The organism is Yinghuangia soli, from assembly GCF_021502675.1.
GTDB lineage: Bacteria > Actinomycetota > Actinomycetes > Streptomycetales > Streptomycetaceae > Yinghuangia > Yinghuangia soli.
This window is the reverse complement of sequence record NZ_JAKFHA010000041.1, coordinates 1-57,391: the sequence shown is the minus strand read 5'-3', so window position 1 is coordinate 57,391 and position 57,391 is coordinate 1. Positions and strand designations below refer to the sequence as shown.

The window sequence follows — 57,391 nt, the reverse complement described above, 5'->3', positions numbered from 1 at the left end:
AGGTGCACGAGCCGTTCGAGCGCCTGACCATCGACTCGCCCGAGGAGTACCTCGGCGCGATCACCCAGCTCCTCGCCACCCGCAAGGGCCGCATGGAGACCATGACGAACCACGGAACCGGCTGGATCCGCATGGAGTTCGTCGTCCCGGCCCGCGGACTCATCGGTTTCCGTACGGAGTTCCTCACCGAGACGCGCGGCACCGGCATCGCGCACAGCATCCACGAGGGCTACGAGCCGTGGGTCGGCGAGCTGCGCACCCGCAACAACGGCTCGCTGGTGGCGGACCGTTCGGGTGTCGTGACGGCGTTCGCGATGACCAACCTCCAGGAGCGCGGCACGCTGTTCGTCGAGCCGACCATCGAGGTGTACGAGGGCATGATCGTCGGCGAGAACTCGCGCTCCGACGACATGGACGTCAACATCACCAAGGAGAAGAAGCTCACCAACATGCGGTCGTCCACCGCGGACGAGACCGAGAAGCTGATCCCGCCGCGCAAGCTGTCGCTGGAGCAGGCCCTCGAGTTCTGCCGCGAGGACGAGTGCGTCGAGGTCACCCCGGAGACCGTGCGCATCCGCAAGGTGGTGCTGAACCAGCAGGAGCGCGCCCGCGCCACGTCCCGCGCCAAGCGTTCCTGACGCTCCCGCGGCACCGCCGCACCCCGCGCATCGCGCACACACCGCGCACCGCGCGCTGAGCTCACGCCGCCGCCCCGCGACCGATTTCCGGTCGCGGGGCGGCGGCGTTTTCGCTGCCCCGCTCCGGCGCAGCAATTCGATCAATAGCGGCACAGCCCGACACGCTTGATCGAATACTTCCGTCGATCGTTTTCAAAGGACCGAATCACCCCCAAGCGATGGCTCATAGTGCGGACCGTGGGACATCGCCTTCTTTTCGGACATAGGACGCGAACGCCGCGCCGGACCCGCCTGAATGATCTTCATGGGCGGCGCTGATCGGGCGCACTGTTCGTTCAGCGGTACAGAAGTCTGTTTGGTTGGCGGAGGTTTTGTCGCATTTCAAGCCTGGATGGTCGTTATGGAACGGCCGCCTTAACCGAAAAGAAACAGCACGGGTCTAGATGTAGATCACCAGCCGTCGGATAGTTGCGCTTGCACCCGGGGGCCGATTCTCCGCGCGTCACTTCGGACCCCGGCGGCATTGTCATGATCATTTCTGGTCGGTCCCGGCTTGCATCGGGGGTTCCGTGCGATGTCGCAATTCCAGGTGGTACCCGACGGGGGAGGACTCCCCACGGCGGGGGGCGAAGTCGAGCCCGAGGCGTTTGAGAAAGCGCCGGCCGAGAAGGCCATCGTCGGGCGTTCGCCGCGCCAGCTGGCGTGGATCCGTTTCCGTCGCGACAAGGCCGGCGTCGTGTCCGGCTGCGTGGTCCTGTTCTTCGTGCTCATCGCGGTCTTCGCACCGCTGATCGCGAAGCTGTACGGCAAGGACCCGTACACGCACTACGGCAACAAGGACCCGAACCTCCTCAACGACTACGGCTTCCCCATGAAGCCGAACGGCGGCATGGACGGGGAGTACTGGTTCGGCGTCGACCCGACCCTGGGCCGCGACGTGTTCACCCAGCTCCTGTACGGCATCCGCACGTCCCTGCTCATCGCGGTGATCGTGGTGCTGCTGGTGACCGCGATCGGGACCGTGCTGGGCATCCTGGCCGGATACCTGGGCGGCAAGACCGACTTCATCGTCAGCCGCGCCATCGACGTGCTGCTGGCCATCCCGTCGCAGCTGTTCTTCATCGCGTTCACGCCGGTCGCGATCGCGCTCATGGTGGACGACTCGGCGCGCACCGAGACGCCGGTGGTGGTCCAGTTCATGGGCGTCATCGTGGTGCTGACCATCTTCGGCTGGTGCCGCATCGCCCGCGTCCTGCGCGGCCAGGTCCTGTCGCTGCGCGAGCGCGAGTTCGTCGAGGCCGCCAAGGTCAGCGGGGCCAGCTCGCGCCGCATCGTCTTCCGCGAGCTGCTGCCGAACCTGTGGGCGCCGATCCTCATCGTGGCCACCGTCGACGTGCCGACCTACGTCGTGACCGAATCCGCGCTGTCCTTCCTCGGCGTCGGCGTGCAGGAACCCACCCCCGACTGGGGGCGGATGATCCGCAAGGGCTTCGACCAACTGTCGACGAACCCCAGCTACATCATGTTCCCCGCCATCGCGATGCTCCTGTTCGTCCTGGCCTTCAATCTGCTCGGCGATGCCGTGCGCGATGCCCTGGACCCCAAGTCCGACCGCTGACCGGTCGCGCACCACCGCTCCCCACCGAGCGTCCGCACCACCGCTCCACCTGCTCCATCGCACGTCTGGACAAGCAATCGGCCAGAACGCACCACCCAAATGAGGAATCAGGCAAACCCTGACTAGGGGGTCAGATGAATCCGTCCACCAGGAGACGACGCAGCGCGGCCGCGCTGCTCGTGGTCGCCGCACTCGGCATCACGACGGCGTGTAGCGAGGGGGGCGACAAGGGCCCCAGCAACCCCACGAACACGGCGAACAAGCCGCCGGTGAAGACCGAGAACGTCATCATCGGCACCGCGGCCGACTCGAAGGGCCCGGCCGCCGCCGTCCCCGGCGCCAAGCCCGGCGGCACCGTCAACGTCCTGCACCGCCGCGACTTCGCGCACCTGGACCCGGCACGTGCGTACGTGTCCGACCAGAGCACGATGGGCGAGCTGTTCGGCCGGCGCCTGACCTTCTTCAAGAAGGTCGGCGACAAGACCTACCTGGTCGGCGACCTGGCCACCGACACCGGTACCAGCACCGACGGCGGCAAGACCTGGAAGTACACGCTCAAGGACAACGTCAAGTACCAGGACGGCACGCCGATCAAGGCGGCCGACATCAAGTACGCGGTCGAGCGGTCGTTCTACCAGAAGTACAACCAGGGTCCGAAGTGGATCCAGGAGTGGATCTCCGGCGACGCGAACTACTTCAACGTCTACGAGGGTCCGTACGGCGGCAAGGAGCTCGGCCCGGACAAGATCGAGGTCGTCGACGACAAGACGATCATCTTCAAGCTGGCCAAGCCGCACCCGGACTTCCCGTTCGCGGCCTCCATGGGCACCACCGTCCCGGTCCCGAAGGACAAGGACACCAAGGAGGACTACGACAAGAACCCGTGGTCGTCCGGTCCGTACAAGATCACCGAGCACACCCAGGACCAGACCCTCACGCTGGCCAAGAACGAGCACTGGGACCCGGCGACGGACCCGATCCGCCACCAGTACGTGGACCAGTTCAAGTTCCAGCTGAACGTGACCGCGCCGCAGCAGTTCCAGCGCCTCACCGCGGCCGCGGGCGACGACCAGGTGTCGTTCTCGATGACGCAGCGCGTCGACGCGCCGACCGCGAACGCCCTGGCGCAGAACCAGGAGCTCAACGCGCGTGCGACCGACGGCGTCGGCCCGTACGCGAACTACTTCACCATCAACAACACGCGTATCACGGACAAGCAGGTGCGCCTCGCGCTGCTGACCGCGTTCCCGCGTGAGCAGGCCCGCAAGGCCGAAGGCGGCCCGGCCGCCGGTGAGTTCTCGTCGTCGCTGGCATCCCCGTCGGTGCTCGGGTGGAAGGCCAACCCGAACATCTTCGCCGGCATCCCGAACACCGGTGACCCCGCGAAGGCCAAGCAGATTCTCGAGGCCGCGGGCAAGTCCGGCCAGACGATCGTGTACTGCTTCGCCACCACGGACATCGACCAGGTCCGCGCCCTCGCCATCAAGGAAGGCCTCGAGGCAGGCGGGTTCAAGGTCGAGAACAAGGGTGTCTCCGACAAGGAGTACTACGACGTCATCGGCAAGATCAACGGCCCGTGCGACCTGTACTGGAACGGCTGGGGCACCGACTGGCCGACTGCCGCGACGCTGTACACCCCGGTCTTCGACGGTCGCAAGATCATCGACGACGGTGAGAACTACTCGCACTACAACAACCCCGCGGTGAGCGCGGAGATCGACCGCATCCTGGCGATCACCGACTCGACGCAGCAGGGCGAGGAGTTCGCGAAGCTGGACGCGAAGATCATGGAGGACGTCCCCGTGATCCCGTACATCTACCAGCGTCACCGCATCATGTTCGGTCCGAAGATCGGCGGCGTCACCCTGAACGTCCACGGTGGCATCGACCTGCACGACATCTACGTCAAGTAATTCCGGACGCAGGATGCAGCAGGTGAAGTAGCAGCACCGTAGGGACAGTTCGACAGCGGGGCGGCCCGGCGCACATCCGGCCGGGCCGTCCCGCCCGCCCCGTCAGTTTCCACGAGGAGGACGTCAGGCCTCATGCTCCGCTTCTTCGTACGCCGATTCGCAGGCATGATCGGCATCCTCCTCGTGATCAGCCTGATCACGTTCTACCTGTTCTTCGCCGCATCCGGCCCGGACGACGTCGTCCAGATGTCATGCGGCCGGTTCTGCACCGAGGAAGCCAAGGCCGGCGTCCGCCACGATCTCGGCCTGGACAAGCCCTTCTTCGAGCAGTACTGGGTCTACATGACCGGCATCGTGATGGGCCGCGACATCGGCGACCGCTCCTGCAGCGCGCCGTGCCTGGGCTACTCGTTCAGCAGCCGCGAGCCGGTCACCGAGCGCATCCAGAACGGCTTCCCGACCACGCTGTCGCTGGCCATCGGCGCCATCGTCCTGATGATCCTGATCGGCGTCGGCCTCGGCGTCATCGCCGCCATGAAGCGCGGTACGCGGACCGACAAGGTGCTCACCACCGTCGCGGTGGTGGCCGGCGCGTTCCAGATCTTCATCCTCGGGCCCTTGCTGCTCTTGATCTTCGTGTACGAGACCGAGCTCATGGATCTGCCCAAGTACTACGCCTTCACCGACAATCCGGGGAAATGGGCGACGGGCCTGATCCTGCCGTGGATCTGCCTGATGGTGATCCACATGGCGATGTACACACGTCTCACCAGATCCGCGATGGTCGACGCCCTCAACGACGACTACGTCCGGACGCTGCGCGCCAAGGGCCTGTCCAAGCGCGACATCTACATCAAGCACGCGTTCCGCGGCGCGCTGAGCCCGGTCGCCACGATCCTCGGTATCGACATCGGCATCCTCATGGCCGGCACCGTCATCACCGAATTCACCTTCAGCCTCAACGGGATCGGAAGACTCGCGGTGCTGGCCGTCGAGGACTCCGACCTGCCGATGATGATGGGCGTGGTCCTGGTGGCCGCCGCCATCACCATCATCGCGAACCTCCTGGTCGACGTCGCCTATGCCGTGATCGACCCGCGGGTACGGCTGTACTGAGGTCCCCCGCACCGACAACGCAACGCTGACACGTCATTCCGGCGAGGAGCACACGATGAAGTCCAGCGACCCGCTCGCCAAGGCGGACTCGACCGCCGCCGACGCCGCTCCGGCGGGCGACAAGCCCCGGTCCAGTTTCCTTTCGGTGCGCGATCTGCACGTCCGCTTCACGACGTTGGACGGCATCGTCAAGGCGGTCGACGGCCTGTCCTTCGACCTGGAACGCGGCAGCACCCTGGGCATCGTGGGCGAGTCCGGATCGGGAAAGTCCGTGTCCTCGCTGGCGATCCTGGGTCTGCACAACCCGAAGAAGACCGTGATCGGCGGGGAAATCCACTTCGACGGCGTCGAGTTGACCAAGGCGTCCGAGAACGAGATGAACAAGCTGCGCGGCCGCCGCATCGCGATGATCTTCCAGGACGCACTCGCCGCGCTCTCGCCGTTCTACTCGGTCGGCGAGCAGATCGCCGAGACGTACCGCCGGCACATGGGCGCCTCCCGCAAGGAGGCCCGGCAGCGCGCGATCGACATGCTCGGCCGGGTCGGCATCCCGAACCCGGAGCGCCGCGTCGACGATTACCCGCACCACTTCTCCGGCGGCATGCGGCAGCGCGCGATGATCGCGATCGCGCTGGCCTGCAACCCGGACCTGCTGATCGCCGACGAGCCGACCACCGCGCTCGACGTCACCGTGCAGTCCCAGATCCTCGACCTGCTCGGCGACCTGCAGAGCGAGTTCGGCACCGCGATCATCTTCATCACGCACGACCTCGGCGTCATCGCGCAGACCGCGGACGACGTCCTGGTCATGTACGCCGGGCGCTGCGTCGAGAAGGGCACCGTGCGCGAGGTGCTGCGCGATGCCCGGCACCCGTACTCCTGGGGCCTGCTGTCCTCGGTGCCGGACCTCGGCGGCGACGTCGACATCCCGCTCCGCCCGGTGCGCGGCACGCCGCCGAGCCTGCTCAGCCCGCCGCCCGGCTGCCCCTTCCACCCGCGCTGCGACTACGTGGCCCGGGTGGGCGACGACGCCTGCAAGACCTCGCGGCCGACGCTGACGCTGGCCGACGGGCGCGGCAGCGCCTGCCACCTCACCGCCGACGAGAAGGCGGAGATCTTCGCCACCGAGGTGCGGCCGCTGCTGCGCTGAGCCCGCTGCCGGGCCGCCCCTCCCTCCGCGCGGGGCGGCCCGGCCGGCGCACCGCCGCCGCCCGATCCGTCGCCCACCGCCTGCCGCTTGCCGTCGGCCGTACCGAACCGGCCGTACAGAACCAGGAGCCACGATGACAGAGACCGTCTCGGTCCCGGGCCCGGCCCTGCCGCCCGACGACGCTTCTCCGCTGCTCGAACTGACGGGCCTGGTCAAGCACTTCCCGGTACGCGGCAAAGGCGTCGGACGCCGCACGGTGGGGGCGGTCCGGGCCGTCGACGGCATCGACCTGACGGTGCACGCCGGCGAGAGCGTCGGCCTGGTCGGCGAGTCGGGCTGCGGGAAGTCGACCACCGGCCGGCTGATCACCCGCCTGCTGGAGCCGACCGCGGGCTCGATCAAGTACCAGGGCAAGGACATCGCGCACGCCTCGCGGCGCGAGCTGGCGCCGATCCGCTCCGAGATCCAGATGATCTTCCAGGACCCCTACTCGTCGCTGAATCCGCGCCAGACGGTCGGCGCGATCGTGGCGTCCCCGATGGAGATCAACAAGATCGACCCGCCCGGCGGCCGCAAGAAGCGGGTGCAGGAGCTGCTGGAGACGGTCGGCCTCAACCCGGAGCACTACAACCGCTTCCCGCACGAGTTCTCCGGCGGCCAGCGGCAGCGCATCGGCATCGCCCGGTCGCTGGCCCTGGAACCCAAGATCATCGTGGCCGACGAGCCGGTCTCCGCGCTGGACGTGTCGATCCAGGCGCAGGTGGTCAACCTGCTCCAGGGGCTGCAGCGCGACCTGGGCATCGCCTTCGTCTTCATCGCGCACGACCTCGCGGTCGTCCGGCACTTCTCCGAGCGGGTCGCGGTGATGTACCTCGGCAAGATCGTCGAGGTGGCCGACCGGGTCTCCATCTACACCAGCGCCCGGCACCCCTATACCCACACGCTGCTCGCCGCGGTGCCCGAGCTGGACCCGGACGTGGCGGCCAACCGGACCCGGGTGCGCATCGTCGGGGACGCGCCGAGCCCGATCGCGCCGCCGTCCGGCTGCCGGTTCCGGACCCGCTGCCCCAAGGCCCAGGACCTGTGCGCCGAGGTGGAGCCGACCCTCGACCTGGCACCCGACCTGATCGCCGGGCACCGGGTGGCCTGCCACTTCCCGGGCACCGCGGCGGAGACCGCGGAGGCCAGCGAGCGGATCGCGGCCAAGGACGGCGGCAAGGGCGCGGTCGACGTGGTGCAGAGCCCCGAGCTCATCTGACCGGACCCGCAGGACCCCCGGACCGACCGGGACACAACACGACGCAAGGCCCAAAGGGTGCCACCTCCGTACGGAGGTGGCACCCTTGTCTTTTGCACCCGCCGCGCTACGCGCGTCACGTGACGCTGTGCCAGGTCGCCGCAGGTCAGTACCTCTTTCGAGTACAGCCACTCTGCGTAGCGTTTCCGGTCGTAAGGACCGAGGTAAGGGCCGCGTGTGGATGTTCGTTCATCGGACTGTATGCTCCGGGCAGCGGTACACCGTGTCCGATTGATTCCGCTGTCTTCGCGAATGCTCCGACCTGGTGGTCGGGACGATCCGGAGAGTTGCGTGATCAAACCGCAATGCTCCAGAACCTTGGAGGGCGGGAATCGGTGACGGATAGTAGATGCGCTTGTGCTCGGAACATGGTCATGCGCTCAGCGGCGCGACTGGACGGGCAGCCGCGGCGAGGACACCCACGGGTTGCCCGTCGTACTTCACCTTTGAAGTGATCTTGAGGAGGCAACCCATGCGCGGAACGACGCGCGTGAAGTGGATCGCCGGTGCGAGCATGATCGCGCTTGCGGCCACGGCATGTGGTGGCGGCGACAGCGGTGGCGGCTCGGGTCTCCCGGCCGGCTACTACTCGGCCAGCAGCACCGAGCCCCAGAACCTGCTGCAGCCCGCCAACGCGAACGAGACCGGTGGTTTCTACCCGCTCTCGATGATGTTCCGCGGCCTGTACACGTACGACGCGAAGACCGGCCAGGTCGTGCCGGCGATGGCGGAGTCCTGGACCACCACGGACAACCAGAACTACACCGTCAAGCTCAAGACCGGGTGGACCTTCCACAACGGCGAGCCGGTGAACGCCAAGTCGTACGTGGACGCCTGGAACTGGGGCGCGCTCTCGACGAACAAGCAGCTCAACTCGACCTGGTTCCAGCCGATCGTCGGTTACGACGACGTGCACCCGGCCGAGGGCGAGCCGAAGGCCAAGACCATGTCCGGTCTGCAGGTCGTCGACGACACCACCTTCACCATCAAGCTGACGCAGCCGATCTCGGCTTTCCAGGCGCAGATGGGCTACACCCCGTTCATGCCGCTGCCGCAGGCGTTCTACGCCGACCCGGCCAAGTTCGGTGAGAAGCCGGTCGGCAACGGCCCCTTCCAGCTGGACGAGAAGAACGGCGGCTGGGAGCGCAAGAAGTCGATCACCGTCAAGAAGTACGACAAGTACACCGGCACCGACGCGGCGAAGTCCGACGGCGTGCGCCTGGTGTTCTACACGACGTACGACGCCGCCTACACCGCGCTGCGTGACAACAAGCTCGACGTGATCGACCAGATCCCGGTCTCCGCGGTCGGCAGCTTCCAGCAGGACCTCGGCAACCGCGCCATCGTCCAGCCGCAGCTGACCATCCAGAAGATCGGCTTCCCGCTGTACGACGCCGGCTGGGGCACCCCCGGCGCGGCGAAGGTCCGCCAGGGCCTGTCCATGGCGATCAACCGCGAGGAGATCACCAAGGCGCTGTACAAGGGCATGGAGCAGCCGGCCGTCGACTGGCTCGCCCCCGGCGTGCCCGGCCACATGGACGTCTGCGGCGAGACCTGCAAGTACGACCCGGCCAAGGCCAAGGCGCTCATCGCCGAGGGCGGCGGCATCCCCGGCGGCAAGCTGACCATCGCGACCAACGCCGACGGCCCGCACCGCGAGTGGGTCACCGCGGTCTGCAACAGCATCAACACCGCGCTGGGCAGCCAGGCCTGTGAGCCGAAGCTGTACCCGGAGTTCTCGGTGGCCCGCAAGGACATCACCGACAAGAAGATGACGGGCGCGTACCGGACCGGCTGGAAGGCCGACTACCCGTTCCCGGACAACTTCCTGAACGACATCTACCGCACCGGTGCGGCGTCGAACGACTCCGGCTACTCGAACGCCAACTTCGACAACCTGGCCAAGCAGGCCCAGGCTGCCCCGAACGAGGCCGCGGCCCTGCAGCTCTGGCAGCAGGCCGAGAAGCAGCTCACCCAGGACCTGCCGTCGATCCCGCTCTGGTACTACGTGACCAAGGCCGGCTCCTCGACCAAGGTCTCGAACGTGTCGTTCGACGTGTTCGGCAACCCGGAGTTCACCGAGGTCACCGTCAACAAGTGATCCGGGCCTGACGGCCGGCGCGCTCCGCGAGGCGCGCGCCGGCCGCCGGGACTTCGCAATTCCGCCTCAGCCGACGCCGTGATCCACGGCGTCGGCTGTGCCGCGGCAGGTGACATGCCGAACTCGACCGCAGGAGGCTGGCATGGGGCGTTACGTCGTCCGACGGCTGCTCCAGATGATCCCGGTGTTTCTCGGGACCACGTTCTTGATCTACTTCATGGTCTACCAGCTCGGTGGCGACCCGATCTCCGCAATGTTCGGGGACAAAGCCGCCGACCCGGTGTTCGTGAGACAGATGCGCGAGGAATACCACCTGAACGATCCGCTGATCGTGCAGTACTGGTACTACCTCACCGGCCTTCTGACAGGTGACTTCGGCACCAGCTTCAGCGGCATCCCGGTCGCGGACGAGCTCAAGCGGGCCTTCCCGATCTCCATCCGGCTGGCGCTCATCGCCTTCGCCATCGAGATCGTGGTCGGCGTCGGCGCCGGCCTGCTCGCGGGCCTGCGCCGCGGCAAGTTCGCCGACTCGGTCGTGCTGGTCACCACCCTGATCGTGATCTCCATCCCGGTCTTCGTGCTCGGCTACGTCGTGCAGTACTGGCTCGGCCTCAAGTGGCAGCTGTTCCCGGCCACCGCGACCCCGGGCGACCCCACCTGGGAAGACCTGATCCTGCCCGGCATCGTGCTGGGCAGCCTCTCGCTCGCCTTCGTGGCACGGCTGACCCGCACGAGCATCGCGGAGAACATGCGCGCCGACTTCGTGCGCACCGCGACCGCCAAGGGCCTGCCGCGCCGCCGCGTGGTGACCGTGCACCTGCTGCGCAACTCCCTTATCCCGGTGGTGACGTTCCTCGGGGCCGACCTCGGCGCACTGATGGCCGGCGCGATCGTCACCGAAGGCATCTTCAACGTGGACGGCGTGGGCCGGCTGATCTACCTGGCCGTCACCAAGCACGAGAACGCCACGGTGGTCGGCGCGGTCGCCGCCCTGGTGATCGTGTACCTGGTGATGAACCTGATCGTCGACCTGCTGTACGCCGTCCTGGACCCGAGGATCCGGTATGCCTGAGCACGACCGGCAGCGCGAACAGCTGCCCACGAGCAGTGACGAACAGCCGCACTTCGGTTCGATCGAGACACCCTCGATCTTCCTGGCCGATGCCGAGGGCACCACGGTGGAAAAGAGCGGCGCCTACGCGGCGCCCGACGGCAGCGGCCCGCAGGACAAGCCGCGCGGTGCCTGGGCCGAGGCCTGGCGCGAACTGAGCCGCAGCCCGCGCTTCTACATCTCCGGCGTCATCCTGCTGCTGCTCCTGACCATGGCGTTCTTCCCGGGCTGGTTCACCGACCAGGACCCGCGTTTCTGCCCCATCGCGGACAGCAACATGGAGGCCTCGAGCGCGCACTGGTTCGGCACCAACCAGCAGGGCTGCGACATCTACTCCCGGACGATCTACGGCGCCCGCGCGTCGATCATCGTCGGCATCGCGACCACCGCGATCATCGTGCTGCTCGGCGGCGTGGTGGGGGCGATCTCCGGCTACTTCGGCGGCTGGATCGACTCGGTGCTGGCCCGCGTCACGGACGTCTTCTTCGGCATCCCGCTGCTGCTCGCCGCACTGGTGTTCATGAGCGCCTTCGAGGAGCGCTCGGTCTGGACGGTCGTCGCCGCACTCGGCGCCTTCGGCTGGATGCAGATCGCCCGCATCATGCGCGGCTCGGTGATCACCGTGAAATCCGCGGACTACGTGGTCGCGGCCAAGGCGCTGGGCGCGGGCACCCGCCGCATCCTGCTGCGCCACGTGCTGCCCAACGCGATCGCCCCGGTGATCGTCGTGGCCACCATCTCGCTCGGCACCTTCATCGCGACCGAGGCGACGCTGTCGTTCCTCGGCATCGGCCTCCCGGCGTCCGAGATCTCCTGGGGTGCGGACATCAGCTCCGCCACCACGGTGATCCGCGACCAGCCGTCCCAGCTGTTCTACCCGTCGCTGTTCCTCTCCGTGACGGTGCTCAGCTTCATCCTGCTCGGCGACGCGGTCCGCGACGCGCTCGACCCGAAGCTCCGCTGACGGGGGAGGGGACACAACAGTGACGACGAACCAGCAGACCAAGCCCGAGAAGACGGACGCCGTGCCCGGCGCTCCGCTGCTCGAGGTCGACGACCTGCATGTGGAGTTCCGCACGCGCGACGGGGTGGCCAAGGCCATCAACGGCGTGTCGTACTCGGTCTCCGCGGGCGAGACGCTCGCGGTGCTCGGCGAGTCCGGCTCCGGCAAGTCGGTGACCGCGCAGACCATCATGGGCATCCTCGACATGCCGCCCGGTGTCATCACCGGCGGCGAGATCCGGTTCCACGGCCGGGACATGCTCAAGATGGACAAGGACGAGCGCCGGAAGATCCGCGGCAAGAAGATCGCGATGATCTTCCAGGACGCGCTCTCCGCGCTGAACCCGGTCTACTCGGTGGGCTTCCAGCTCGCCGAGATGTACCGCGTGCACGAGGGCATGTCGCGCAAGGACGCCAAGGCGCGGGCCATCGAGCTGATGGACCTGGTCAAGATCCCGGCGGCCAAGGAGCGGGTCAACGACTACCCGCACCAGTTCTCCGGCGGTATGCGGCAGCGCATCATGATCGCCATGGCGATGGCGCTCGACCCCGAGCTGATCATCGCGGACGAGCCCACCACGGCCCTCGACGTGACGGTCCAGGCGCAGGTCATGGACCTGCTCGCGGAGCTGCAGCGCGAGCGCCACATGGGCCTGATCCTCATCACCCACGACCTCGGCGTGGTCGCCGACGTGGCCGACAAGATCGCGGTCATGTACGCGGGCCGCATCGTCGAGCACGCCCCGGTGGACAAGCTCTACAGCAGCCCGGCGCACCCGTACACCGAGGGCCTGCTCGCCTCGATCCCGCGCCTGGACCTCAAGGGCCAGGACCTGTACGCGATCAAGGGCCTGCCGCCCAACCTCATGCGGATCCCGAGCGGCTGCGCCTTCAACCCGCGCTGCCCGTACGCGCAGGACATCTGCCGCGCCGACGTCCCGCCGCTGATCGAGGTGGCGCCGGCCCGGCACAGCGCGTGCCACTTCGCGCAGCAGGTGCTCGACAAGAACGGAGGCTCGTGATGACCACCGCCGCTGAGCCGATCCTCCAGGTGCAGAACCTGGTCAAGCACTTCCCGCTGACCCAGGGGATCCTGTTCCAGAAGCAGATCGGCGCGGTCAAGGCCGTCGACGGCGTGAACTTCGAGCTGACCCAGGGCGAGACGCTCGGCCTGGTCGGCGAGTCCGGCTGCGGCAAGTCGACGGTCGCCAAACTGCTGATGAACCTGGAGCGGGCGACCGCAGGCCAGGTGCGCTACAAGGGCGAGGACATCTCCAAGGTGTCCGGCAAGGCGCTCCGGTCGGTGCGCCGGAACATCCAGATGGTGTTCCAGGACCCGTACACCTCGCTGAACCCGCGCATGACGGTCGCGGACATCATCGGCGAGCCGTACGCGATCCACCCCGAGGCGGCTCCGAAGGGCAGCGCCAAGCACCGCGTCCAGGAGCTCCTGGAGCTGGTCGGCCTCAACCCCGAGCACATCAACCGGTACCCGCACCAGTTCTCCGGCGGCCAGCGGCAGCGCATCGGCATCGCCCGCGGCCTGGCGCTCAACCCGGAGATCATCATCTGCGACGAGCCGGTGTCCGCACTCGACGTGTCGGTGCAGGCGCAGGTCATCAACCTGATGGAGAAGCTGCAGGGCGAGTTCGGCCTGTCGTACGTGTTCATCGCGCACGACCTGTCGATCGTCCGGCACATCTCGGACCGGGTCGCGGTTATGTACCTCGGCAAGATCGTGGAGATCGGCACCGAGACCGAGATCTACGACCACCCGACGCACCCGTACACCCAGGCGCTGCTTTCCGCGGTGCCGGTGCCGGACCCCGCGGCCCGGCAGCACCGCGAGCGGATCATCCTGACCGGCGACGTGCCCTCGCCGGCCAACCCGCCGTCCGGCTGCCGGTTCCGCACCCGGTGCTGGAAGGCCCAGGAGATCTGCGCGCAGGAGGAGCCGCTGCTGCAGATCCGCACCGGCCTGCAGGGCCACGCGGTGCACGCCAGCGCGTGCCACTTCGCGGAGGAGAAGGACATCGTGCACTCGCACTGACGTCCTTCCGAAGCCGGATCGCGGGCCGGGTCGCGCATATGCGCGGCCCGGCCCGCGGCCTTGTCCCGTCTTGCCCGTATTCTGACGGCTGCTCAGCTGCACTGAACGCACCAACTGGAGACATGCCCGTGCGCATTACGTCCGCTCCGCAATGGATAGCCGGGGCCGCGGTCCTCGCGATCGCCGCCACGGGCTGCTCGGGAGGCGGCGGAGGTGCGGGCTCCGCGGTCGAGAACGCCTCCGCGGGCACGCAGGGCTCCGCGGCGCCGGCCCCGGCCAAGGCGTACGACTGCTTCGACGCTGCAGCCCAGGGCAGCGCGCCCGACCCGAACGCGGGGGCGGCGGCGGTGGACCCCGCCGGGGTGTTCTCGGCCTCCGCGACCGAACCCGAGGACCTGATCCCGGGCAACAACCTGGCGGATCCCTCGAACTACGCCCTGGGCATGCTCTTCCGCGGCCTGATCGGCTACGACGCCACGAGCGGCAAGCCGTATCCGCTGATGATGGCGTCGTGCACCACGACGGATGCGACGGCGTACACGATCTCCGTGAAGCCCGGGTGGACTTTCCACGACGGTACGCAGGTCACTGCGAAGTCCTATGCGGACGCCTGGAACTGGGCGAAGGACCCGGCGAACAAGGCCGCGGCCGCCGACCTCTTCGCCGACGTGGCCTCGGTGGAGGCGCCCGACGAGACCACGCTGCGCGTGAAGCTCGCCAAGGCCAAGTCGTCCTTCCCGGCCCAGCTGGGCCTGACGGCGTACGCCCCGCTGCCTGCGTCCTTCTTCGCCGACCCCAAGGCATTCTCCGAAGCCCCGGTCGGCAACGGGCCGTTCGCGTTCGACTCCGCGTCGGGCGGCTGGGAGCGCGGCACCGCCATCCACCTGAAGCGGTACGACGCCTACTCCGGTCCCGACAAGGCGCGCGCCGCGGGCGTGAAGCTGCAGCTGACGCGGTCGACCGGTGCGAGCACCACGCCGAACGTCGCTTCGGCCGTGCCGGTGCGCCCGGGGGAGCCGGTCAAGGTCGCGGGCGGCACGGTCGTCCGGGCTCCGTGGTCGTCCACCGAGATGCTGAACCTGCCGATGTACGACGCCGCGTGGTCGGCGCCCGGCAAGGAGAAGGTCCGCCAGGGGCTGTCGCTGGCGATCGACCGCAAGGCGATCCTGGAGCGCTTCTACCCGGGCGGCGCCGGGCAGCCGGCCACCGACTGGCTGGCCCCGGGAGTGCCGGGCCAGGGCAACGCATGCGGCGAGCTGTGCGCGTACGACCCGGCCCGCGCAAAGCAGTTGGTCACCGAAGGCGGCGGCCTGCCGGGCGGCAAGGTGACTCTGGCCTTTGCCGCGGACGGCGGCCGCACGGCGGTGTTCCGGGCGATCTGCGACAGCATCGACGCGGCGCTCGGCGCCGGTTCGTGCGTCCTGGCCCCCGAGGCCGAGTTCGGCGCGCTGCGCACCAAGATCAACGCCAAGCAGATGACGGGCCTGTTCCGCGGCGGCTGGGTCGGCGACTACCCGAGCCCGGAGAACTTCCTCGCGCAGATGTTCCAGAGCGAGTCGAAGACCAACGACAGCGCCTACACCAGCAGCCTGTTCGACAAGGCCGTCGACAAGGCCAAGGCCGCGCCCGACCCCGCCAAGGCCGCCCAGGCCTGGACCGACGCCCAGGCCCAACTGGCCCTCGACATGCCGAGCATCCCGCTCTGGTCCTACGAACGCGTCGCCGCCCACGGCCCGATGATGGCCAAGGTGGAACTCGACACCTTCGGCGTCCCGATCTGGACCCAGACGGGCCTGAAGAAGTAGCGAATACGGAAGGGCCCGGCACCTCACTCCGAGGTGCCGGGCCCGCTCGCGTTGTCGGCCGGTAAATCCTGTGGCTGCAGAACCGGTTGGACTGTCGCGCTATGTTGCCGTACGACTACCCTGGGATTAGTTGGTCGGCTGCCCTGGAGGGGAGCAAGTGATGCCTGGACGACACCGCGGACCCGACCATCCCATCGAGGGCGACGGGCAGCAGCCTGGCCGTCCGGTTCCGCCGCCGCCTCCGCAACCGCCGCCTCCGCAGCCGGATCCGAAGTGACCGAGCCTGAGGGGATGTCCGCCGCCGAACGCCTCGCCGGCGAGTTGATCCGGGACGGCTACCTCGTGCCCGACTGGCTGGCCGCGTGGCGGTCGGTGGACCGCGAGGCGTACATCCCGGCCCGGGTCTGGGTGCCGGAGCACGACGGCTACCGGCGTCTGGACCGCGGCGACGACCCGCGGCGATGGCGTGAGTCGGTGTACACCGACATCCATCTCGTCACCCAGGTCGCCGAGGGGCCGGAGGCGGCATGGGCGTTGCAGCCGACCAGCAGTGCGAGCATGCCGCGCATGGTCGCGGGGATGCTGGCGGCCCTTCAAGTCCGCCCGGGGCACCGCGTCCTGGAGATCGGGACCGGCGTCGGGATCACCGCCGCCCTGCTGGCGGCCCGGCTCGGCGATGGCGCGGTCGCCAGCGTGGAACTCGATCCGCACGTTGCAGCCGGTGCCCGCGCCGCGTTGGAGAGCGCCGGACTCCGCCCGCACCTGTACGTCGGGGACGGGACGTTGGGCGCCGCCGAGCTCGCGCCGTACGACCGGTTGCTGTCCACCTGCGCGGTCCGCTCGATCCCGCCCGCGTGGCTGGAGCAGACGCGTCCCGGCGGGCGGATCGTCACCCCGTACGGGACCACGCTCTATAACGGCGTCCTGCTCGACCTTGCCGTGACCGGGGACGCTGACGGGTCCGCAGCGTCCGGACGCGTGATCGGCGACGCCGCGTTCATGTGGGAACGCGGCCAGGGGCTCTCTCCCCGGGTGATGGCCGCCGTCGGCGACGAGGAGCCGGACAGTGAGCGGACGGTCGACTGGGACCCGCGTCTGCTGGTCGACAATCCCGACGCCGCGTTCGCGGCCGGGCTGATGCTGCCCGGAGTCCGGCGCAGCCTCGGCACGCCCGATGCGCCTGATGCTTCGACCGGAACGTTCACGGTGTGGCTCGTTGCCGCCGACGACCGGTCATGGGCGTGTGTCGATTGCGTTCCCGGTGCTGCGACGTACGAGGCTGCCGCGTTTGGTCCGCGGGACCTACTCCACGAAGCCGGGGCCGCACTGGCGTGGTGGCTGGAGGCGGGTGCCCCGGCGCGGACCCGCTTCGGCGTCGAGGTGCGTCCGACCGGTCAGTACGTGTGGCTGGACCATCCCGGGAAACCGCTTCTTGCCGCACCGGCTGACCACGGGTAGTGCGACAGGCCCGGCGCCACCACTTGGTGGCGCCGGACCCGACCAGCGCGTCGCTCAGGCGGTCAGGGAGCGCTTGAGGAAGTCGACCTGCAGGAGCAGGAGGTTCTCGGCGACTTCTTCCTGGGGGGTCATGTGGGTGACGCCCGACAGGGGCAGGACCTCGTGGGGGCGGCCTGCGGCGAGGAGGGCCGAGCTGAGGCGCAGGGTGTGCGCCGCGACGACGTTGTCGTCGGCGAGGCCGTGGATGATCATGAGCGGGTTGACCTGCTCCGCTGCCTCGCCCAACTCGCCGCCCAGGCAGAGGGAGTTGGCCTTGTAGACCTCGGGCTGCTCGGCGGGGTGGCCGAGGTAGCGCTCGGTGTAGTGGGTGTCGTACAGGTGCCAGTCGGTGACCGGGGCGCCCGAGACGCCCGCGTGGAAGACGTCGGGGCGGCGGAGGATCGCCAGGGCGGCGAGGTAGCCGCCGTACGACCAGCCGCGGATGCCGACCCGGGTCAGGTCCAGGTACGAGCGGTCCACGGCGAGGGACTGGAGCGCCTCGATCTGGTCGTCGAGGGTGGCGCCCGCGAAGTCGTCCACGATCGCCTTCTCCCACTCCGGGGAGTAGTGCGGGGTGCCGCGGCCGTCCGCGACGATCACCGCGAAGCCCTGGTCGGCGAACCACTGCGAGGTGAGGTGCGGGTTGCGGGCCGCCACCACGCGCTGGCCGTGCGGGCCGCCGTACGGGTCCATGAGGACCGGCAGCTTCTCGCCCGAGGTCGGGTCGAAGCCGCTGGGCAGGAGGATGGCGCAGGGGATGCGGTTGGGGCCCGCGGTGGTCAGCTCGACCTCTGCGGTGAGCACCGGGGTCTCCGCGTACGACGCGATCTCGCCCACCACGGCACCGTCCTGAAGGACCGTCACCTTCGGGCCGAAGCGGTCGAGGGAGGACGACACCAGGATCGTCGTGGCGCCGGAGCGGATCGCGTTGTGGACGCCGGGCGTGGTGGAGACGCGCTCGGCGCCGTCCGCGGTCACGCGGTAGACGTGGATCTCGCCGGTCTCCGGGTCCTCGGCCGCGGTTCCGGCGGAGGCGGTGACCAGGACGTCGGTGGCGGTGATGTCGACGACCGAGCGGATGTGCAGCTGCGCGTCGGTGAGGGCGCGGCCGTCGACGGAGACGCGGCGGGCGCCGTCGGCGTCCTCGACGCGGAGCAGGGTGCCGTTCGGGGTCCAGGCCGGCGCACCGGGGATGATGTCGTGCCAGACCGGGTCCTGCGAGGTGTGCTGTTCGGCGGTCTCGCCGGTGGCGGTGTTCGCGGTCAGCACGCGCTCGGTGCGCTGGTCGCGGGTCTGGACGACCAGCAGCGGGGCGCCCGACGCGCTCCAGGAGACGTTGACGACGTACGGGAATTCCTTGCGGTCCCAGGTCAGTTCGGTGCGGTCGCCGGAGGCGGCGGCGAAGGCGAACAGCGTCACGTCGGCGTTGGGGGTGCCGGCCGCCGGGTAGGCGATCTCCTGCGGTGCCGACGCCGGGTTCGCCGGGTCGGCGATCCACCAGCGGTCCACCGGTGCGTTGTCCACGCGCGCCGCGATGAGTGCGGTGCCGTCCGGGGACCACCAATAGCCGCGGAACCGCTGCATCTCCTCGGCGGCGATGAACTCGGCCACGCCCCAGGTGATTTCCGGGTTCTCCGGGGTGGCCAGTGCGCGGTCGCCGGTGCCGTCGGTGCCGATCACGCGCAGTTCGCCGCCGGCGGTGTACGCGATCAGCCGGCCGTCGGGCGCCGGGCGCGGGTCGATGACCGGCCCCGGGGTGTCGAGTTCGGCGACCGTGCCGGCCGCCAGGTCGGCGGCGAACAGCCGGCCGGACAGCGTGAAGGCGGCGACGGTGCCGGCCTTGTCGACCGCGTACCCGACGACGCCGGCCGAACCCTCGCGGCTGCGCTCGCGGCGGGCCCGCTCCTCGGCGGACAGGTGCTCCTCGGCGCCGCCGAGGAGGACGGCGGGATCGGCCACGATCCGCTCGCCGGAGCCGGGTTCGTACGCCCACAGGCATGTGGTGCGGTCGTCGCCGGACCGCGAGCGCAGGAACAGGACAGTGGTGCCCGAGCCGCCGGCGCCTCCGGTGATGGTGAAGGCGCGGGGGACCCCAAGCGTGAAGCGCTGGGTGCGGGCATGTTGCCGGGGAAAGGTGATCTCCGAACGCATGTGCTCAGCCTACGGGTGACCGGAACGGCCTACCCGGGACTTGATCGGCTGCCGCTGAACGGGTGATTTCGGACCGTACGCGTTGCAATACGCATCGTGTCTGAGATTGATTCGTTGTTAACGGGGTTTCTTTCCATCGCACCCCTTTGGGAGGTACGCGGCCATGGCGGTCTCGGTCTCCGTCGTGATGCTCCTCGGTGTCACGGTCGTCTTTCTGCTCCGCAAGGCCGGGCTGCGCCCGATGCATGCCATCGTGTGCGCCCTGCTCGGCTTCTACTTGTCCGGCACGTCGCTGGCCCCGTCCATCCAGGAAGCGGGCACGAGCTTCGCCGGCATCGTCAACGGCATCCATTTCTGACCCCGGGCGCCCGCGCGTTCGCGAGGTGCCCGCCGTCGTCTGGCGGGCGCGCCGTACCGTGGCGGCATGGCCTCGAACGATCACGCACCCGACGGCACTCCCGCCGAGACGCCGGCGAACCGTTGGCTGGCGGTCACCGGCGGCACCCGCGGCCCGGCGTACGCCGCTCGCTTCCGCGAACTGGCCGCGCAGGGCCGGGACCTGCACGGCGAAGCGCGGTTCTGCGACGCTCTGCTGCCGCGCGGCGCGCGCGTGCTGGATGCCGGCTGCGGCACCGGCCGCGTCGCGGTCGAACTGGCCCGGCTCGGGCACCGCACGGTCGGCACCGACATCGACGCGTCGATGCTCGGCGAGGCCCGCGCCGCGGCCCCGGAGCTGGACTGGGTGCTCGGCGACCTGGCCGTGCTCGACCCCGCCGAGGTCGGCGGCGCGGGCACGTTCGACCTGGCGGTCGCGGCCGGGAACGTCATGGTCTACCTGACCCCGGGCACCGAGAAGCAGGCCGTCGCCACCCTCGCCGCGTGCGTGCGGCCGGGCGGCGGGCTGGTCGTCGCGGGCTTCGCGCTGGACGGCGGCGAGAGCGGGACGAAGGTGCCCGCCGCGGACTACGAGGCCGCCTGCGCGGCGGCCGGCCTCGAACCCGTCGGCGCGTTCGCCGGCTGGGACCGCGAGCCGTGGGACCCGGACGGTGAGTACGGCGTGTTCGTGCACCGCCGGCCCTGACCGCGCTCCCGGGCCCGGGCCCGGCGCGCACCCCGCGCTCCGGCGGGTGTCGGAACCGGCACGTACGCTGGCGGGCATGACCGATGCGCCCGCGACTCCGCTCAGCCTGCTGCTCGTGCACGCCCACCCGGACGACGAAGTGATCAACAACGGCGCCAGCATGGCCCGCTACGCGGCCGAGGGCGTCCACGTCACCCTGGTGACCTGCACGCTCGGCGAAGAGGGCGAGATCCTGGTGCCCGAGCTCGCGCACCTGGCCGCCGACCGCGAGGACGCGCTCGGCCCGCACCGCATGACGGAGCTGGCCGACTCGATGAAGGCGCTCGGCGTCGGCGACCAGCGCTACTTGGGCGGCCCGGGCCGCTACCGGGACTCCGGGATGATGGGCACGCCGCCCAACGAGCGCCCCGACTCCTTCTGGCAGGCCGACGTCGACGAGGCGGCCGGCCACCTGGTCCCGGTCGTCCGCGAGGTGCGCCCGCAGGTGCTGGTCACCTATGACGAGATCGGCGGCTACGGCCACCCGGACCACATCCAGGCGCACCGCGTCGCGATGCGGGCCGCGGAGCTGGCCGCCGACCCGGCGTACGGCGCGGGCGAGCCGTGGGAGGTCGCCAAGATCTACTGGAACGCGATGCCGCGCTCCGTGGTCGCCGCCGGGTTCGAGCGCATGAAGGAGGCGGGCCAGGAGCTGCCGTTCGAGAATGTGGAGGTCGACGACCTGCCGTTCGTGGTGGACGACGCCCTGGTGACCGCCGCGGTCGAGGCGGGGGAGTACTTCGACGCCAAGGTCGAGGCGCTGCGCGCGTACCCGACCCAGGTCAACACCGAGGACGCCTTCTTCGCGCTGTCCAACAACGTCGGGCAGTCGATCATGACGGTCGAGCACTACCGCCAGGTCAAGGGCGAGCCCGGTCCGGCCGGTCCGGACGGCCGCGAGAACGACCTGTTCGCGGGCCTTCGCGGGTGACCCGGCCACAGGCCGGGCGGCGCCGGGTTAGGGTGCATCAGTGATTTCCACGGTCGGCCGGGTCGCGGCATACGTCGGTCTGTTCGTGCTGGGCTGCGCAGCAGGCGCGGTCGGTGCGTTCGCCCAGTCGGCATACGCGCCCGCCGGGCTGATCCTGGCCCTGGGCGGCGCCGGCGCGCTGTTCGCGGCGGGCGGCATGCTCACCCGCGCGAAGGCCGGCGCGATCGCGCCGGTGGCCGGGTGGCTGATCACCGTGTTCTACATCGCAGCGGCTCCGCGGCCCGAGGGGGACTGGGTCTTCACCGGCGGAGCCGGCTCGTACGTGTTCCTGCTGGGCGGCTCGGTGGTCGGTGCCATGCTTGCGATGCAGCCGTGGGGCGGCAATGCAAGCTCGCTACTTCTTTCGGGTGAAAGGCTGCCTTCGAGCGGCAAGTGACGGACCAGTCCGGCCCATGCTCGACGGCGTGAGGGCCGGGTCCGGCCGCCGGGAGCGCGAACGTAACTTCCGGCGCGCCGCATTCGTTGCTCCGCTTGTAGCGGCCAAGTACTCCCAGTCCAAGGCCCCACGTGTGCCGGTCAGGCACGCGGTTCCGTCCCGGCACGGCGCGCCGCATACGATCATCATTCGATCGGTGGCGGGTGCTGTGAGACGCAACCGGTCGTCGGTGGCCGCCTTCCGGGGCGGTCGAGGATCGCAACGGAGAGTTCGTTCGTCGTGAGCAACGACCATCCCCCCACGCCTTCCGGTGCGCCCGAGGAGCGTCATCCCTTCTTCGACCGGCCGCCCAGCCGGCCGGCGACGCCGCCCCGCTCCCTCCCGGGCGAGGGCGAGACCGCCCCGGCCGGGGCGTCCGACGCGGGTGCGGGCAGCGGGCCCGGCCCGGCCGCGGACCGGCTGCCGCCGCGCGATCCGGCCGAGTTCGACGCGTGGTTCGACGACGAACCGGTGCGCCCGATGCCGTCGCCGGCCGGCGTGCCGCCCACTCCCTACGTGCCGCAGTACGGCGAGTCCGGCTACGGCGAGCCCGGCCCCGGCGGCTCCGCGGCGCCGGGCTTCGGCGACGGCGGCTACCCCGGCCCGGGCTCCGGCCCCGACCTCGGCGGCTATGCGGGCGGCTACCCGGCCGACCCCGCGCCCGGTCCCGACTTCCCGGCGCCGGACTTCCCGGCACCGGACTTCCCGGCCGCGGCGTACCGCGACCCGCAGTTCCCCGCGGAGCCGGGCACGCCGGGAGTCCCGGGCCCGTCCGGCGCCCCGGTCGCCCCGGGCGCCCCCGCGTTCCCCGGCGACCCCGTCGCGAACATGCAGCCCGCCGAAGCGGACGCGGCCGACCGGGGCGCCTCCGGCCTGCCCACCCGGGCCGGCCGGCGCAGCCTGATCGGCGCGTTCGGGCCGCCCGCGGACCTGCAGACGCCGATGTCCTCGGAGGCCTTCACCCAGGAGGCCGGTCCGGGCGAGGACGGCGACCAGACCATGACCACCCGGGCCAGCATCAAGATCCCCGGATCGCGGCCCATCCCGCCGATCGTGCTGCGCGGCCAGGCCCCCATGGGCCGGGACGGCGAGGGCTACGACGGCTACGACGAGCGCGGCGGCTACGTCGACGGCGCGGGCATCCGCGGCTGGGACGACGTCGACGACCACGAGTTCGGCGTCGACACCCCGGCCGGCGGCACCGCGGGCCCGGGCGGGCCCGGCAGCCGCCAGGAGGCGGGCCGCCGGACCCCGGACGGCCCCGCGCAGGCCAAGCGCAAGCGCCGGCGTACCGCGATCGTCGCGTCCGCGGCGGTCTTCGCACTGCTCGGCGGGCTGTACGGCGGTTCGCTGGCCTACGCCGGCGGCGGCGTCCCGCGCGGCACCTCGGTGCTCGGCGTGGACATCGGCGGCCAGTCCAAGAGCGAGGCGATCCGCACCCTGGAGCGCGGCCTGGGCGAGCGCGCCACCGGCCCGTTCAAGGTGAAGCTCGGCGACAAGGAGCTGACCCTCGACCCGCCGAACGCCGGACTCATCCTGGACACCCGCGGCACCGTGGACCGGGCCGCCGAGCGCAGCCTGAACCCGCTCGAGTCCATTCCGGCGATGTTCGGCGGCGGCCGCGAGGTCAAGCCGCGCACCATCGAGGACCCGGCGAAGCTGGCCGCGGCGCTGGAGCAGCTGGCCGCGGACGCGGGCGAGCAGCAGCGCGAGGGCGGCATCTCGTTCGCGGGCGGCAAGGCCGCCGCGATCGCCCCGCAGTCCGTGCAGGTGCTGGACACCCCGGCCGCGGTGGCCGCGGTGCGCGACGCGTACCTGGCCCGCAGCGGTCCGGTCGTGCTGCCCACCAAGCTGTCCAAGCCGAAGGTCACCCAGGAGGAAGTGGACCGCGCGATGCGCGAGTTCGCGGGCCCGGCGATGTCCGGCCCGGTCACGCTGACGGCCGGCAAGGCGAGCCTGAAGCTGGAGCCGGCCACGCTGGCCAAGTACCTGTCGATGGAGCCGGACGCCAACGGCAAGCTGACCCCGAAGATCGATACCGCGGGTCTGCAGGAGGCGCTCGGCAACACCTTCTCGGCGGTCGGCCAGAAGCCGGTCGACGCGACGTTCAAGGTGGAGAACGGCAAGGTCGTGGTCGTCGCGCACAAGCCGGGCCAGGGCGTCTCGGGCACGAACGCCGCGCAGGCGCTGCTCGGCGTGCTCACCAAGACCGGTGCGGCGCGCACCGCGGCGGTCACGCTCGGCCCGGTCGACCCGGAGTTCACCACGGCGAAGGCCGAGGCGCTCGGCATCACCGAGGTGATGGCGACGTACACCACGAACTACCCGTACGCGGCGTACCGGCTCACCAACATCCACCGGGCCGCGGACCTCATCGACGGCGGCATCGTGATGCCCGGCGAGACGTGGTCGCTCAACAAGACGGTCGGCGAGCGCACCGCGGAGAACGGGTTTGCCAAGGGCACCATCATCAACAACGGGCGCTTCCAGACCGACTTCGGCGGCGGCGTCTCGCAGGTCGCCACCACGATGTTCAACGCGGTGTTCTTCGCGGGCCTCAAGGACGTGATGCACAAGCCGCACAGCTTCTGGATCGACCGCTACCCGGCCGGCCGCGAGGCGACCGTGGCGTGGCCGTCGCTGGACCTGAAGTGGCAGAACGACTCGGGCAAGCCGGTGTTCATCGACACCGCGTACACCGACTCGACGATCACGGTCACCCTGCTGGGCACCAAGAAGTACGACCAGATCAAGTCGGTCAGCTCGAACAAGTACGACCCGGTGGCGCCGAAGACGGTCAACGACACCGGTGCGGGCTGCGTCGCGCAGGGGCCGTCGGCCGGCTTCAAGATCGATGTGACGCGGGTGTTCGTCAAGGACGGCAAGGAAGTCCGCCGCGAGCAGTTCCACACCAAGTACGACGCGGCCGACAACATCATCTGCGGCCCGGCGGCGCCTCCGGCCGGCGGTGCGACGCCGCCCGCGGGCGGCACGCCCCCGCCGCCGGACGCGGGCTGACGCTGCATCAGGCCGCCTTCGGCGGACGCGGAACGAAACGCCGAGGGGCGGTCCCGGGCACAAAGCCCAGGGCCGCCCCTCGGCGTTTCCGCGGGCTCAGCGCGCGCGGCCGATGTCCTGCGCCACGTCGAGGCCCCAGAAGCGGTCGAGGTGCACGAGGGCCTCGAAGCGGGCCCCTTCGGCCAGTCCGGCGTCGCGGCGCAGCGCATGGGCAAGCGCCAGCGCGTGCGCGGTGTCCAGGCCGTCGTCGATCAGGCCGTGCACCTCGGCCACCCGGGCGGCGGGCATCGCGGCGGACGGCGACTCGGCGAACCGCGCCACGTCGGCGCGCAGCAGCGCGAGTGCGTCGGCGGCGGCCGCGAAGTCGGCGAAGCCGAGCGGTCCGGCCGCGAACACGCCCTGGGCCAGCAGCGCGAGACGCAGCACGAGAGGGTCGCCGGGCGGGGTGTCCTCGGGTGCGGGATCGGGCGGTACGGACACCAGGATGCGCGCGGGGGAGCCGGGCCGCGGGGCGTCGGCGGCGTCCGCCGGGGTGGGCTCGGCATCGGCGTCCAAGGGCTCCCGGGGGCCGAGGAAGTGCACGTCGAACGGTGCCGAGGCGCCGTTCGGCGGGTGGATGTTGAACCGCATCAGGCCGGGCAGAGCCGGGCGTTCGCAGGCGTGGGCGGCGACCGCGACGACCAGCCGCGAGCGCTCCGCGGCCCGCCGGGCGAGATCGGCGGCGAGGGCGGCGCGCAGCGATGCGGGGCAGTAGGCCACCCGCAGCCGCCGGGTGCCGGGTGGGGCGACGGGCTGCGGGCGGCCGGTCCGGGTGTCGGTCAGGTGCAGCATGAAGGCACCGTACCCGCGCGGACCGCCCGCGACGGGGCACGGCACTCGGTCCGCGCGGGTGCTCGGCGGGGCGGCCGGGGTCAGCGGCGTACCGCGACGAAGCGCAGCCGGGCGTAGTCGGCGTACCAGCTGCCGTCTTCGCGGGTCAGCCGGTCGCGCAGGACGTCGTCCACGCGGGCCAGCAGCGGTTCGTGCACGTCGGCCGGGAAGTGCCGCAGTACCAGCGGGCCGAACATGCGCCACCAGTCTGCGGCCGTGTCGCCCGGGCTCAGCGCGGTGGGGCGGTCGAAGTACGAGGTCGTCCGGACCTCGAATCCGGCCTGCTCCAGGCATGTGGCGTATTCGGCGGTGGACGGAAAGTACCACGGCAGTTCGACGGGGACGCCGGGCGCGACCTCGGCGGCCGCGGTGCGCAGGCCCTCGATCAGCGCGGCGACGTTGCGGCCCGCCCCGAACTCGGCGACGAACCGGCCGCCCGGCACCAGCGCGTCGCGGACCCGGGCGGCCACCTCGCCGGGCTGCTTCATCCAGTGCAGTGCGGCGTTGGAGAACACCGCGTCGAACGGCTCGGCCACCGTGAAGGTGTGGCCGTCCGCGACCGCGAACGTCGGTGCCCCGGCGGCCTCTCCGTGCTTCGCGACGGCGGTGCGGATCATCTCGGCGTCGCCGTCGATGCCGTGCACGGACGCCCCCGAGGCGGCGATCTCGACGGCCAGATCGCCGGTCCCGCAGCCCAGGTCGAGGATGCGTTCGCCGGGCTCGGCGGCCAGCAGCTCGACCACTCCGCGGCCGTATGCCGAAACGAACGAGAAGTTGTTGTCGTACTGCATTGCATTCCAAGTCATGCCTTGCAGCTTAAGGGTCGACTCCATAATTTGAGACTCATATTTTACATAGTGAGACAGTCGATCATGATGTGACCGGCTCCACGGGCGCCGCGTACCGTGTTCGCATCTGCGCCGCCGAACGGAGGAGTAGAGTCCAGGCGCCACCAGCGGCGGCGAGTTCGGCCGACGCCGGTCCGCCCGGCCGGAGTTCCGCGCCGGGTCTGTGCAGCACTTCGGAGGCAGGGCCATGGGGCTGCGCCGCGCGACCGCGCCGACTGCGCGAACTCCGTGGTCGACGCGTGCCCGTGACGCCCTGCGCGGCCGGGTCCGCTGGGCCGTCACCGCGGTCGTCCTGGCCGCACTGCCCGCGGTTTTCGTGGTGGCCTTCTCCGGCGAGGACAAGCCCGACCGGCTGAGTGCGGAGTACGTGCGCACCGGCAGCTGGGACAACGGCTTCAGCGCCCAGTACATCCTGCGCAACGCCGGCGACGAGACCGTGCAGGGCTGGACGTTGCGCTTCCGGCTGCCGCCCGGCAGCGAGGTCACCACCTTGTGGAACGGGCGCCTCGACCGGGACGGCGCCCGCTACACGATCCGCAGCGAGGACTGGAACCACGCGCTGCGGCCCGGCGAGACCGCCGTGGTCGGCTTCGAGGCCCGGCATGTGGACCCGTCCGTCCCGCCCTTCGAGACTCCGGTCGACTGCACCATCAACCGGCACCCCTGCATGGGCGGCGCCCTGGTCGAGTCCGCCGGCGAGCGCTCCCGCACCGCCCCCGAACCCACCGCGACCTCGGGCGCCGGACCGGCGAACCCGCGTACGCAGCCGGGCCATCCGGTGCCCGGCGCATCCAGTGGCGCGGCCGCCACGGGATCGCCGCCGCCCGGCGGCGCCACCGCGGGCAGCGGGGCCGGACCCGGCACGGCGCCTCCGCCGCAGACTCCCGCGAGCCGGACGGGCAATCCGGGCGGCACCGCGCAGGGCGTCCCGCTCCGCCCGTACCTCGACCTCGCCGCGCCCGGTTCCTACGACCTGGCCGCCGCGGCCGCCGCGACCGGAATCACCGACTGGACCCTGGCGTTCGTGGTCGACCTCGGCGGCTGCCGGCCCGCGTGGGGCGGCGGGATACGCCTGGACGACCCGGGCATCACCGCGAAGTTCGCCGAACTCCGGGCGCTGGGCGGCCGGGCCTCGGTCTCGTTCGGCGGCGCGGCCGGCACCGACCTCGCGGCGTCCTGCGCGACTCCCGAGGAACTGGCCGCCGCGTACCGGGCGGTGGTGGACACCTACGAGGTCGACCGCATCGACCTGGACGTCGAAGGCCGCTCGCTCGGCCGGCCGGACATCGTCGAACGCCGCAACATCGCCCTCGGCCTGCTGCGCGACGGCCTCCGCCGCGACGGGCGCTCCGTGGAGATCACCTACACGCTGCCGGCCGGCCCGGCCGGGCTCGGCCCGGAGGCCATGGCCCTGCTGCGCGACGCGGCGGCCCGCCAGGTCGGCGTCGACTCGGTGAACCTGCTGGCGATGGACTACGGCGCCGCGAACGCGCCGGACCCGGCCGGGAACATGGGCCGCTACGCCATGGACGCGGCCCGCGCGGCGCACGGCCAACTGCGGTCCATCTGGCTGCAGATGTCCGACCAGCAGGCCTGGCAAATCCTGTCCGTCACGCCGCTCATCGGGTCCGGGGACGTGCCCGGCGAGGTCTTCACGCTCGCGGACGCCCGCCAACTGGCCGCCTTCGCCGCGGCGAACAACCTGGGCCGGCTGTCGTGGTGGTCCGCGGTCCGGGACCGCGCGTGCTCGGGCACCAACGCGGCGGACGAACCGCCGTGCAGCGGGCTCCCGCAGGTGCCGCACGCGTACGCGCGGGCCTTCCAGGCCAAGTAGCCCCGCCCCGGGTCAGTTGAGGCGGGCCCGGGCCTCGCGCGCCTCGCGCCGCACGGTCTCCGCCAGCGCCCGGTCGATCGCCCCGACCAGGTCGGCGAAGTCGTCCAACTCCGCGGCACCGCCGGTGAAATCCCCGGTCTGCACCAGCAGCGTGCCGCGCTCGCGGCGCAGCGCGGCAGGGTGCCGGGGCAGCAGCAGCGACAGTTCCACGGCCCACAGGCGCGTCCAGGCGCGCTCCGGGGCCTGCTGCGGATTCTGCGCCCAGACCCGGATGTTGTTGAGGATGCGCAGCAGGATCGCGGACGGCAGGGCCGGAGCCAGCAGATGCGGGTCGTCGGGGGAGCCGCCCGCACCGATGGCGATGCCGCGGGCGTCGTCGACGGTCAGCAGCCGGCCGCCGGCGAACGGGTCGGCGAGCACGAACTCGCCGTCCGGGTCCCCGATCCCGACCACGAAATGGCCGGGCAGCGCGACCCCGTACACCGGCAGCCCGACCCGGCGCCCCACCTCGATCCACACCACGGACAGCAGGATCGGCAGCCCGCGGCGGCGCCGCAGCACCTCGGGCAGCAGCGAGGACCGCAGATCGGCGTAGTCGGCCTGCGCCCCGCCGAAGCCCGCCCGGGCGCCGAGCACCAAGGCCAGCACCGCGGCCGCCCGGGCGGGCGCCTCGGTGTCCGCGGGGCCGGTCAGCTTCGCGGCCACCGCACCGGCCAGCCGGTCGAGTTCGACGAGGCCGGTCTTGATGTCCAGCGCGGGGTCCGCCTCGGCACCCATCAGCAGGCACGCCTCGGCCAGATCGACCGGGTCGGCGCGCACCACCTCGGCGAATCGCGCTCGGCGGGCGGGCGCGGCATTCGGGTCGTTCACCCCGGCGGCTCCCTGCGGTAGTGGTGGAGTTGGCGGTCCGGAGGTCCAGCGTGCCGCATCCGGGGGACGAGCGGGGCGCCCGGCGGCAAGGGGCGCCCTCGCTCAGTGCGTGCCCGTGTCCGCGGTCCGGACGCGGTAGTGGTAGCGGTGGTGCTCGGCGAAGCCCAGCCCGGCGTACATGCGCACGGCCGGTTCGTTGTCGTCCTCGACGGACAGCAGCGCGGTGGTCGCCCCCGCGTCCAGGGCGTGCCGGGTCAGGGCCGCCATGATGCGGCGGCCGAGTCCGCGGCGCCGGTACGCCGGGTCGACCTCTATCGCGGTGTAGCTCACCACCCGCAGCCCCGTGGCGAGTCCGCCGGGGCCGGGCATCGTGCTGCCGCCCAGGTCCACGGTGGCCCGCCCGATCGCGGTCGGGACCTCCTGGCCGGGCTCGCGCAGCTGCGCGAAGACGGTGCCGCGCGGGCCGGCCAGCACGTGCCGGGCGGCGTCCGCGCCCGGGCCTTCGGCGGCCACCTTGTGGTACCGCGCCATCCAGGACCGGTCCGGTGCGTCGGCCAGCTCGACCGTGCCGGGGGCGCCGGCGTCCGGGTCGCCGAGCAGGTCGGCCACCGCGCCGAGCCGGGCGACCTGCACGATCGCCCGGGCCTGCGCCTCCCAGCCGGCCTCGGCGAGGTGCCGGTCCGCCGCGGAGCCGGCCACCACCTGGAAGTAGGCGGGCAGCCCGCGGTCCGCGTACCAGGCCTCGGCGGCCGCGACCGCGTCCGGCAGCGGGCGGTCCGGGGACCCGGTCACCAGCACCGAGTTGGCGCGCCGGGTGAACCCCGCGGAGGCGCGCAGCCGCCAGTCGCCGAGCCCGGCGTACTCGACCGCCGGCCAGGCCCGGTCGGCGGCGCTCTGCAGGGCCTCGACCGGCACGGCCGCCGGGCCGCGGGCCGGGGCGGGCGGCACGACCTTGCCGGCCACCAGGGTGCGCTCGGCCACCCGGGCGACGGAACCGTCCCTTCGGGTGATCGTGAGGACGCCGTCGGCCCACCCGGTGAGGTCGCCGACGACATCGCCGTACTGGACGGGCTCGTCCGGCCCGCTCAGCAGGCGCCGAACCGACACGCGCCGGCCGACGTCTTCGGGTGTGATCCGGTTCACCTGGTGTGCCCCCTGATCCGTATGAACTCCGCCGGAGATCTCTGCTGATATGGGCCCGCTAGGAGATAGCCCGGGACCACCGCGATACTAGTGACGGGCATCGACGTTGCCGCGCTCCCGCGCATCTGTAACGACCTAAGGCGTAGCCCGCCATGAGGAGGAATCCCACGTGACGTACGTCATCGCGCAGCCCTGCGTCGACGTGAAGGACAAGGCTTGCATCGAGGAGTGCCCCGTCGACTGCATCTACGAGGGCCAGCGGGCCCTGTACATCCACCCTGACGAGTGCGTCGACTGCGGCGCCTGCGAGCCGGTCTGCCCCGTCGAGGCGATCTTCTACGAGGACGACGTCCCGAAGGAGTGGCAGGACTACTACAAGGCCAACGTCGAGTTCTTCGACGACCTGGGCTCGCCCGGCGGCGCCTCCAAGCTCGGCCTGATCGAGAAGGACCACGCCGTCATCGCCGCGCTGCCCCCGCAGGGCGAGGACGACTGAGCGTCGTGACCGCACCGCTCGACCGCACCGCGCCGCCCGCCCCTGCCCAGGGGTGGGCGGCGCGGCGCGTCTCCGGACGCCTGCCCGAGTTCCCCTGGGACCGGCTGGAGTCGTACAAGGCGACCGCCGCGGCACATGCCGGCGGGATCGTCGACCTTTCCGTCGGGACGCCTGTCGACCCGACCCCCGAGCTGGTCCGGGACGCGCTCGCCGCGGCCGCGGACTCGCCGGGCTATCCCCTCACTTACGGCACCGCCGCACTGCGCGAGTCGGTGGCCGGCTGGCTGCGCCGGCGGCTCGGCGTGACCGGCGCCGACCCGGCGGCGGTGCTGCCGGTGATCGGCACCAAGGAACTGGTCGCCGGCCTGCCCGCGCAACTGGGCCTGGGCCCGGGCGACAAGGTGCTGCACCCGGCACTGGCGTACCCGACGTACGACGTCGGGGCCCGCCTGGCCGGTGCCGAGCCGGTGCCGATGGCGGACGGCGAACGCCCCGCCGCGGACGGCGTGCGGATGGTCTGGATCAACTCGCCGGGCAATCCGCACGGTGCCGTGCAGGGCGCGGACGAGCTGCGCGAGCTGGTGGCCTGGGCGCGCTCGATCGGCGCGCTCCTGGTCTCCGACGAGTGCTACATCGAACTGGGCTGGGAGGCCGAGCCGGTCTCCGTGCTGCACCCGGACATCTGCGGCGGTTCGCACGAGGGCCTGCTGGCCGTGCACTCGCTCTCGAAGCGCTCGAACCTGGCCGGCTACCGGGCCGGTTTCGTGACCGGCGACCCGGACGTGGTGCGCGAACTCCTGGCGGTGCGCAAGCACGCGGGCATGATCGTGCCGGGTCCGGTGCAGGAGGCCATGCGGGTGGCGTTCGGCGACGACGCGCACGTGGCCGAGCAGAAGGCGCGCTATGCGGCCCGGCGGGCGCAGCTGCGCGACGCGTTCGAGTCGGCCGGGTTCCGCATCGAGCACTCCGAGGCGAGCCTCTACCTGTGGGCGACGCGGGACGAGCCCTGCTGGGAGACCGTGGGGTGGCTGGCCGAGCGCGGTGTGCTCGTGGCGCCCGGCGACTTCTACGGCACCGCGGGGGAGCGGCACGTCCGGGTGGCATTCACCGCGACGGACGAGCGCGTGGCGGCGGCGGTCGAGCGGCTCAAGGCGTCCTGATGTGCGGGGCGGTGCTCGGTACCGCCCCGCACACCCGGCGGATCCGCAGCCGGGGTCCGGAGGCCGGACCCCGTCGATCGGCTCGGTCGGTGCAGACCGGCTGTGATCAGAGGTGCTGCGGAACCTCGCGCAGCGGCGTGCTCACGCCGTCCAGCGTCGTCGCGGAGTTCGTCACGATGTGCTGCTGCGTGCCGTGCGCCAGGGCCGCGTCGGTGGCCGGCATGGCGGCGTTCACGGACTGGTCGGTGGCGTAGCCGGCGACCGGCAGCGACGGGCCGATGCCCATCATGGCCGGGGCCAGGATGGAATTCTCCAGGCGCTGGCCCATGGCGTCGGCGGCCTTGGCCGGGACGCGCTTGGCCGCGGCGGGGACCGCGACGTCCGGCTGGGCGGCACCGGTCAGGTCGGAGAAGTCCGGCTGGACGCTGCCGAGCGCGGCGAAGTCGGGGTTCGCGAGCTGCCCGAGCCCGGACACCTCCTCGGACGCCATCCCGGTCACGCCGCTCAGCTGCGGCTTGGGCACCCGGGCGGTGACCGCGGACAGGTCCGGCTGCGCCATCGAGCTCAGGCTCGCCAGGTCGGCCGGCTGCGCGAGGGCGCCCAGTTCGGCCACCTCCGGCTGCTGGGCCATGGACGTCAGGCCGGCCGCCTCGTCGAGGACACCCGCCCCGCCGAGAGTGTCGCCGCCGACCTGCGGGAGGCCCGCCAGGTCGGGCTGGGTGATGCCGCCGAGTCCGCCGAGGCCGGCCAGCGGCAGGTCGGCGTGGGCCGCGGGGGCGGCCAGGACGGGGGCGGCACCCGCGGCGGCGACCAGCAGCGCGGCCTGGGCCACGCGGCGCGGGAGAGTGCTCGACATCGCGCTCCTCAACTACTACACAGAATCGGCAGGCGTACCTTGCGGTGCCCGGGCCGGGAAGGCTCGGACGCCGGGTATATCTGCCGGAGTGCGCGATTGGTTCCGGGGACTGCTCCATCCGAGTGGCGGTTTTCCGAAAGTGCATCAAGAAGGGTGTCCGGTGGAAATGCCGGAGCGCGGACTATCCGCGCCCCGCCCGTTCCCGACCGTGCACCGACCGGCCGTGTCAGTCCGCGTAGCGGATTCGGACCACCGACGGATCGGCGGCCGGCGCCTTGGCCCCGCCCGCGCCCGCGGGCTGACCGGTCCGCCAGCCCTTGCCGCCGTCTTCGCGGGTCCACACCTTGCCGTCGAAGGCGACCTCGCGGACGCCCAGTTCCTCGGACTGCGCGACCGCCCAGGCGGCGACCGCCCAGCCGCGGCCGACCGGGCCGCCCGGGGCCACGGCCAGCGTGCCGGGGGCCGGTTCGGTGACGGACGCGGCGGGCACCGCGGGACCGAAGCCGCGGGTGAGCGCGGTGCGCAGCGGTGCGGCGGAGGCCGGCGCCGGGTCCGCCTTGATGCGGCAGCCCAGGCCCGCCGGGACGCGCCCGGTCAGCACGCCGGCCAGGGCGGCGGCGTTCGGCTCGTGCTTGGCGTACGCATCCGGGAAGCCGCTGCGCTGCACCTTCTGGGCGGCGACGGTCAGCGGGAGGGTCAGGTAGTCCGGCACCTTGACCAGGCCGTCGAAGAACTTGCCGGTCGCGTAGACCGGGTCGGTGACCTGCTCGGGGGTGCCCCAGCCCTGCGAGGGCCGCTGCTGGAACAGGCCCAGCGAATCGAGGTCCCCGTAGTCGATGTTGACGAGCTTGGACTCCTGCATCGCCGTGGCGAGGGCGATCGTCACGGCCCGCTCGGGCAGCCCGCGGGCCTGCGCGACCGCGGTGATGGTGGCCGCGTTGCCGGCCTGGTCCGGATCCAGCCGGTAGGCGGTACCGCCGTCCGCACCGGCGACCTTGCACTCGTCGCGGGTGATCCCCTCGGGCCACATCTTGACGACCACGACGCCGACCCCGGCGAACAGCCCCAGGACGACGAGCAGGGCGATCGCCCAGCCGACTATGCCCGACTGCTCCGTACTCTCCGAACTGCGTTTTCTCTGGCCCACAGGACGAAGACTATGGTGGCCGGTATGCCTGATGCTCTGGACTTGTCGCGCGATGCGGCCGACGTCACCGCCCAACTCGTCGACATCCCCTCGGTAAGCGGCGCGGAGAAGGTCCTGGCGGACGAGGTCGAGCGGGTCCTGCGCGAACTTCCGCACCTGACCGTGGCGCGGGACGGCGACTCGGTCGTCGCGCACACCAACTTCGGGCTGACCGAGCGCGTGGTGCTGGCCGGGCATCTGGACACCGTGCCGATCGCCGACAACGTGCCGTCCCGAGTGGACGGACCGCGCCTGTACGGCTGCGGCACTTCCGACATGAAGGCCGGCGTCGCGGTGCAGCTGCGGCTGGCCGCGCACCTGACCGCGCCGAACCGCGACATCACCTATGTCTTCTACGACAACGAGGAAGTCGAGGCGGTCAAGAACGGCCTGGGCCGCCTCGCCCGGAACCACCCGGAGTGGCTCGCGGGCGACTTCGCGGTGCTGCTGGAGCCGACCGGCGGCGTCGTCGAGGGCGGCTGCCAGGGCACCATGCGCGTGCGGATCACCACGGCCGGCGTCCGTGCGCACTCGGCGCGGTCGTGGCTGGGCGACAACGCGATCCACAAGGCCGCGCCGATCCTGGCCGCGCTGGAGGCGTACGAGCCGCGCATCGCGGTGATCGACGGGCTGGAGTACCGCGAGGGCCTGAACGCGGTGGGCATCGAGGGCGGCGTGGCCGGCAACGTCATCCCGGACGCCTGCTCGGTGCTGGTCAACTTCCGCTTCGCCCCGGACCGTTCGGAGGCCGACGCGGAGGCGCACCTGCGCGAGGTCTTCGCCCCGGCGGTGGCCCGCGGCGCGACCGTGGAGGTCACCGACTCGGCGCCCGGCGCGCTGCCCGGCCTGGACCGGCCCGCGGCGGCGGCGTTCGTGGCGGTGGTCGGCGGCGAGCCGCGCGCGAAGGTCGCCTGGACCGACGTGGCGCGCTTCTCGGCGCTCGGCGTCCCGGCGGTCAACTACGGGCCGGGCGACCCGGCCCTCGCGCACACCCGGGGCGAGTACGTCGAGATCGACGCGGTGCGCGTGGCCGAAGAGCGCCTGCTGGCCTGGTTGGCGGACTGAACCGCGGCCGGCGTATCGATCGGATGATCCGATCGCGCCGGTCGGGTAAATGCGTACATCTGATCGTCCCGCATGCCAGTGTGGACGGCATGGACACGCGCTTCACTCCCGCAGAGCCCCCCGAGTTCGCCACGCCGGCCGAGGTGGCCGCGTCGCATCCGGCCGCCGTCCGGCACCTCGGTGCCGAGGCCTGGCGGGTGCTGCGCATCCAGTCCGAGTTCGTCGAGGGCTTCGGTGCGCTGGCGCAACTGGGCAAGGCGGTCGCGGTGTTCGGCTCGGCCCGCACCCCGCCCGCGAGCCCGGAGTACGCGCTCGGCGAGCAGGTCGGCAAGGCGCTCGTCGAGGCCGGGTACGCGGTGGTGACCGGGGGCGGCCCCGGCGCGATGGAGGCCGCCAACAAGGGCGCGCAGGAGGCCGGCGGCGTGTCGGTGGGCCTGGGCATCGAGCTGCCCTTCGAGCAGGGCCTGAACCCGTACTGCGACATCGAGCTGAACTTCCGCTACTTCTTCGTCCGCAAGACGATGTTCGTGAAGTACGCGCAGGGGTTCGTGGTGCTGCCCGGCGGCATCGGCACGCTCGACGAGCTCTTCGAGGCGCTCACCCTCGTGCAGACCCGCAAGGTCACGCACTTCCCGGTGGTGCTCGTCGGCCGGGCCTACTGGAGCGGCATGCTGGACTGGCTGCGCGACCAGGTGGTGGCGACCGGCAAGGCCTCGCCCAAGGACCTCGACCTGATCCACCTGACCGACGACATCGACGAGGCGGTCCGGATCATCGCGAACGCCGACAAGCTCCTCGACGAGGCCGAGGCGGCCGCGCGGCGCGCCAAGGAAGAGGCGGAGAAGCGCGCGGGGCGCTGACCCCGCGCACCTGATCACAAGTACCTGATCACAAGTACCTGGTCACGCGTGCCTGAGCACGCGTCACAACCCCTGCCAGAGAGGGACGAACGGTCGTCTGACCGGCATCCGTCCGACCGGCCGCGTTCACCGTGCGGACACCGCCGCGCGGGAGCGTGTGTGCGCCCGGTGCCGCACGGCGGCGCCGATGCCGGAGTTGCCCATGGCACTCATGCGCAGCCGTCCCCTTTGAGCAGGAGAACCGATGTCGCTGTCCCGTAGAGGCTTCCTGGGCCGCTCCGCCGTGGCCGGAGCCGGTGTCGCATTCGTCGGCAGCACCGAGATGCTGCTCGCCCCGGGCGCGTCGGCGGCCCCGGCTCAGGACGGGGACCGGCACGGCCGCCCGGGCCGCCCGGAGTTCGGCTACGGCCCGCTGGTCGCGGACCCGGCCGGCAAGCTGGCGCTGCCCGCGGGCTTCGCGTACCAGATAGTCACGCAGACCGGCGTGACCAAGCTGGAGTCGGGCCAGTACACGCCGGGCAGCCACGACGGCACGGCGGCGTTCTACCGGCACGGCGGGGGCAGCGTGCTGGTCGTCAACCACGAGCAAGGCGCGCTCGCGGACACCGAGTTCCCGGTGCCGCCGCTGGAGGGCTACACCTACGACCCGGCGCTCGGTGGCGGCTGCACCGTCGTGGAGACCGACCGGCACGGCCGCCGCACCCGCGAGTACGTGGGCGTGGCCGGCACCGCGGTCAACTGCGCGGGCGGCAAGACCCCGTGGGACACCTGGCTGACCTGCGAGGAGACCGAGGTCCTCGCGGGCCAGGGCGGCGCCACCAAGGACCACGGCTACGTCTTCGAGGTCGACCCGTACGACCGCCGCGCGAACCGCGACCCCAAGCCCATCAAGGCGCTCGGCCGGTTCGCGCACGAGGCGGCGGTCGTCGACCCGTGGCGCGGCCACATCTATCTGACCGAGGACGCCAGCAAGCCGAACGGCCTGCTGTTCCGCTGGGAGCCGCCGCGCGGCTTCCGCGGCGGGCGCGGCAAGCTCCGCGGACTGGCCGACACGGCCGGCACGCTCGCCGCGATGAAGGCGTTCGACGCGTCCGGCGCGTTCGTCGACGACCTGTCGCGCGCGACCGAGATCGGCACCTCGTACGAGGTCAAGTGGATCCCGGTGCCGGACCGCGACGCCCGCACCACCTCGATCCGCAAGCAGTTCACGAACTCCGACGTCACCCGCGGCCGCAAGCTCGAAGGCGCGTGGTGGGCCGACGGCGGCGCGTACATCGTCACCAGCTTCGCGCGCACCGAGAGCCCGGGCACCGCGCACGACGGCCAGGTGTGGTTCTACGACCCGCGCCGCGCCCGCCTGACCCTCAAGCTGCGCTTCGGCGTGAACCCGGCGCCGGGCACCGACGGGCCGTTCGACGGCCCGGACAACATCACCGTCTCGCCGTACGGCGGCGTGATCCTGGCCGAGGACGGCAGCGGCGTGCAGCACCTGATCGGCGCCACGAGCGGCAACCGCTCGTACCCGATCGCCCGCAACGACCTGAACATCGGCAGCCCGGAGAGCCCGGAGTTCAGCGAGTTCACCGGCCCGACCTACTCGCTCGACGGCCGCATCCTGTTCGCGAACGTGCAGGACCCCGGGATCATGTACGCGATCACCGGTCCGTGGCGCGCGCACCGCGCCCTCTGACCGGACCGCGCGCCCGCGGCGGCGGGGCCGGGGGCGCGCGCTGCACGGGGACACCCTGCGACGGGGGCAGTACCGCGGGGAGCGGTGCGACGGGGTGACCGGGGGCGAGAAGAGGGGCTTCGCACGCACGCGAAGCCCCTTTTCGCCGTTGCCGCGCCGGGCCTCCGGTCAGGCGCCGCGCCGCCCGCTGCGCCTCAGGCGAGGGCGCGGCGTGCCACGGCCGGCTGCCGCTGGCCGCGGATCGTGGCGACCATGTCCAGCACCTGCCGGGTCTCGCGGACCTGGTGCACGCGGTACACGCGCGCGCCCAGCCAGGCCGAGACCGCCGTGGTCGCCAGCGTGCCGAGGAGGCGCTCGTTCACCGGCGCGTCGAGCGTCTCGCCCACGAAGTCCTTGTTGGACAGCGACACCAGCACCGGCCAGCCCGTCTCGGCCATCTCGCCGAGCCGCCGGGTGGCCTCCAGCGAGTGCCGGGTGTTCTTCCCGAAGTCGTGCCCCGGGTCGATGATGATCGCGTCGCGCCGCACGCCCAGTTCCAGCGCGCGCTCGGCCAGCCCGACCGTGACGTCCAGGATGTCGGCCATGACGTCGTCGTAGCCGATCCGGTGCGGGCGGGTGCGCGGCTGCGCGCGGCCCGCGTGCGTGCACACGATGCCGGCGCCGTACCGGGCGGCCACCTCGGCGAGCTTGGGGTCGACACCGCCCCACGCGTCGTTCAGCAGGTCCGCGCCGGCCTCGCACACCGCCTCGCCGACCTCGTGCCGCCAGGTGTCGACGCTGATCACCACGTCCGGGTGGCGCCGGCGCACCTCGGCCACGAACGAGACCGTGCGGCGCATCTCCTCGGCCGCGTCGACCTCGGCGCCCGGTCCGGCCTTGACGCCGCCGATGTCGACGATGCCGGCGCCCTCGGCGACCGCGCGGTCCACCGCCTCCAGCGCGGGCCGGTCGTCGAACGTCGCACCCTTGTCGAAGAACGAGTCGGGGGTGCGGTTCACGATCGCCATGATCACGTGCTCGTCGTCGCCGAACTCGCGTGTGCCCAGCCGCAGCGCCGCCACCGGTGCCTCCCGTTCGTGCTGTTCGTGCCCTCGGTCCGGCGCCGGTTCGGGCAAACGAGCCGGCGGACGGACACCGCCACCCCAGATCGTGGCACGATCGTCCCGTGCGCGGCCGACAGGGGGCCGCAGGCGCGGTGCCGACAAGGGGAGAGATTTTCCGTGTTCTGGATCCAGCTGGTCGTCGTGACCGCCGTGGTCTTCGTCGTCGCCGCCGTCGTGCTGGGCGCCGGAGGCTCGCTCGCGGACGCGCACCAGGACCGCCCCGACCTGTCGTGGACGCCCGACCGCCCGCTGACCGTCGAGGACATCGACCGGGTGCGGTTCCCCGTCGTCCTGCGCGGCTACCGGATGAGCGAGGTCGACTACACCCTCGACCGGCTCAGCGCCGAACTGTCCGCCCGGGACGCGCGCATCATGGACCTGGAGTACCGCCTGGCGGGCGTTCTGCCGCCCGGTGTGGCGGCGCCCATGGCTGCCGCCGCGCCGACCGCCGCGGCCCGTCCGGCAGGCCCCTCGGCGGCCGCGGGGAGCGCCCCGGCGTCCGGCCCGTCCGCACCCACGCTGACCAAGCCCGGCCGGGCCGCCGAGCCGACCGCCGACCGGGCGGACGAGGGCGAGGACCGGGCATGACCGCCGCGGACGGCACCGTGGTCGGCCCGGACGGCCTGGCCCGCTGCCCTTGGGGGATCAGCACCGACGACTACGTCGCGTACCACGACGGCGAGTGGGGCGTCCCGCTGCACGGTGACGACGCGCTGTTCGAGCGGCTGTGCCTGGAGGCGTTCCAGTCCGGCCTGTCATGGATCACGATCCTGCGCCGCCGGGAGGGCTTCCGGACCGCGTTCGCGGGCTTCGAGATCGCCAAGGTCGCGGAGTTCGACGCGGACGACGTGGCCCGGCTGCTGGCGGATCCGGGCATCATCCGCAACCGCGCCAAGATCGTGGCCTGCATCGCCAACGCCAAGACCGCGCGCGACCTGCCGGGCGGGCTCGACAAGCTGATCTGGTCGCACGCCCCGAACCCGAAGGGGCGCAAGGCGCCGCGCACGGTCGCCGACGTCCCGGCGATCACCCCGGAGTCCGAGGCGCTCGCGAAGGACCTGCGCAAGAAGGGCTTCAAGTTCGTGGGCCCGACCACCGCGTACGCGATGATGCAGGCCTGCGGCCTGGTCGACGACCACCTGGCCGCTTGCCACGCCCGCCGCCGCCCCGGGTGAACCCGGGGCGGCCGGCAGGCACTTCAGCGGGCACTCGGCGGCCGCCACGGCAGCCGCCGAGGCTCACTTGCCGGTGAACTCCGGCTTCGCCTTCGCCAGGAACGCGTCCACCGCGATCCGGTGGTCCGCCGACTGCCCGGCGCGCAGCTGCAGTTCGTCTTCCTTCGCGAGCGCCTCGACGATCGAGTGGTCCGCGGCGTACGCCAGCGACTCCTTGATCGCGCCGTACGCGACGGTCGGTCCCGCGGCCAGCCTGCGGGCCAGCTCGCCGGCCGCCGCGGCGACCTCCTCGGCGGGCACCACGCGCGTGGCCAGGCCGAGTTCGAGCGCCTTCGCGGCCGGGATGGTCTCCGGGAACATCAGCATCTCGGTGGCGCGCGCGTGCCCGACGAGGCGCGGCAGCGTCCACGACGCGCCCGAGTCCGCAGTGAGTGCGACACCGGCGAACGCCAGGTTGAAGCCGGCCTTCTCGGACACCACGCGGAAGTCGCACGCGAACGCGATCGCCGCACCGGCGCCCGCCGCCACGCCGTTGACCGCGGCGATCACCGGCTTGGGCATCGTGGCGAGCGCGGTCACCAGCGGGTTGTAGTGGTCCTTGACGGTCGAGAACGTGACCTCGGGGCTCACCTCGAGCAGTTCGATGTGCTGCTTGAGGTCCTGGCCGACGCAGAACGCCCGCCCGGTGCCGGTGAGCACCACGGCGCGCACCTCGGGGTCCTCGGCGGCGCGCAGGACGGCGTCCCGCAGGGCGACCTTGGTGTCCGTGTCGAGCGCGTTCATCGCGTCCGCCCGGTTCAGGGTGATGGTCGCGACGCCGTCGGCGAGGTCGTAGAGAACGTTGTCGGCCACGTGGGGTCTCCCGTCGAGTCGGGCGCACGCAGGTCAGCTGCGGGACGCCTCCGAACCCCCTCAGCATGCCGGACGGCCCTGCCGCACCTGCCGGTGGCCCCGCCGCGGCGCTCCCGGGGGCGGCTCCGGCGCAGGTCGCGGCGAACCGGCCGCCGGGCGGCTCGCCCGAGGCCGGGAAGAGCCCGCGAAACCGGCCCGCGGAAGGTCTCCGGGCGGTCGTCCGTGACCGATGTTGCTCACCCCGCCGTCGAATGCGGGATAATGGGGCCTGATCAATGCGCTCGAAGACCGGTGGCCGGGTGAGCACCGGTGTGTCGATATGCAGGAAGGGGAACGAGCATGGCGGCCATGAAGCCGCGGACGGGCGACGGCCCGCTCGAGGTGACCAAGGAAGGGCGGGGCATCGTCATGCGCGTTCCGCTCGAGGGCGGAGGTCGGCTCGTCGTCGAGCTGACCCCCGACGAGGCGGGCGCGCTCAGCGAAGCGCTGGCGAACGCCACGGGGGCCAAGGCCTGATCCGGGCCTGACCGGTGCCACCCTCGACCGAGTCGCGGTGAGCAGCGGCCCCGGCCGGTATGGATTCAGGGAATCCCGAACGCAAGATCGGGACAAATCCGTGAGAACGTACCGGCCGGGGCCGTCGCATGCCCGCGAAAAGGTCGAGGGCCCGGCATAACCGGCGAACCGGACGCCGCCGCTTCGGCGGGCCCGCGGTATGTCGTCGCAGGACGGCATCCGCGCAGGTCGGCAGCATCGACCGGGCCTGCCGGGCGGCGGTGTCGCGTCCGGGTCAGCCCCGGCGCACCGCGCACAGCAGCCCGTCGCCGACCGGCAGCAGGGTGGGCACCAGGGCGTCGTTCTCGCGCACCGCGCGCAGCAGCTCGCGGATCGCGGTGGTCTCGGGGTCCCGGTGCGCCGGGTCGGGGACCCGGTCGTGCCACAGCGCGTTGTCGAAGCACACCACGCCGCCCGGCCGCAGCAGGCGCAGGGCCTCCGCGAGGTATTCGCCGTACTCGGTCTTGTCGCCGTCGCAGAACACCAGGTCGTAGCCGCCGTCGGCGAGCCGCGGCAGCACCTCGAGCGCCCGTCCCGGGATGAACCGGGCGCGCCCGCCGGAGAACCCGGCCTGCGCGAAGGTCTCCTTGGCGATGCGCTGGTTGTCCGGCTCCGGATCGACGGTGGTCAATACGCCGTCCGGGCGCATTCCGCGCAGCAGGTAGACGCCGGACACGCCGGTGCCGGTGCCGATTTCCGCGACCGCGCGGGCGTCCGTCGCGGCGGCGAGGAAGCACAGTGCCGAACCGCCGCCGGGGGTGACCGGCGTGACGCCGACCTCCCGGGCACGGTGGCGGGCCGCCACGAGGACGGAGTCCTCGCCGGCGTACGCCTCCGCGAAATCCCAGCGGGCCTGGCGGTTGCTGGAGATGGCTTCCTCCTCGCGTCGGGTCGTCCGGGACCGGGGCGACCAATGCCGCAAGAGTAGTGGAGCCCGCCCGGCGCGAACGTGGGGTGCGCCCGCGTCGCGGCAGGTCGCAGCGGGTGGCGGCGGCGATACGGAGGGCAGTCGCGGGCCCCGGTTCCGGCCCGCGGAACGCGGCTCCGAGAGGTCCGGCACGCGCGCGCTATATAAGGACGCCGCCGGCCCGGTCCGCGGTTGCAGCTCCGCGCCCCGTGTGGCGAGGTCGGGACAAGACGTCGGGAACCTCGGGGGCGGGCGGCTCGTTGGCCTCTTTGGAACAGGCAAGCAGCAGGTTCGCTGGGCCGGAGCGGTGTCAGACGCACTTATCCGGGCTTAACAGGCAGGTTGTCTATGGTGGTTGCGCTACTCGAAAGAGGAGGTGTGGCAGTGGACGACCACCGCGGGGATCAGACCGCTCCTCGCGATGTCGCGCCGATGCCAAATCACGTGGCCGAAGCCGCAATCGCAACCACCGATCACGCCCCCGACCACGCCGACACAACGGCGGCCCCGGGGGAATCCGCGCAGCAGGCCGTATCCGCGGGCACGACCGCCCGTCCGGGTGCCGATGTGTGGACCCCGCCGTCGTGGGAGGACATCGTCCGCACCCACTCGGCGCGGGTGTACCGACTTGCCTACCGTCTGAGCGGCAACCCGCACGACGCGGACGACATCACGCAAGAGGTGTTCGTCCGGGTCTTCCGATCGCTGTCGAGCTACACGCCCGGCACGTTCGAAGGCTGGTTGCACCGGATCACCACGAACCTGTTCCTCGACATGGTGCGCCGCCGCCAGCGCATCCGGTTCGAGGGCCTCGCCGACGACGCGGCCGAACGGCTGCCCGGACGCGAGCTCTCCCCGGCGCAGGCATACGACGACGCCCACTTCGACGCGGACATCCAGCAGGCGCTCGACGCGCTCGCCCCGGAGTTCCGCGCCGCAGTCGTCTTGTGCGATATCGAGGGCCTGTCGTACGAGGAGATCGCCACCACGCTCGGTGTGAAACTGGGGACCGTTCGAAGCCGCATCCACCGCGGCAGGTCCCAGCTCCGGGCGGCGCTGCGGCACCGTGCCCCCCGGACCCCCGCTGACCGCGAGGAACTCCAGGGGTGTGCGTCGGTGCAGAGATGAGGGCACCGTGATCGTCGGTTCGACAGCCGGGGCGGCATGTCGTCAGCGGGCTGGGCAGGGCCGCACGGCCCGGGACCTGGTCCGGCGCGCGACCGTGGGAGCAGGCCGGTGAACCACCCCGAGGACAAGCTCGCGGCGTACGTCGACGGCGAGCTGGGGCACGAGGCCAGGGAGAAAGTCCTGGTCCACTTGGCGCAGTGCGCCGACTGCCGCGCCGAGGCCGAGGAGCAGCGGCGTGTCAAAGCGCTGCTCGTCAACAGCTCCCGCCCGGATCCGTCCGCGGATCTGATGGCCCGACTGCTCGCGATGGGTGCGGGCGGTATCGGCGGCCCGGGCGGCGAGAGCGAGGAGGCCGCCCCTCCTCGCCCCAGGGGGGCAGGCCAGCCGCTGACCCGCTCCCCCGGAAGCGCCCGGCCCCGCGGCACCAGCGGACCGCGTGCGGGACGGCCCGGCAATGCGCCGGCGCGCGTCCGGCCGCCGGTCAGCCGGCGCCGGCTCACCTTCGCGGCCGCCGGGGCCTTCTCGATGATGGCCATGGCGTTGAGCAGTGCGGTGATCGCAGGCGGTCCGGCGGGCGGCTCCTCCGGACGCCCGGCGGCGCCCGTGGTGGAGCGCAACCTGGTCGAGCAGGCCGGCACGGTCGGCGTCTCGCCGACCAGCGGTGCGGCCAATGCGACCACCGCGACACTGGCGTCCCCGGTGGTGCGGCCGCTGTCGGTCACCACTGCCAGGGACATGGAGAAGCGCGACTGACGCCGCGGCGCGCGCGGCGCGACGCCCGCATCGCAGACCAGGCCCCGGACTCCCGGGGCCTTCTGCTGTGCCGACACACCAGGAACTTGACGGCCCTCCCGAGCGCGACGGCGGTCCGCCGGGGACACTTGTGCGCACGGGCTGTTTCCGACGGCCCACGACGAACAGCGCGGCGGGGCCGCACGGAGGACTTTGCATGAGCGAGCGGAGCGAGCGAATCAACAGGGGGATGCGTTTCGCGAATGCGGCCGCCGAGCGCAGCGAGAAGGCAGCATGAGCGACGAGGCCGGCCAGGGCAGCGACGGAAGCACTCCGCCGGATGCGTCGGCCACCCCCGAGCCACCCCGCACCCGCGACGACGAACCGCCGGCTTTCCCGCCCCCGCCCGCCCACGGCCGCGATTCCGCCGGGCCGTGGTCGGCGCCCGGGCAGGGGTGGCCGGCCGGGGGCGGGCCTCAGCCGCAGTGGGGGTTTCCGCATCCTGCCGGGCAGCCGACGGTGCCGCCGTATGCGGGTACGCCTTATGCGTACCCGGGGGCGCAGGTGCCCGGGGCGTGGGGCTTTCCGCAGCGGCCCGGGGGCGGCGGCGGGGCGGCGATGCCGCCTTACGACGCGGATTCCGGTCCGGTGCCCGGCTTCGGGTACGGCGGTCCGCCGCCGCAGTATCCGCCGCTGCCCTACGCGTTCGCCGTCGAGGAGCCCCCGGAGCCGCGCGAGCCGATGCGCTGGACCTGGCGGGCCGCGGCCGGCCTCGCCCTCATCGCGCTGGCCGCGGGCGTGCTGGGCGGGGGCCTCGGCGCGATGGCGGCGAACCGCGGCGAGGAGCGCGTGACGCTGCGCCAGCCGGCCTCGTCCGGCCCGGAGCGGCCGCGCGACACGATCGCCGGGCTGGCCGCGAGCACGCTGCCCGGGGTGGTCTACATCCACGCCAGCAAGGGCGGCAAGCAGGCCACCGGCACCGGATTCGTGCTGGACGGCAACGGCTTCATCCTCACCAACAACCACGTCGTCGCGGACGCCGCGGACGGCGGGCAGATCCGCGTCGTGTTCAACGGCGGCGAGATGGTCGAGGGCCGCGTGGTCGGCCGCGACGCCGGCTACGACCTCGCCGTGGTGCGCGTCGAGAACGTGCGCGGCCTGGCCCCGCTCGCGCTCGGCGACTCGGACACCGTGCAGGTCGGCGACCCGGTGATCGCGATCGGCGCCCCGTACAACCTCGAAGGCACGGTGACCTCGGGCATCATCAGCGCCAAGGACCGCGCGGTGAGCGCCGGCGGTTCCGGTGCGGACGTCTCGTACATCAGCGCGCTGCAGACCGATGCGCCGATCAACCCGGGCAACTCCGGCGGCCCGCTGATCGACGCGTCCGGCCGGGTGATCGGGGTCAACTCGGCGATCCGGTCGGCCGGCGAGGGCGGCGACTCCGAGCCGTTCGGCAGCGAGCAGGGCGTGGGCAGCATCGGCCTCGGGTTCGCCATCCCGATCAACCAGGCGAAGCGCGTCGCGCAGCAGCTGATCGACCGCGGCAAGGCGGTGCACCCGGTCATGGGGGTCAGCCTGGACGTGAAGTACACCGGCCCCGGAGCCCGGGTCTCCGACAAGGACAACGAAGGGCAGCCGCCGGTGCGCCCCGGCGGTCCTGCGGACCGGGCGGGCCTCAAGCCGGGCGATGTGGTCACCGCGATCGACGGCAAGCGCGTCGACGACGCCGAGGAGCTGATCGTCGCGGTGCGCAGCAAGGCGCCCGGCGACCAGGTCGCGCTGACCGTGCAGCGGGACGGCAAGGACGTGGAGCTCAAGCTCACCCTGGAGGGCGAGGACAGCTGACCGGCAGCCCCGCAAGGGTGCCGCGGCCACGGCAGCCGATGCGTCCGCACGCATCCGCGGTCGTGGCCGCGGCATGTCGCGATGATGGCCGGGCGGTCACATCTTCCGGCAATACCGGCATATCGGGCGGTGCGGAAAAGACGACGGTGCCGGTCTGCGGGATCGGCCGTTACTGTGGACGGGGTCCGGTCGGCCGACCGGTTCTTGCCGCGCAGCTCGTGGAGTCCAGGTGTTCGACGTCGGTCCCTTGGAGATGGTCGCGCTCATCGTCCTCGCGATCGTCATCTTCGGGCCGGACAAGCTGCCCAAGATGGTCGGCGAGGCGGCCCGCACCATACGCAAGTTCCGCGAGTTCTCCACGAACGCGCGCACCGACCTCAAGAAGGAACTGGGCCCGGAGTTCGAGAACATCAAGTTCGAGGACCTCAACCCCAAGACCTTCGTGCGCAAGAACCTCATGGGCGACGACGACGATCTCGGCCTCAAGGAATTCGGCGACCTGCGCCAGGACCTGACCAAGCAGCTGCGCTTCGACGACGACGCGGCCGCCGGGACGCCGAGCCTCACCAAGGCGCCGCACCCCATGGAGGCGAACGGCAGCCGCGTGCAGCCGGGCGAGCGCCCGCCGTACGACGCCGACGCCACCTGAGGTTCCGCCGCCTCGCACCGCACTTCCTTCCCCGCCGGGCCCGTACCGTCCGCCCGGGGTCCGCTCGCCGGGACGGCGGGTCGTGCCCGATTGCCGCGCGCGCACCGGGGCAGAGGCCGTACCGTGCCGTGTCAGGGACGGTCCGCGACGCCGGGCCGCCGAAGCCCGGGCGGGATCCGGTGACGGCGCGCTCCGGGCGCCGCGCGAGCAGACAAGGCGAAGCATGGACACGATCAGCCACACGGGAGCTTCCGACCAGGTGGCCGCGGCCGCCGGCGGGGACGCGGAGCCCTCGCTGTTGGCCCAGTACCTCGCCGCGGACTTCCCGTGGTACGGGCTGGACGAAGGCTGGGACGGCCCGCGCTGGCTCGCCTCGGTCTGCCAGGGCCGCGAAGGCCTGGAGTACGGCACGCTCGGGCACGGCGACGCGCCCAGCCGCCGCCCCGGCGACCCGACGCCGCACCGCTTCGTCGCGGTGGTCACCGTGCCGCAGCGCGAGCGGCGCCCGAGCGGCGACGGCGCGGGGCTCCTGGAGGCCACCTCGATGGCCAGCGCGGCCTCGGTGGCGGGCGTCGCGCTGCTGGCCGGCAGCTGGCCCTGGGACCTGGACCGCGAGCTCCGCCAGGAGTGGATGGACCAGCAGACCCATCTGGCCTGGGAGTTGGCCGACAACCTGGACGGCGACGGCTGGACCGGGCTGGCGCTGCCGGTGAACGGCGTGCCGAACCGCTTCCGCTACCGCGAGTCGGAGTACGGCTGGGTGCTGGCCGGCCAGGCCGCGGGCGTCTACCTGGGCGTGTACGGCCGCGGCGTGAGCGCCTACGGCCTGGGCCTGGCCCTCATGCCCGCGCTCAAGGCCTACGAAGGCTGACCAGCGGGCTGACCGGACGGCTGATCGGAGGACCGGTCGAACGCCGAAGCCGCCCGGACCGCGGGGTCCGGGCGGCTTCGGCGGCGGTTCAGAACTTGCGCTTCGGGGTCAGACCCAGCTGCATGCCGGACAGGCCGCGCGAGCGGTTGCCGAGCTTGTCCGCGATGGCCCGCAGCGCGACCGCCGCGGCCGAGTCCGGCGCGTCCAGGACGACCGGGGAACCGGTGTCGCCGCCCTCGCGCAGCCGCGTGTCGATCGGGATCTGCCCCAGCAGCGGCACCTTGGTGCCGGTCGCCTGGGAGAGCCCGTCGGCGACCGACTGGCCGCCGCCGCTGCCGAACACGTCGAGGATGTGGTCGTCGCAGTGCGGGCACGGCAGCCCGGACATGTTCTCGATGACGCCGGCCACCGTCTGCCGGGTCTCCACCGCGATGGTGCCGGCCCGCTCGGCCACCTCGGCAGCGGCCTGCTGCGGCGTGGTGACCACCAGGATCTCGGCGTTGGGCACCAGCTGGGCCACCGAGATCGCGATGTCGCCGGTGCCCGGCGGCAGGTCCATGAGCAGCACGTCCAGGTCGCCCCAGTAGACGTCCGCGAGGAACTGCTGCAGCGCGCGGTGCAGCATCGGGCCGCGCCACACCACGGGCGCGTTGCCCGGCGTGAACATGCCGATCGAGATGACCTTCACGCCGCCCGCCTCGGGCGGCATGATCATGTTCTCGACCTGGGTGGGCTTGCCGTCCACGCCCAGCATGCGGGGCACCGAGTGGCCGTAGATGTCCGCGTCCACGACGCCGACCTTGAGGCCCTGCGCGGCCATCGCGGCGGCCAGGTTGACCGTCACCGACGACTTGCCGACGCCGCCCTTGCCGGACGCCACCGCGTACACGCGGGTCAGCGACCCGGGCTTGGCGAACGGCACTTCGCGCTCGGCCTGGCCGCCGCGCAGCGTGCTCGCCAGCTCCTTGCGCTGCGCGTCGCTCATGACGTCCAGCTCGACCTCGACCGCGGTCACGCCGGGCACCTTGGCCACGGCGCCCTCGACCGACGAGGTGATGGTGCCGCGCATCGGGCAGCCCGCCACGGTCAGGTAGACCCCGACCTTGACGCGCCCGTCGTCGGCGATGTCGACGGACTTGACCATGCCGAGCTCGGTGATCGGCTTGTGGATCTCGGGGTCGTCGACGGTCGCCAGGGCGTCCAGCACGGCGTCTTCCGAGACGCGGGTCTCCAGGGTTGCCATACGAGTGAGCTTACGTCCCCGAAGGGGGCCCTCCGCGCCGAGGTGGCCCACCTCTCCCGCCGTCCCGGCCCGATCGGCCCTCGCCGCCGTCCGCATCGTCGCCCAGCACCGCGTCCACCTGCGCGGACAGCCACTGCTCGGTCTCCCGGCGCTCGTCGAGCTCCTTGATGAGCGACTGGAGTTCGGAGCGCAGGAAGTCCCGGGTGGCCACCTCGCCCAGCGCGATGCGCAGCGCCGCGACCTCGCGCGTGAGGTACTCGGTGTCCGCGATGTTGCGCTCGTTGCGGGCCCGGTCCTGCTCCAGGTTCACCCGGTCGCGGTCGTCCTGCCGGTTCTGCGCGAGCAGGATCAGCGGGGCCGCGTACGAGGCCTGCAGGGACAGCGCCAGGGTCAGGAAGATGAACGGGTACTGGTCGAACTTCCACTCGGTGGGCGCCGCGATGTTCCACAGCACCCACAGGATGATCGTCGCGGTCATGTAGACCAGGAACCGGCCGGTGCCCAGGAAGCGCGCGATGCGCTCGGAGATCCGGCCGAACGACTCCGGGTCGTACTTGGGGAACGGGCTGAACCGCCGCTGCGGCAGCTTGGGCTGGTCGAGCCGCGGCCGCCGCCGCCGCTCGTCGGGCAGCGCGCCCTGCGGCTCACGTGCCATGGAGGCGGCTCCTCACCTGGGCCGGGTCGACGCCCCGCGGCTCGCCGTGCAGTGCGCCTTCACGCCAGTCCTGCGGCAGCAGGTGGTCCAGGACGTCGTCGACGGTGACCGCGCCGAGCAGGTGGTCGTCCTCGTCCACCACGGGCGCCGCGACCATGTTGTACGCGGCCAGGAAGCTGGTCACGTCGGCCAGTGCGGTGTCCGGCCGCAGCGGCCGCAGGTCGGTGTCGACGACCGCGCCGACCAGCGTGAACGGCGGATCGCGCAGCAGCCGCTGGAAGTGCACGGTGCCGAGGTACTTGCCGGTCGGCGTCTCGGTCGGCGGCCGGCACACGTACACCTGGCTGGCCAGCGCGGGGGACAGGTCGGGGTTGCGGACCAGCGCGAGGGCCTCGGCGATGGTCGCGTCCGGCTCCAGCACGATCGGCTCGGTGGTCATCATGCCGCCGGCCGTGTCGTCCGAATAGGTGAGCAGCCGGCGGACGTCCTCCGCCTCGTCCGGCTCCATCAGGTCCAGGAGGCGTTCGGCGGTCGCCTCGGGCAGCTCGGAGATGAGGTCGGCGGCGTCGTCCGGGTCCATCGCCTCCAGGACGTCGGCGGCGCGCTCCTCGCGCAGCTGGCCCAGGATCTCCACCTGGTCGTCCTCGGGGAGCTCCTCCAGGACGTCCGCCAGCCGGTCGTCGTCGAGGGCCGCGGCGACCTCGACGCGGCGCTTCGAGGACAGGTTGTGCAGCACGTTGGCGAGGTCCGCGGGGCGCAGCTGCTCGAACGTGGCGAGCAGGTTCGCGGCGCCCTGCTGGTCCTCGGGCCGCTCGAAGCCGGTGACCGCGTTCCAGTCCACGGTCAGCGTCTCGCCGCGGCGCCGGCGCAGCGCGGAACCGCTGCCGCCCTTCTGCACGAACAGCTTGCTGATGTACCAGTCGCGGCCGCGCCCGGCGCTCATCGCCACGTCGAGCACGGTCACCTGCTCGCCGGTCTCCACCAGCGTCACGCGCCGGTCCAGCATCTCGGCGAGCACCAGCGTCTCGGTCGGGCGCTGCTCGAAGCGCCGCATGTTGACCAGTCCGGTGGTGATGACCTCGCCGGTCTCCACGCTGGTCACCCGGGTCATCGGCACGAAGATGCGGCGCCGGGTGGCGACCTCGACGGCCAGGCCCAGCACGCGGGGCGGCTGGTTGCCGGTGCGCAGCGCGATCACCACGTCGCGCAGCCGGCCGACCTGGTCGCCGCCCGGGTCGAACACCGCGACCGCGGACAAGTGCGAGATGAACACGCGGCCCGGCGTGCCGTTCATGCCCGGCTCCTCTCGCTCCTCGTCAGGACTGCACAGTACCGGCCGACCGCATTTTGTGATCTTCGGGAGATCGTCCGGAACGGTCTTCACCCCTTGCCCGCACCGGCCCGGTGTGATGCCCGCCGCAGGCCTTTGTACGCTCGGGGGCACCCACCCGCTGCCCGCGCCCCGAGGGGATCCGTTGCGCCGACCGATGCGAGCGCCCTTCGTCCTGCTTCTCCTGGTGTCCCTGCTCGGCACCCTCGGTACGGCCTGCTCGTCGGGCGACGATCCGACCGGCCTGGCCGCGGAGCCCACCGAGACCATCATCGAGCAGGCCAAGCAGACCGCGAAGGCGGCCGTCGCGGTGCACGTCACCGGCACCTGGGTGACGCAGAAGACCGAGTACCAGATCGACATCCGCATCAAGACCGAAGGCGCGACCGGCGAGATCGTCACCGCGGGCAGCAAGATCGAGCTGCTCCGGGTCGGCCCGGACCTCTTCGTGCGCGGCGACGAGACGCTCTACCAGCCGCGCGACGGGCGGCAGGACCCCGACGCGGCGGACTCCGCGAAGGTGCTCCGCGACAAGTTCGTGAAGGTGCCGCCGGACGACCCGGCGTTCGCCCGGCTGTCCGGCTTCACCCAGCTGCACCCGCTGCTCGACGAGCTTTTCCGGCTGAACGGCAAGGTCAAGAAGGACGGCCGCAAGAACGTGCGCGGCATCGAGACGCTCGCGCTGGCCGCCAACAAGGGGCGCGGCGGCGAGCTCTACGTCTCCCTGGCCGGCAAGCCCTACCCCATGCGGTACAGCCCCGGTCCCAATGCCGGGCGGCTCGACCTGTACGAGTACGACCTGGACTTCCCCGTCGAACTCCCCAGCGGCGACAAGGTCGTCGACTACGGCTCGCTCAACCCCTCGGCCCCGCCGACCGCGCCGGGCACCGATGCCGGCCAGCCCTCGCCGTCCGGCGGCCCCTCGCCCACCGGCAAGGCGACCGCGAAGCCGACCGGCAAGGCGACCGCCAAACCCACCGGGACGCGTACACCCTGACCTGTGTGCCGGGCGCCGCGGGATACCGTTGCCTCCGGTCCTGCTCCACCGGCCTGCGCCCGGCTGCACCGGGCTTCACATTTAAGGAATCTGGCGGTGTCTCGAGGAAGCGCGCGGCGGCTGACGGCGACGGCGCTGGTGGCCGCGGTCCTGGCGGTCGGCTGCAGCGTGGGCAAGCCTGCGCACCGTTCGTTCACCGACCCGAGCGACGAGCCGTCGGTCGGCCTGCCGCTCGGCAACCAGGTCGGTTCGCTGGACCCGGCGGCCATCCTGCAGCGCGCCCAAGCCGCCACCGCGGCCGCGGCGTTCGTGCACATCAAGGGCGCCATCACGGCACCCGGGGCGACCGCGCCGTTCAGCGTCGACATGACGTTCACCAACGCGGGCAGCGAAGGCACCATCGTGGACGGCAAGGTCACCGCGCGCGTCACGCGCGTGCAGAACCAGGTGTGGCTGCAGGGCGATACGCGGTTCTGGTCCGAGGTCGGCAACGCGCAGGTCGAGACCGTCAACAACGGCAAGTACGTGCAGATCCCGGTCGGCGACAAGAAGTACGCCGGGCTGGTCGAGAACACCTACGTCGAGCGCCTGGTCGTGAAGCTGCTCGGCAAGCCGGGCGCGCTGGAGAAGGGCGACATCCGCGAGGTCAACGGGCGCCGCGCGATCGCGCTCGTGGACCGCGGCCCGGGCGGCGGCACCATCTGGGTGGCCACCGAGGGCGCGCCGTACCTGATGCGCTTCGAGGCGGACCAGGCCGCGCCGACCAAGGGCGCGGTGGACTTCCTCGGCTACAACGAGCGCACCGTCATCAGCGCGCCCGACCCGGACCAGGTCGTCGACAAGGACCTGTCCCCGGCGCCGACCGGTTCGTCGACGAAGTCGTCGACCAAGAAGCCGGCGACCCAGAACACGAAGCCGCCCGCCACGCGGACCCCGGGCACCGGCTCGTCCTCGGGCACGCCGAGCCGGACCGGCAGCAGCACCGGTACGGGCACCGCCTCCGGCATCGCGGCGCGTTAGGCAGCGGCCTACTCGGGGGCTGCCGAGGGGCTGCTCAGCGGCCGCGCAGGCGCTTGCCGAAGGACAGGTTGAGCGGTGTGCGGCCGCGCGTCCCGGCCGGGGTCGGCACCGGCGCTGCGGCATGCGATGCGGACGGCAGTGCCGCGCCGCGCGCGACCGTGCGGGCCGCACCCAGCCGGACCACCACGCACTCGCGGGCCCAGCGCAGCGGCTGCTCCTCGCCGTCCGGGGCGTTCAGGCGCTCGGCATGCAGCGCCGCCGCGGCGGCCGCCCAGTCGGCATGCCCGGCGTCCAGCACCGCCACGTCGGCGGACCACGTGATCAGCCGGCCGCCCTTGTCCTTGCTGCGCAGCGTCACCTCGGCGGCCGCGGCCTCGGCCAGGCCCGGGACGTACTGCTCGGCGGAGGCAGCGGCCGCGCCGGCCTCGCCGGTGCGGGCCAGCAGGATGTGCACCGCGCCTTCGTGCCACACGTGCCAGACCGGCCGCGCCGGACCGGCACCGGGCCCGTCGGCGGGGGCGATCCACAGCAGGCCGGACTTCTTCGCGGCCTCCTCCAGCAGGGCCGCGTCCAGCAGCGCGTCGGCCGGGGCCGGGGCGGCGGCCGCAGGCGTTCCAGGCTCGGTCATGGACGCCAGGGTCCCACATGCCGGACGCGATGCACCCCATATAGCCCCGTAGGTGACCTCCCAGTAACCTGACCGCACGATCAGCATGCACTGGGAGGACCTCTGATGGCCGCCACATCGCGTAGCCTGCGTTCCCGCCGTTCCTGTATGGCAGTTCCGGGCAGCAACCCCCGCTTCATCGAGAAGGCCCAAGGCCTGCCGGTGGACCAGGTGTTCCTCGACCTCGAGGACGCCTGCGCGCCGCTCGCCAAGGAAGGCGCCCGCCACACCATCGTCGACGCGCTCAACACGGGCGAGTGGGGCGACCGCATCCGCACCGTGCGGGTCAACGACTGGACCACGCACTGGACCTACCGCGACGTGGTGACCGTCGTGGAGGGCGCGGGCGCGAACCTGGACTGCATCATGCTGCCCAAGGTGCAGGACGCCGGGCAGATCAAGGCGCTGGACCTGCTGCTCACCCAGATCGAGAAGACCGTCGGCCTGGAGGTCGGGCGGATCGGCATCGAGGCGCAGATCGAGAACGCGCGCGGCCTGGTGAACGTCGACGAGATCGCGGCCGCGTCGCCGCGCATCGAGACGATCATCTTCGGCCCGGCCGACTTCATGGCGTCCATCAACATGAAGTCGCTGGTCGTCGGCGAGCAGCCGCCCGGCTACGACACGGGCGACGCCTACCACTACATCCTCATGCGGATCCTGATGGCCGCGCGCATGCACGACCTGCAGGCGATCGACGGCCCGTACCTGCAGATCAAGGACACCGACGGGTTCCGCCGCGTGGCGGGCCGCTCGGCCGCGCTGGGCTACGACGGCAAGTGGGTGCTGCACCCGGGCCAGATCGACGCCGCGAACGAGGTCTACGCGCCGTCCCAGGCGGACTACGACCACGCCGAGCTGATCCTGGACGCGTACGACTGGTGCACCTCGGCCGAGGGCGGCGCCAAGGGCGCCGCGATGCTCGGCGACGAGATGATCGACGAGGCGTCCCGCAAGATGGCGCTGGTCATCTCCGCCAAGGGCCGCGCCGCGGGCATGACCCGCACCAGCAAGTTCGAGCCGCCGCAGGGCTGACGCCCGCGGAATGCGCCGCTGCCGAGCCCCGTTCCCGCCTGCGCGGGGGCGGGGCTCAGCGCTTGTGGACCGGCAGGACCACCCAGGTCGTCTTGCCGCCGTCCGCGGTGGACTGCACGTCGGTGATGCCGTCCGCCTCGGTGATCACCTCGTGCACCACGTCGAGGCCGTCGCCGCCGGGCCGGCGCGGGTCGGCGTCGTGCACGCCGACGCCGATGTGCCCGTCGCCGAACACCATGGTGAGGGTGAAGCCGGGGGAGAGCCGGTCGGCGTTGCGCACCGAGTCCGCGGCCAGCTCGGACACGATCAGCCGCAGGTCGTACGCCAGGTCGGTGCCGGGCGGCACGCCCCAGTCCGCGAGTGCCTCGGTGAGCAGCCGGCGGGCCTGCGGAATGGCCGCGGGTGCGGTGCTCAGGCGGGCGGTCCGGTGCAGGTCCCGCTGGTCGGCAGTCATGAAGGTCCTCGCACGACGGGCGAACGGGCGGTCGGGGCGGGCCGGGCCCGCGGGCATGCGCATTTGCGTCCCGCACGGTGCGACAGCGCCCCGGCGGGAGCAGGGCCCACTAGCATGGCGCGCGCCGAGATCATGCCGCAATGCGTTCCGCCGACCAGAAGCGACACGCTGACCTGCGGCATCTGTTCTGCGCGAGTAGATGCGCGGTGCCGGATGGTGTCCGGCGCCGCGGAACGGGCACTATCCCCGAGCAGCAGCTCCGACGAAGTGGATCCCCCTTGATGAGCGCCATGCGGTCGCGTGCCTCCGGAGGCGGGGACGCGCGGGACCGCGGCCCCGGACCCCGGCAGGTGCGGCGGCTGCCGTTCACCACGGCGTCCGGCGCGGTGGCCAGGGCGCGGGTGTTCCTGCGCACCGCGATGCAGGCGTACGGCTGGCTGCCGCCCGGCGGCCGGGCCCCGGAGCCCGCCGCCGACGACATCCTGCTGGTCGCGGTCGAACTGGTCACCAACGCCTGCCTGCACGGCGGCGGCCCGGTCGAGCTGCGCCTGGTCTGCACGCCGGGCACGGTGCGCCTGGAGGTGGACGACCGCAGCACCCGGATGCCCGAGGCGCGCAGCCCCTTCGACGGCCTGCGGGCGGGCGGGCACGGGCTGCACATCGTGCGGCGGCTGGCGCGCGAGTGGGGTGTGGTGGTGCACGGCCGCCGCGGCAAGACCGTGTGGGCGGAGATGGCCGAGCCGGGCGCCGGGCCGGACCCGGCGGCCGATCCGCCGGCGCCCTAGCCGGTACGGCAGGTCGGCGGACCAGGTCGGACCTGCGCGGTCCCCAGGGCGGCACGCCAAAGGCCCTGGTACTCCTCGGGTGAGGAGTACCAGGGCCGTTCGCTTCGTTCAGGCGACCCGTTGCGGCCGGGTCAGGGGGCGATCCGGGTGGCAGCCCGCATCGTCACCGGTGTTGCCGGTCCTGCTGTACCGCTGCGGTCACCAGTGGACCGAGATGCCGGACAGCGCGACCTTGTCGAACTTGAACGACGTGTCGATCTCGGCGGCCGAGATCGAGTTGATCTTGGTGCTGGTGACCAGGATCCAGGTGCAGAACTTGCCGTCCGCACCCGCCCACGCGGCCGAGAAGTTCGCGACCGGCGTGGTGCCGTTCAGGCCGATGACCGCGATCAGGGTGTTCGGCGTGAAGTTCTCGCCGGTCACCTTCACGAACGTCCACGGGCGGACGTCGTTCTTGCTGAGCGTGATCTTGCGGACCGGGATCGGGACCTCGGCCTTCTTCACGTTCAGGCCGGCCGTGGCGGTCTTGGTGCCGTCCGTGACCTGGACGGTGTACGCGCCGTCCGCGGTGCCCGCCGCGACCGTGGCGGTGCCGGACAGCGTGCCGTCCGCGGCGATCGCCAGGGTGTGCGCCGAGATGGCCGCGGTGCTGCAGTTGGCGCCCGCACCGTCGCACAGCGACGGCGTGGCGGCCGCACCCGGCGTCCACTTGGTGCCCGCGAGCGAGGTCGCCTTGCCCGGCTCGACGGTGCCCGGGGTGGCGGTCAGCGTCGCGGTCTCGGGCGCCGGGACCTCGACCTTGAGGGTCGTGGAGGTCTGCGGCGTGGCGGTGGGCGTGCAGATCGCGTCGTACGACGGGGTGTCGTACGGGCGCGTGCGGTTGATGCCCGGGGCCAGGTCGACGGTGCCGGCCGCGGACAGGGTCAGCTCGCCGACCATGTCGGGCAGGATGATCGGCGAACCGATCTCGGCGGCCTGCGGGTTCTTGCCGCCGGTGACCTCGACGACGCCGGTCTGCGCACCCGCGACGTTCACCTGGCCGAACGGCTGGAGCATGCCGGCCGAGATGCGGATCGGGCCCGGGTTGTTCTGGTAGCTCTTCCAGGCCCAGGTGACGGTGACCTTCTCGCCGACCGCGTAGGTCGCCTTGCTCGGCGTCACCACGATGTCGACGTTCTGGGTGGTGTCGAACGCGTTGCCGCCACCGGGCGGCGGCACGCAGTTCACCGGCGTGGACACCGTGGCCGCGACGGCCCCGGGGGCCAGTGCGGTGAGGCCGGCGGTGCCGGCGATCGCCATGGCGAGGACCGCCGTGGCGATGCGCCTGCTGGGATTGACCATGGGGTGGTGCTCCCTTCTGGAGGAGGCCGCCGCGCGGGACGTGCGCGCGGTTGCCGCAGCGGCGCGGGCCGGCCGTTGCCGTACCCGGGACGCAGTACGCAGGACGGGGCAGCCGGGGCGCCGTTCGAGCCGATGAGCCGGGGGGTACGGCCGGGGCTCCCGACCCCTGTTCG

The 57,391-nt window shown here is 72.0% G+C and carries 52 protein-coding genes (1 of these 52 cut by a window edge); 36 read left to right on the top strand and 16 right to left on the bottom strand.

The genetic code is table 11. The features are described 5' to 3' along the window. From typA to LZ495_RS37860, 13 genes are all read left to right on the top strand, one after another. Window positions 1-638: the 3' portion of a translational GTPase TypA gene (typA, locus tag LZ495_RS37920; protein ID WP_235057732.1), read on the top strand. It extends 1,228 nt beyond the left edge of the window; the window shows 638 of its 1,866 coding nt (coding positions 1,229-1,866); its start codon lies off the left edge, out of view; it ends in the stop codon at window positions 636-638. Between the two features lie 574 nt (window positions 639-1,212). Next, window positions 1,213-2,256, top strand: a complete 1,044-nt coding sequence (locus tag LZ495_RS37915) for an ABC transporter permease (RefSeq protein WP_235057731.1) — start codon at window positions 1,213-1,215, stop codon at window positions 2,254-2,256. A 134-nt stretch (window positions 2,257-2,390) separates the two neighbouring features. Continuing rightward, window positions 2,391-4,169, top strand: coding sequence for an ABC transporter substrate-binding protein (locus LZ495_RS37910; protein ID WP_235057730.1), 1,779 nt, complete (start codon window positions 2,391-2,393; stop codon window positions 4,167-4,169). Window positions 4,170-4,301: 132 nt separating this feature from the next. Continuing rightward, a complete protein-coding gene (locus LZ495_RS37905) occupies window positions 4,302-5,285 on the top strand; it encodes an ABC transporter permease (RefSeq protein ID WP_235057729.1) in 984 nt (327 codons plus the stop codon). 55 nt (window positions 5,286-5,340) lie between these two features. Continuing rightward, entirely contained in the window at window positions 5,341-6,435 is a 1,095-nt protein-coding gene (locus LZ495_RS37900; RefSeq protein WP_235057728.1) for an ABC transporter ATP-binding protein, read from the top strand. A 133-nt stretch (window positions 6,436-6,568) separates the two neighbouring features. Next, window positions 6,569-7,693 carry an ABC transporter ATP-binding protein gene (locus LZ495_RS37895; protein WP_235057727.1) on the top strand — a complete coding sequence of 375 codons (1,125 nt, stop codon included), beginning with the start codon at window positions 6,569-6,571 and terminating at the stop codon, window positions 7,691-7,693. A 511-nt stretch (window positions 7,694-8,204) separates the two neighbouring features. After that, window positions 8,205-9,833, top strand: a complete 1,629-nt coding sequence (locus LZ495_RS37890) for a peptide ABC transporter substrate-binding protein (protein WP_235057726.1) — start codon at window positions 8,205-8,207, stop codon at window positions 9,831-9,833. A 142-nt stretch (window positions 9,834-9,975) separates the two neighbouring features. After that, a complete protein-coding gene (locus tag LZ495_RS37885; protein WP_235057725.1) occupies window positions 9,976-10,905 on the top strand; it encodes an ABC transporter permease in 930 nt (309 codons plus the stop codon). Continuing rightward, window positions 10,898-11,908 (top strand): ABC transporter permease, encoded by a 1,011-nt coding sequence (locus LZ495_RS37880; RefSeq protein WP_235057724.1) that lies wholly within the window; start codon window positions 10,898-10,900, stop codon window positions 11,906-11,908. Before LZ495_RS37885 ends, LZ495_RS37880 begins: the two co-directional genes overlap by 8 nt. Before the next feature lie 19 nt (window positions 11,909-11,927). Then, a complete protein-coding gene (locus LZ495_RS37875; protein WP_235057723.1) occupies window positions 11,928-12,968 on the top strand; it encodes an ABC transporter ATP-binding protein in 1,041 nt (346 codons plus the stop codon). Next, window positions 12,968-13,996, top strand: a complete 1,029-nt coding sequence (locus LZ495_RS37870; RefSeq protein ID WP_235057722.1) for an ABC transporter ATP-binding protein — start codon at window positions 12,968-12,970, stop codon at window positions 13,994-13,996. Before LZ495_RS37875 ends, LZ495_RS37870 begins: the two co-directional genes overlap by 1 nt. 122 nt (window positions 13,997-14,118) lie before the next feature. Further along, entirely contained in the window at window positions 14,119-15,801 is a 1,683-nt protein-coding gene (locus LZ495_RS37865; RefSeq protein ID WP_235057721.1) for an ABC transporter substrate-binding protein, read from the top strand. 273 nt (window positions 15,802-16,074) lie between these two features. Then, window positions 16,075-17,259, top strand: a complete 1,185-nt coding sequence (locus LZ495_RS37860) for a methyltransferase domain-containing protein (protein ID WP_235057720.1) — start codon at window positions 16,075-16,077, stop codon at window positions 17,257-17,259. A 54-nt stretch (window positions 17,260-17,313) separates the two neighbouring features. On the opposite strand, the gene LZ495_RS37855 is transcribed toward LZ495_RS37860, so the two are convergent. Continuing rightward, a complete protein-coding gene (locus tag LZ495_RS37855; protein WP_235057719.1) occupies window positions 17,314-19,449 on the bottom strand; it encodes a S9 family peptidase in 2,136 nt (711 codons plus the stop codon). Between the two features lie 163 nt (window positions 19,450-19,612). Here LZ495_RS37855 and LZ495_RS37850 point away from each other — a divergent pair, with 163 nt between their 5' ends. The 5 genes from LZ495_RS37850 to LZ495_RS45130 all read left to right on the top strand — a co-directional run bounded on the left by LZ495_RS37850 (window position 19,613) and on the right by LZ495_RS45130 (window position 24,993). Next, on the top strand, window positions 19,613-19,807 hold the full coding sequence (locus LZ495_RS37850; protein ID WP_235057718.1) for a DUF2304 domain-containing protein: 195 nt from the start codon (window positions 19,613-19,615) through the stop codon (window positions 19,805-19,807). 66 nt (window positions 19,808-19,873) lie between these two features. Further along, entirely contained in the window at window positions 19,874-20,530 is a 657-nt protein-coding gene (locus LZ495_RS37845; RefSeq protein ID WP_235057717.1) for a class I SAM-dependent methyltransferase, read from the top strand. 76 nt (window positions 20,531-20,606) lie between these two features. After that, entirely contained in the window at window positions 20,607-21,500 is an 894-nt protein-coding gene (gene mshB, locus LZ495_RS37840; protein ID WP_235057716.1) for an N-acetyl-1-D-myo-inositol-2-amino-2-deoxy-alpha-D-glucopyranoside deacetylase, read from the top strand. Window positions 21,501-21,540: 40 nt separating this feature from the next. Continuing rightward, complete coding sequence (locus LZ495_RS37835) at window positions 21,541-21,936, top strand: DUF6113 family protein (protein WP_235057715.1); 396 nt, start codon at window positions 21,541-21,543, stop codon at window positions 21,934-21,936. A gap of 279 nt (window positions 21,937-22,215) precedes the next feature. Further along, the gene (locus LZ495_RS45130) at window positions 22,216-24,993 is read left to right on the top strand and encodes a VanW family protein (RefSeq protein ID WP_235057714.1); all 2,778 of its coding nucleotides are present in this window, start codon (window positions 22,216-22,218) and stop codon (window positions 24,991-24,993) included. Window positions 24,994-25,089: 96 nt separating this feature from the next. On the opposite strand, the gene LZ495_RS37825 is transcribed toward LZ495_RS45130, so the two are convergent. Then, window positions 25,090-25,824 (bottom strand): hypothetical protein, encoded by a 735-nt coding sequence (locus LZ495_RS37825; RefSeq protein WP_235057713.1) that lies wholly within the window; start codon window positions 25,822-25,824, stop codon window positions 25,090-25,092. 80 nt (window positions 25,825-25,904) lie between these two features. Next, complete coding sequence (locus LZ495_RS37820) at window positions 25,905-26,669, bottom strand: class I SAM-dependent methyltransferase (protein ID WP_235057712.1); 765 nt, start codon at window positions 26,667-26,669, stop codon at window positions 25,905-25,907. A 229-nt stretch (window positions 26,670-26,898) separates the two neighbouring features. On the opposite strand from LZ495_RS37820, the gene LZ495_RS37815 reads away from it, so the two are divergent. Further along, entirely contained in the window at window positions 26,899-28,545 is a 1,647-nt protein-coding gene (locus LZ495_RS37815) for a glycoside hydrolase family 18 protein (RefSeq protein ID WP_235057711.1), read from the top strand. Window positions 28,546-28,557: 12 nt separating this feature from the next. Here the strand turns inward: LZ495_RS37815 and LZ495_RS37810 are convergent, their stop codons facing one another. Next, the gene (locus LZ495_RS37810; RefSeq protein WP_235057710.1) at window positions 28,558-29,415 is read right to left on the bottom strand and encodes a transglutaminase family protein; all 858 of its coding nucleotides are present in this window, start codon (window positions 29,413-29,415) and stop codon (window positions 28,558-28,560) included. 102 nt (window positions 29,416-29,517) lie between these two features. Then, a complete protein-coding gene (locus tag LZ495_RS37805; protein WP_235057709.1) occupies window positions 29,518-30,558 on the bottom strand; it encodes a GNAT family N-acetyltransferase in 1,041 nt (346 codons plus the stop codon). Between the two features lie 169 nt (window positions 30,559-30,727). On the opposite strand from LZ495_RS37805, the gene fdxA reads away from it, so the two are divergent. Both fdxA and dapC read left to right on the top strand, forming a co-directional pair. Beyond that, window positions 30,728-31,054 (top strand): ferredoxin, encoded by a 327-nt coding sequence (fdxA, locus tag LZ495_RS37800; RefSeq protein WP_235057708.1) that lies wholly within the window; start codon window positions 30,728-30,730, stop codon window positions 31,052-31,054. 80 nt (window positions 31,055-31,134) lie between these two features. Beyond that, window positions 31,135-32,214 (top strand): succinyldiaminopimelate transaminase, encoded by a 1,080-nt coding sequence (gene dapC / locus LZ495_RS37795; RefSeq protein WP_235057751.1) that lies wholly within the window; start codon window positions 31,135-31,137, stop codon window positions 32,212-32,214. A gap of 106 nt (window positions 32,215-32,320) precedes the next feature. On the opposite strand, the gene LZ495_RS37790 is transcribed toward dapC, so the two are convergent. Beyond that, entirely contained in the window at window positions 32,321-33,070 is a 750-nt protein-coding gene (locus tag LZ495_RS37790; RefSeq protein WP_235057707.1) for a hypothetical protein, read from the bottom strand. Between the two features lie 226 nt (window positions 33,071-33,296). After that, complete coding sequence (locus tag LZ495_RS37785) at window positions 33,297-34,217, bottom strand: VldE C-terminal domain-containing protein (RefSeq protein WP_235057706.1); 921 nt, start codon at window positions 34,215-34,217, stop codon at window positions 33,297-33,299. Between the two features lie 24 nt (window positions 34,218-34,241). On the opposite strand from LZ495_RS37785, the gene dapE reads away from it, so the two are divergent. The 3 genes from dapE (at window position 34,242) to LZ495_RS37770 (ending at window position 37,871) form a co-directional block, all read left to right on the top strand. Next, window positions 34,242-35,321 (top strand): succinyl-diaminopimelate desuccinylase, encoded by a 1,080-nt coding sequence (dapE, locus tag LZ495_RS37780; protein WP_235057705.1) that lies wholly within the window; start codon window positions 34,242-34,244, stop codon window positions 35,319-35,321. Window positions 35,322-35,410: 89 nt separating this feature from the next. After that, window positions 35,411-36,181, top strand: coding sequence for an LOG family protein (locus LZ495_RS37775; protein WP_235057704.1), 771 nt, complete (start codon window positions 35,411-35,413; stop codon window positions 36,179-36,181). 244 nt (window positions 36,182-36,425) lie between these two features. After that, the gene (locus tag LZ495_RS37770) at window positions 36,426-37,871 is read left to right on the top strand and encodes an alkaline phosphatase PhoX (RefSeq protein WP_235057703.1); all 1,446 of its coding nucleotides are present in this window, start codon (window positions 36,426-36,428) and stop codon (window positions 37,869-37,871) included. 194 nt (window positions 37,872-38,065) lie between these two features. Here LZ495_RS37770 and folP read toward each other — a convergent pair whose 3' ends face one another. Next, window positions 38,066-38,878: a dihydropteroate synthase gene (folP, locus tag LZ495_RS37765; RefSeq protein ID WP_235057750.1), complete on the bottom strand. Its 813-nt coding sequence runs from the start codon at window positions 38,876-38,878 to the stop codon at window positions 38,066-38,068. A 213-nt stretch (window positions 38,879-39,091) separates the two neighbouring features. Here folP and LZ495_RS37760 point away from each other — a divergent pair, with 213 nt between their 5' ends. Next, window positions 39,092-39,562: a DivIVA domain-containing protein gene (locus LZ495_RS37760; RefSeq protein WP_235057702.1), complete on the top strand. Its 471-nt coding sequence runs from the start codon at window positions 39,092-39,094 to the stop codon at window positions 39,560-39,562. Beyond that, window positions 39,559-40,149: a DNA-3-methyladenine glycosylase I gene (locus LZ495_RS37755; protein WP_235057701.1), complete on the top strand. Its 591-nt coding sequence runs from the start codon at window positions 39,559-39,561 to the stop codon at window positions 40,147-40,149. Before LZ495_RS37760 ends, LZ495_RS37755 begins: the two co-directional genes overlap by 4 nt. Before the next feature lie 63 nt (window positions 40,150-40,212). Here the strand turns inward: LZ495_RS37755 and LZ495_RS37750 are convergent, their stop codons facing one another. After that, entirely contained in the window at window positions 40,213-41,001 is a 789-nt protein-coding gene (locus tag LZ495_RS37750) for an enoyl-CoA hydratase-related protein (RefSeq protein WP_235057700.1), read from the bottom strand. Window positions 41,002-41,340: 339 nt separating this feature from the next. On the opposite strand from LZ495_RS37750, the gene LZ495_RS37745 reads away from it, so the two are divergent. After that, window positions 41,341-41,517: a DUF3117 domain-containing protein gene (locus LZ495_RS37745; RefSeq protein ID WP_235057699.1), complete on the top strand. Its 177-nt coding sequence runs from the start codon at window positions 41,341-41,343 to the stop codon at window positions 41,515-41,517. Window positions 41,518-41,791: 274 nt separating this feature from the next. Here the strand turns inward: LZ495_RS37745 and LZ495_RS37740 are convergent, their stop codons facing one another. Continuing rightward, the gene (locus LZ495_RS37740) at window positions 41,792-42,478 is read right to left on the bottom strand and encodes an O-methyltransferase (RefSeq protein ID WP_268823884.1); all 687 of its coding nucleotides are present in this window, start codon (window positions 42,476-42,478) and stop codon (window positions 41,792-41,794) included. Between the two features lie 429 nt (window positions 42,479-42,907). On the opposite strand from LZ495_RS37740, the gene sigE reads away from it, so the two are divergent. The 5 genes from sigE to LZ495_RS37715 all read left to right on the top strand — a co-directional run bounded on the left by sigE (window position 42,908) and on the right by LZ495_RS37715 (window position 47,691). Next, the gene (sigE, locus tag LZ495_RS37735; protein WP_372498703.1) at window positions 42,908-43,591 is read left to right on the top strand and encodes an RNA polymerase sigma factor SigE; all 684 of its coding nucleotides are present in this window, start codon (window positions 42,908-42,910) and stop codon (window positions 43,589-43,591) included. Between the two features lie 108 nt (window positions 43,592-43,699). Beyond that, on the top strand, window positions 43,700-44,344 hold the full coding sequence (locus LZ495_RS37730; RefSeq protein WP_235057697.1) for an anti-sigma factor family protein: 645 nt from the start codon (window positions 43,700-43,702) through the stop codon (window positions 44,342-44,344). 273 nt (window positions 44,345-44,617) lie between these two features. Further along, entirely contained in the window at window positions 44,618-46,171 is a 1,554-nt protein-coding gene (locus LZ495_RS37725; RefSeq protein ID WP_235057696.1) for a S1C family serine protease, read from the top strand. Between the two features lie 253 nt (window positions 46,172-46,424). Continuing rightward, complete coding sequence (locus tag LZ495_RS37720) at window positions 46,425-46,820, top strand: sec-independent translocase (RefSeq protein WP_235057748.1); 396 nt, start codon at window positions 46,425-46,427, stop codon at window positions 46,818-46,820. 223 nt (window positions 46,821-47,043) lie between these two features. Beyond that, on the top strand, window positions 47,044-47,691 hold the full coding sequence (locus LZ495_RS37715) for a hypothetical protein (protein ID WP_235057695.1): 648 nt from the start codon (window positions 47,044-47,046) through the stop codon (window positions 47,689-47,691). Window positions 47,692-47,779: 88 nt separating this feature from the next. On the opposite strand, the gene LZ495_RS37710 is transcribed toward LZ495_RS37715, so the two are convergent. Genes LZ495_RS37710 through LZ495_RS37700 form a run of 3 tightly spaced genes read right to left on the bottom strand, consistent with a single transcriptional unit; the run spans window position 47,780 to window position 50,883 of the window. After that, the gene (locus LZ495_RS37710) at window positions 47,780-48,934 is read right to left on the bottom strand and encodes an Mrp/NBP35 family ATP-binding protein (protein ID WP_235057694.1); all 1,155 of its coding nucleotides are present in this window, start codon (window positions 48,932-48,934) and stop codon (window positions 47,780-47,782) included. Window positions 48,935-48,944: 10 nt separating this feature from the next. After that, the gene (locus LZ495_RS37705; protein WP_235057693.1) at window positions 48,945-49,589 is read right to left on the bottom strand and encodes a DUF1003 domain-containing protein; all 645 of its coding nucleotides are present in this window, start codon (window positions 49,587-49,589) and stop codon (window positions 48,945-48,947) included. After that, on the bottom strand, window positions 49,579-50,883 hold the full coding sequence (locus LZ495_RS37700; RefSeq protein WP_235057692.1) for a magnesium transporter MgtE N-terminal domain-containing protein: 1,305 nt from the start codon (window positions 50,881-50,883) through the stop codon (window positions 49,579-49,581). Before LZ495_RS37700 ends, LZ495_RS37705 begins: the two co-directional genes overlap by 11 nt. A 193-nt stretch (window positions 50,884-51,076) precedes the next feature. Between LZ495_RS37700 and LZ495_RS37695 the strand changes: the two genes are divergently transcribed. Then, on the top strand, window positions 51,077-51,916 hold the full coding sequence (locus LZ495_RS37695) for a hypothetical protein (protein ID WP_235057691.1): 840 nt from the start codon (window positions 51,077-51,079) through the stop codon (window positions 51,914-51,916). A gap of 96 nt (window positions 51,917-52,012) precedes the next feature. Beyond that, window positions 52,013-52,936, top strand: a complete 924-nt coding sequence (locus tag LZ495_RS37690) for a hypothetical protein (protein ID WP_235057690.1) — start codon at window positions 52,013-52,015, stop codon at window positions 52,934-52,936. Window positions 52,937-52,970: 34 nt separating this feature from the next. Here LZ495_RS37690 and LZ495_RS37685 read toward each other — a convergent pair whose 3' ends face one another. Further along, the gene (locus LZ495_RS37685) at window positions 52,971-53,564 is read right to left on the bottom strand and encodes a hypothetical protein (protein WP_235057689.1); all 594 of its coding nucleotides are present in this window, start codon (window positions 53,562-53,564) and stop codon (window positions 52,971-52,973) included. Between the two features lie 105 nt (window positions 53,565-53,669). Between LZ495_RS37685 and LZ495_RS37680 the strand changes: the two genes are divergently transcribed. Beyond that, window positions 53,670-54,638, top strand: a complete 969-nt coding sequence (locus LZ495_RS37680; protein ID WP_235057688.1) for an HpcH/HpaI aldolase/citrate lyase family protein — start codon at window positions 53,670-53,672, stop codon at window positions 54,636-54,638. Window positions 54,639-54,693: 55 nt separating this feature from the next. Here the strand turns inward: LZ495_RS37680 and LZ495_RS37675 are convergent, their stop codons facing one another. Beyond that, window positions 54,694-55,092, bottom strand: a complete 399-nt coding sequence (locus LZ495_RS37675) for an ATP-binding protein (RefSeq protein ID WP_235057687.1) — start codon at window positions 55,090-55,092, stop codon at window positions 54,694-54,696. Window positions 55,093-55,373: 281 nt separating this feature from the next. Here LZ495_RS37675 and LZ495_RS37670 point away from each other — a divergent pair, with 281 nt between their 5' ends. Further along, a complete protein-coding gene (locus LZ495_RS37670; protein ID WP_235057686.1) occupies window positions 55,374-55,877 on the top strand; it encodes an ATP-binding protein in 504 nt (167 codons plus the stop codon). A gap of 198 nt (window positions 55,878-56,075) precedes the next feature. Here the strand turns inward: LZ495_RS37670 and LZ495_RS37665 are convergent, their stop codons facing one another. Then, window positions 56,076-57,218, bottom strand: a complete 1,143-nt coding sequence (locus tag LZ495_RS37665; protein WP_235057685.1) for a hypothetical protein — start codon at window positions 57,216-57,218, stop codon at window positions 56,076-56,078. Between the last annotated feature and the right edge of the window lie 173 nt (window positions 57,219-57,391).

Coding starts and splice junctions, on each gene's coding strand:
- LZ495_RS37915 (WP_235057731.1), top strand. CDS start 1,213: ATGTCGCAATTCCAGGTGGTACCCGACGGGGGAGGACTCCCCACGGCG.
- LZ495_RS37910 (WP_235057730.1), top strand. CDS start 2,391: ATGAATCCGTCCACCAGGAGACGACGCAGCGCGGCCGCGCTGCTCGTG.
- LZ495_RS37905 (WP_235057729.1), top strand. CDS start 4,302: ATGCTCCGCTTCTTCGTACGCCGATTCGCAGGCATGATCGGCATCCTC.
- LZ495_RS37900 (WP_235057728.1), top strand. CDS start 5,341: ATGAAGTCCAGCGACCCGCTCGCCAAGGCGGACTCGACCGCCGCCGAC.
- LZ495_RS37895 (WP_235057727.1), top strand. CDS start 6,569: ATGACAGAGACCGTCTCGGTCCCGGGCCCGGCCCTGCCGCCCGACGAC.
- LZ495_RS37890 (WP_235057726.1), top strand. CDS start 8,205: ATGCGCGGAACGACGCGCGTGAAGTGGATCGCCGGTGCGAGCATGATC.
- LZ495_RS37885 (WP_235057725.1), top strand. CDS start 9,976: ATGGGGCGTTACGTCGTCCGACGGCTGCTCCAGATGATCCCGGTGTTT.
- LZ495_RS37880 (WP_235057724.1), top strand. CDS start 10,898: ATGCCTGAGCACGACCGGCAGCGCGAACAGCTGCCCACGAGCAGTGAC.
- LZ495_RS37870 (WP_235057722.1), top strand. CDS start 12,968: ATGACCACCGCCGCTGAGCCGATCCTCCAGGTGCAGAACCTGGTCAAG.
- LZ495_RS37865 (WP_235057721.1), top strand. CDS start 14,119: ATGCCCGTGCGCATTACGTCCGCTCCGCAATGGATAGCCGGGGCCGCG.
- LZ495_RS37855 (WP_235057719.1), bottom strand. CDS start 19,449: ATGCGTTCGGAGATCACCTTTCCCCGGCAACATGCCCGCACCCAGCGC.
- LZ495_RS37850 (WP_235057718.1), top strand. CDS start 19,613: ATGGCGGTCTCGGTCTCCGTCGTGATGCTCCTCGGTGTCACGGTCGTC.
- LZ495_RS37845 (WP_235057717.1), top strand. CDS start 19,874: ATGGCCTCGAACGATCACGCACCCGACGGCACTCCCGCCGAGACGCCG.
- mshB (WP_235057716.1), top strand. CDS start 20,607: ATGACCGATGCGCCCGCGACTCCGCTCAGCCTGCTGCTCGTGCACGCC.
- LZ495_RS37825 (WP_235057713.1), bottom strand. CDS start 25,824: ATGCTGCACCTGACCGACACCCGGACCGGCCGCCCGCAGCCCGTCGCC.
- LZ495_RS37820 (WP_235057712.1), bottom strand. CDS start 26,669: ATGACTTGGAATGCAATGCAGTACGACAACAACTTCTCGTTCGTTTCG.
- LZ495_RS37815 (WP_235057711.1), top strand. CDS start 26,899: ATGGGGCTGCGCCGCGCGACCGCGCCGACTGCGCGAACTCCGTGGTCG.
- LZ495_RS37790 (WP_235057707.1), bottom strand. CDS start 33,070: ATGTCGAGCACTCTCCCGCGCCGCGTGGCCCAGGCCGCGCTGCTGGTC.
- dapE (WP_235057705.1), top strand. CDS start 34,242: ATGCCTGATGCTCTGGACTTGTCGCGCGATGCGGCCGACGTCACCGCC.
- LZ495_RS37775 (WP_235057704.1), top strand. CDS start 35,411: ATGGACACGCGCTTCACTCCCGCAGAGCCCCCCGAGTTCGCCACGCCG.
- LZ495_RS37770 (WP_235057703.1), top strand. CDS start 36,426: ATGTCGCTGTCCCGTAGAGGCTTCCTGGGCCGCTCCGCCGTGGCCGGA.
- folP (WP_235057750.1), bottom strand. CDS start 38,878: ATGGCGATCGTGAACCGCACCCCCGACTCGTTCTTCGACAAGGGTGCG.
- LZ495_RS37755 (WP_235057701.1), top strand. CDS start 39,559: ATGACCGCCGCGGACGGCACCGTGGTCGGCCCGGACGGCCTGGCCCGC.
- LZ495_RS37745 (WP_235057699.1), top strand. CDS start 41,341: ATGGCGGCCATGAAGCCGCGGACGGGCGACGGCCCGCTCGAGGTGACC.
- LZ495_RS37725 (WP_235057696.1), top strand. CDS start 44,618: ATGAGCGACGAGGCCGGCCAGGGCAGCGACGGAAGCACTCCGCCGGAT.
- LZ495_RS37720 (WP_235057748.1), top strand. CDS start 46,425: ATGGTCGCGCTCATCGTCCTCGCGATCGTCATCTTCGGGCCGGACAAG.
- LZ495_RS37715 (WP_235057695.1), top strand. CDS start 47,044: ATGGACACGATCAGCCACACGGGAGCTTCCGACCAGGTGGCCGCGGCC.
- LZ495_RS37710 (WP_235057694.1), bottom strand. CDS start 48,934: ATGGCAACCCTGGAGACCCGCGTCTCGGAAGACGCCGTGCTGGACGCC.
- LZ495_RS37705 (WP_235057693.1), bottom strand. CDS start 49,589: ATGGCACGTGAGCCGCAGGGCGCGCTGCCCGACGAGCGGCGGCGGCGG.
- LZ495_RS37700 (WP_235057692.1), bottom strand. CDS start 50,883: ATGAACGGCACGCCGGGCCGCGTGTTCATCTCGCACTTGTCCGCGGTC.
- LZ495_RS37695 (WP_235057691.1), top strand. CDS start 51,077: ATGCGAGCGCCCTTCGTCCTGCTTCTCCTGGTGTCCCTGCTCGGCACC.
- LZ495_RS37685 (WP_235057689.1), bottom strand. CDS start 53,564: ATGACCGAGCCTGGAACGCCTGCGGCCGCCGCCCCGGCCCCGGCCGAC.
- LZ495_RS37680 (WP_235057688.1), top strand. CDS start 53,670: ATGGCCGCCACATCGCGTAGCCTGCGTTCCCGCCGTTCCTGTATGGCA.
- LZ495_RS37675 (WP_235057687.1), bottom strand. CDS start 55,092: ATGACTGCCGACCAGCGGGACCTGCACCGGACCGCCCGCCTGAGCACC.
- LZ495_RS37670 (WP_235057686.1), top strand. CDS start 55,374: ATGAGCGCCATGCGGTCGCGTGCCTCCGGAGGCGGGGACGCGCGGGAC.
- LZ495_RS37665 (WP_235057685.1), bottom strand. CDS start 57,218: ATGGTCAATCCCAGCAGGCGCATCGCCACGGCGGTCCTCGCCATGGCG.